Origin of the sequence: Terrimonas ginsenosidimutans (genome assembly GCF_022012415.1) — a bacterium.
GTDB lineage: Bacteria > Bacteroidota > Bacteroidia > Chitinophagales > Chitinophagaceae > Terrimonas_A > Terrimonas_A ginsenosidimutans.
This window is the reverse complement of sequence record NZ_JAKLTR010000002.1, coordinates 519043-576713: the sequence shown is the minus strand read 5'-3', so window position 1 is coordinate 576713 and position 57671 is coordinate 519043. Positions and strand designations below refer to the sequence as shown.

The window sequence follows — 57671 nt, the reverse complement described above, 5'->3', positions numbered from 1 at the left end:
CACTCGCCTTACTCCAATTTAAAAACTATTCCGATCGGGTTTTCAAGACTCCGGAACGGGTCATCGGTATCTGCGGACTCAACGGCATCGGTAAGACTAACCTCCTGGACGCCATCCACTATCTCTGTTTTACCAAAAGTTATTTCAGCCGCCAGGACGCTACCAGCGTCCAGCAGGGGAAAACCGGCTTCCGGATCGAAGGCCAGGTCGTTCTGCAGGACAAACCTGAAAAAGCGGTCTGCGTTCTTCGCGAGAACGGGAAGAAGGAGTTTTCCATCAACGGGCAGGCTTACGACAAATTCTCGCAGCATATAGGCCGCTACCCCTGCGTGGTCATCGCCCCGGATGACGCGTCCCTGATCACCGGAAGCAGCGAAGAACGAAGGAAATTCCTGGATTCTCTTCTCTCCCAGCTGGATGCAGGGTATCTCCAGCAACTGATCGTATACACCAAAGTGCTTCAGCAACGAAACTCCCTGTTGAAATCATTTGCCGAAACCGGACAAAAAGATCTATCCCTTCTTGAAGTGATCGATCAGCAATTGATCCCTGCAGGAGAATACGTCTTTAACAAGCGGAAAGAATTTCTCGTTTCTTTTCTGCCCGCCGTGAAACACGCCTATCTCGATATTGCCCGGCAACAGGAAGAACTGCATCTCTTTTATGAAAGTGAATTACTGCGTGCAGAATTCCCGGAATTATTACGGGCCACCCGTCAGAAAGACCTGCTGTCTCAACGTACCGCTACCGGTCCGCACAGAGACGATATCGAGATCAGCATGGGGAAAATGCTGTTCAGGAACATCGCTTCCCAGGGGCAACGCAAAAGCCTTCTCTTCGCATTAAAACTTGCCGAGATGGATGTACTGCAACAGGAAAAACATTTCCCTCCCCTCCTGCTGCTCGATGATGTATTTGAGAAACTTGATGAAGAACGGATCGCCAACCTGCTGGAAAAAGTCTGCATTAAAAACGAAGGACAGGTGTTCATCACCGACACAAATAAAGAGCGGCTTACCCTTCAGCTCGAAAAGCTTGGTGTCGCGTTTGGGATGATCGGGCTATAGTTCCATCCGGCAAGTTTGCGCATCAATCCTATTTTTCTCTTTTCCCTCTTTTCCCCTCTTAGCTTACCTTTGCCTCATGGGCGAATATTCTTTCAAGGCAGCCATGCAGCTATACCTCAACAAAAGCAGGATCAAAGGTGATATACAGGCTTTACAGATCGACGAGGTCTGGGAAAAGATCATGGGAAAAACAGTCGCCCGTTATACCGACAAACTTCAGATCTTTGGCGACAAGCTCATCATCACCACTAATGTCGCACCGCTTAAACAGGAACTAAAGTATCAGAAAGAAAAGATCATCCAGCGTGTTAATGAAGCCCTGGGACAAAAAGTGATCAACGAAGTCGTTATCCAGTAAGTGAAGCGTTGCAAGCGCTTAAAAGTCTGGAGGTTTAGGCGTTTAAAAGTTACCGGTTTAATGATTGAAGAATTAAACGATCAAACGCTTAAAGTTTTTATACTTTCCTCACCCTCGGATCCACCACTCCATACAGAACATCTGCCAGGATATTCACCAGTATAAAAAATCCGGCGGCGATAAGTACGGATCCCATTACCACGGGATAGTCGAGTTTCTCCAGTGCATCCACTGTCATCTTTCCGATGCCCTGCCATCCGAAAATGTATTCGACAAAGAAAGCACCTGCCAGTAATTCAGCGAACCACCCGGTGATGGCGGTAATGACCGGGTTCAGTGCATTTCGTAATGCATGTTTCCAAACAACTTTGCGGCGGCTTAATCCTTTTGCATAAGCAGTTCGTACAAAATCCTGGTCAAGCACATCCAGCATGGAGCTTCTCGTTAGCTGCGTGATGATCGCAAGCGGGCGGATACCCAAGGTGATCGCAGGAAGGATCAGGTTTGCCAGTGTCAGTTTTTTCGCGCCCGTGACCGGATCTATATCAAACCAGCTTCCCGAAATATGCAGTCCTGTCCAGTCGGTCAGTACAAAACCAAAAATATAGGCGAGTATTATGCCCATAAAAAAGGATGGTGCGGAAATCCCCACAATACTTGAGAAGATCGCTGTTGTATCAAGCCAGGTATTTTGTTTTACGGCGGCCAGCACGCCCAGGGGAATACCGATCGCTACAGCGATCAGCATTGCCGCCACAGCCAGTAAGAGCGTTCCGGGTAATGCCTGCAACAGCATATCTCCGACATTCCTCTTGGTCTGATAAGATTTACGCAGATAAGGAACTTTGAAGGCCAGCTTTGTTTCGCCCCCGATAAAAAATCCTTTCAGCTTCTTCTGCTTTATCTCTTCTTTACTATGGATCGCAACCGGTGATACATCGTTCAGGTAGAACATGAATTGTTTCCAGCGGGGCTGATCAAGATAAAGTTCTTTACGGATGTTCGCCTGGGTAGCTGCATCACCCGATTGTCCCATCACCAGCCGGCTTGGATCTCCAAAGCCCTGGAAAAGGAAGAACACCAATACCACCACGCCAATAAGCACGAGTATGCCGTACAATATTTTTTTGGTGATATAACGAAGCATAACCTGTGAACTTTTTTATTTGAAATGATCTATTGTATCAGCGAAGTGATCTTCTCCATGCGCTTGTAGCTCTGCTTCTCAACGATCGTTCCCTCCTTTAAAAGATAAACCGAAGGATTGGTGCGTGAAGCAGTACGTATCGCGGTATTATCGCAGGTAAAGATCTGGATATCGCCAAAGCTGGTTGCGGCGAACTGGCGTTTTGCTTCTTCCGAACGCCCCGTGATCGCATAGACCGGAATATTTTTCGCTTTTGCAGAGGCGTAAAGTTTTTCAAAATCCGCTTTCCAGGCGGATACCGGTGTAGAAAAATCTTCCGCAAAAAGAAGGATCGCCCGTGGCTGGGATAACACAACATCCGTAGAATCCGCATCCGTAATACCTGATAACGTAAAGCCTTTGATCGGTGGTTCAGCGTTTCCTTTTCTGATCAGTTTATCCTCGCGGCTTTTATAGGTGTAACTGCCAAGATCCGCAGGCAGGTTTTCTGGTGCAAATTCAACATCTTTTCCATCTTTCTGATAGATGAAACGGATCGCAAAACTATCAGTGATCGCGCCCTCCGGAACCTTCATCTTGTCTTTGATATTATAATTTTTCTTGTATGCCAGGCAATCGAATAAGGGAAGATAATTCAGCATATACCATTGCACACCGAAACTGAAAACAGTTCCCAGCACCATCAATGCCACATTCAGTTTGTTGCTGAATAAAGGGTTGATCTTATCACGATGCCTGAACAGGAAAAGGATCATCACCGTGAGAATGACGTCTTTCAGGAAAGATGTAAGCGGCGTGATCGGAATACAATCCCCGAAACAGCCACAGTTCTTGAATTTGCCGGAAAGAAAAGCATATCCCGTAAGAAAGGTAAAGAACACGATAAGCAGCAATAGCAGCCATATGAACAATTTCATTCGCCAGCCAAGAAGCAATGCCACACCGGCAATGATCTCAAAGGCGATCATGACTACAGAGAGCCAAAGCGTATGACCGTTAAATTGTTCCATTCCCCAGAGTTCAAAGAACTCCTGCATTTTATAACTCAATCCAAGCGGATCATTGGCCTTGATAAGGCCTGAAAATATAAACAACAATCCAACGAGAACGCGAACGATATTGATCAGTAATTTCATAGCTTGATTTTTATGGGATAGAATGCCCCGGGAACTTTTGCGGGTCATTCACTCACTTTTTGTCTTCCGAAGAAAGGATCAATGCGAACACTGAGTAATTGATGATATCATGATAGTTGGCATCCACTCCTTCACTGATCAGCGTCTTGCCATCATTCGCGAGGATCTGTTTGATTCGCAAAAGTTTCATCAGTATAAGATCAACAAAGCTTTCCTGGCTCATGCTGCGCCATGCTTCACCATAGTCGTGGTTCTTATCCTGCATCAGCCGTTTTGTTTCGGCAATATGCCTGCTGTATAAGTCCGATACAGTTTCCACTGCCAGTTCTTCCGGCGCATCAGGTTTGAGTTCCAGTTGGATAAGTCCGATCACGGCATAGTTGATAATGCCTTTGAATTCTCCACCGATGTCGTCGGCGATCTTTTGCTGCTTCTTTTCCTGTATGGTACGGATCCGCTGGGCTTTGATGAACAGCTGATCGACCACGGAGATCGTGCGCAAAACACGCCATGCGGTACCATAGTCAGCTGTTTTCTTGAGAAAAATGTCCCGGCAGCCAGTAATTACCTGGTCGTATTGGTCGTTTGTTGATGCCATAATGTAAGTAGATCTGGTACAAATGTCCGGTCGTTTTGTTTACTTCACGCCGATCGCCGTACTCTGTTTATCTTTAGCTTCAAAAATAACGAATCGTATTTTAATGTTTACGTTGAATTGTAAAGGAAGATTACTAAAGATCGAAGAGCCTGTGGTGATGGGGATCATCAATGCGACGCCGGACTCTTTTTTTTCGCCGAGCCGTCATGGCTCTGTTGACGCAATGCTGCGGCAGGCTGAAGATATGCTGAACGATGGTGCCGTAATGCTTGATATCGGTGGCCAGAGCACCCGGCCGGGCAGTGAGCCTGTGTCACAGGAAGAAGAACTCGGCCGCACGATAGAAGGGATCGCCGCCATTCACGAGCGTTTCCCCCAGGCCATACTGTCTATTGATACCTATTACGCTAAAGTTGCGCAGGAAGCTGTTGCCGCCGGAGCTTCGGTGGTAAATGATATCAGTGCCGGTTCACTGGATGAGGCGATGATCCCGGCCGTGGCTGGTCTGCAGGTGCCTTATGTGCTCATGCATATGAAAGGGACACCGCAGACCATGCAACAGGCGCCTGTCTACGAAAATATATCCCTTGAGGTACTGGATTTTTTTATAGAAAGGATCGCATTACTGAGAGCTGCTGGTATTAACGACATCATTCTTGATCCGGGTTTTGGCTTTGGAAAAACGATCCCGCACAATTTTGAACTGTTGCATCTCCTGAGAGCCTTGTCAATACCTGACATGCCGCTGCTGGTCGGGCTTTCAAGAAAGGGAACCGTTTACAAAACGCTTGGCATAACGGCGGAAGATGCACTCAATGGCACGACAGTACTGAACACAATAGCTCTTATGAATGGAGCGCATATACTTCGGGTACACGACGTGAAAGCTGCGAAGGAAGCCATCACCCTGGTCAGAGCAACGCATTACTAGTGAAGAAAAAACCTCCTGAACCGGCAATAACGGTATCCCGGATCGTGTTGGGATCAGGCGTAAAAGTTGTGGGATGGTTGTTTAAATGTTTAATGGTTTAAAAGTTTAAAGTTTTTGCTTTTGCTTCGGTCCCTCGCCTGATGTAATCAGGCTTGCCGGTATTCTGCAAACGGGTCATTATCACTTGTCCACTTACAAGTTTTTAAGAAGCGATATATTCTCCTTAGATACGACATTCTGGCACGCGAAGCCAGCTGATGTATTGCCTGATGATAGTCATTCAGGGTCAAACTTCGCGTGTTTTTGCAATGCTTGTTAGTCGTCGTTAGTCCGTCTCTTGGTCGTCCTTTGGCCGTCCAAAGTTTGACGGGATTTTAAGCAGTGAAAAATGGTGACAAGCTGACACGCTGAGGGCGATAAATCTTTTGAGCGACTGCCTGGGTTCCCTTCCCCCAACCTTTTTTCCTGATCCATCTTTTTGATCCCGGCGGCAACCTCATATGTCAAAACAAAAAAAGCACTCCCTTCGGCTTACGCTTACTACGAGTGCTTTCTGACTTGTTACATCAAGACGGTAGAACATCAGATGCCTTAATGTGTGTTCTTTAGGGGGTTCAAAGGAACTTGGACTACTATTTTAAGCAGAAAGAAGTACGGCGGACTTGGTTTGTAATTTTCGAAAGGGACGCCAATTGGAATCTTGGACTAAAAACGGGGCCATCACGTAAACCGTTAAATGAGAACCGTTCCGCCTGGTGAGCGGAACGGTACAAAGGTGCAACATTATTTTCATTTAACCCGCCATAACAGATTGATCTGGCTCAATTTCTTGTTATTGCTGAGGTTGGTCAGGTGCTGAGTCTGAGACTTTTGTGATTTCAACCTCGAACTTTAACGCTTCGTATGGTTTAAACGGAGAGCCTTGGGGAGGATTCTTGCCATATGCACGGAACCCCGCGATATAAATGGTTCCTTTATCGCCTTCTTTCATTCCTTTTAATCCATCCTGGAAGCCGGCGATCAGGGGTGTTACATACAGTTGTGGTGTAAATGAACTCGCCTGGAAAGAGCTGTCCGTATCGAAATGTTTACCATTATAGTTGATGGTAACAAATTTGCCGGAATCAGCCACCGGACCATTGCCCTGTCTGATCAGCTGAACGTAAGTACCGGGAGCAACCTGTTTAACTGTAATGTTTTTCGCTTTGAAATATGACTCGAGTGCACCAACCTGTTTTGCTTTCTCACCGGATTTCTCCAGTTCATCTTCTTCTTTACGGCGTGCTTCTTCCGCATCTTTCTGTTGTTTTGCCATTTGCTCAGCCTGCTCTTTTTGCTGACGCGGCATGTCTCTGTCCATTTCCGCCTTGAAATCAGCCTGGTAAGTGCTGTCATTACGGAAAACATCTACCACTCTGAAAGAGATAGTCAGACGGCTACCTTTCTTCATGTAAGGAGGAAGGGTTTCAGCAGTCGCCAGTCCTTTTTTGATGATAGAATCGATCAGGATCACCGTTACAGCGCTATCACCTTTTTTCAGCATGCCGAAGATCTCATTTGGTGTGTAGTCTGCATTTGACTCAGCCACTTTCTGGAAAGCGGGCATTTTGCCAAAGCTTGACATCAGAACGGAGTCATCGATCTTTTGTACATAATTTACTTTGATCCAATCGCCAACTTTGGCAACAGAATCTTTACCGCCCGAAGAAATGATCTTGTACAGCAAGCCGCTTTTCGTCTTCTTGTAATTCACATCGTTGCACGCCGAAAAAGCCAGGGCTGCAATCGCGATCCACAAATAATGGGTTCTTTTCATGTTTGAGTTATTGTAGTAGAGATTTGTTTTCTTTAATTGCCTGTTTGAATTTCTGAACGGTAACTTCGAGAGAGTCGCTGCTTCTGCCACCGGAAGCATTGTAATGTCCGCCGCCTTCGAAATAGGTGCGTGCAAAGGTATTGGTGTCGAAATCGCCTTTACTGCGGAAACTCCATTTGCGTTCCTCGTCCCTGTCGATGCACAACCCCACGAGCTTGATCCCCTGTATCGATTGGGGGAAGTTCACCAGTCCTTCCGTATCACCGGTTTTGATATAGTATTTCAACAGATCCGATTTCGGGATCGCGATCAGTGCTGTATTGTATTCATAGAAAACTTCCATACGGTTCAGCAATATATGTCCCGTAAAGCGCAATTTGTTTTCCAGAAAATTATCGAAGAGGTTCTCGTGTACTTTGGAATGCTCCAGGCCTTTGGATTTCAGGTCGGCAACCAGTTCATGAACCGATGCTTTCGCGGATGGAAAGCGAAAGGAGCCGGTATCTGATACTACCCCCGCATAGATGCACTCACCTATCCCTTCATCGATCATATCGCGGTAACCTGCGGCAACGATAAAGTCATAGATCATTTCGCAGGTAGAGCTTTTTTGTGTGTCGCTGATGCCAAAATTGAAGGAAAGGGAGTCTGGTTCCCGGTGGTGATCGATCAGGACTTTGGTGCACTGGATCGACTGAAGCTTAGGCGCCAGGTTCTTTGTCCGGTGAAAAATATTAAAATCCAGGCAGAACAACCAGTCCGCGGCATCAAGCGCGGCTTCTGCTTTTGGGCGGCCATTATAGTTCTCCCAGTCAAGCACTTCCCGGCATCCGGGCATCCAGTCGAGCCATTTCGCCCAGTTTGTAGGAGAAACGACTGTCACATGATGACCTAACTTCTTCAGAAACAATGCTAATGCCAAAGAAGATCCCATTGCATCCGCATCGGGCTTCTGGTGCATGGTGATAACAACTTTCCTCGGATTCACCAGCTCCGGGAATATTTCCTGTATTGGTTTCATAAAACGGTGGCGAAGATAGGAGTTTTGTTCGTTGTCCGTTGACCGTTCACCGCTGAGCGGTAGGACTACAGCCATTTGTTATGATTTTTTGAGGGGCAACCACTTATCGGACAACGGCGAACGGTCAACGGATAACGAATTACGAACATCCCTTTTCCCGAAACTTTCCCTACCTTCGCGGGCCAAAAGTTATACATCTTTATATGAGCAACAGAACATTTACCATGATCAAGCCGGATGCCTTTAAGAACGGTCATTCCGGTGCTATTATCGATCGTTTCATCAAAGAAGGATATCGTATAGTAGCGCTGAAACTCACAAAACTTTCTGCAGAGAAAGCTGGTGAATTTTATGCCGTGCACAAGGAAAGGCCTTTTTATGGTGAGCTGGTGGAATTTATGAGCAGCGGACCTATTTATGCAGCGATCCTGGAAAAGGATAATGCAGTTGCATCTTTCCGTGAGCTGATCGGCGCTACAAACCCGGCACAGGCTGCAGAAGGTACGATCCGCAAATTATATGCAACTTCACTCGGCGAGAACGCTGTACACGGAAGTGACAGTGATGAAAATGCGAAGATCGAAGGAAGTTTCTTCTTCAGCGGTCTGGAGCAGTTCTAAGTAAGCCAGTACACGCATTATAGAGAACGTTAATCGTTCAAAAGTTTAAAGGTTTAATTGTTTAAAAGTTTAAGGTTCGTCGGGAGCTAACTCCTTTGAACTATCAACTTTTAAACAATTAAACCTTTAAACTTTTATAACCGCTATCTCTATATGGTTTTGACAGTCTTGTTGGCCACCGGGCTGACCGTATATCCCGCTTTGCGCAGCAGATTGATCACCCCCTGCTCTCCCGGAAGATGCCCGGCTCCCACTGCAAATACGAATGAATGCCCGGGAAGAACCTGCTTCATTTTTTCGATCCAATTGCGGTTACGGTTGAACAACAAGATCTCAGAATACTCTGCAATTCCGGCTTCATCTTTCAGCATCAATGCCTCCAGTTTATGAAGATCCTGTTCCCGGTATGCATCCATCAGCCTGGTAAAATCCTGCGATGTGGAATCGCCATTTTTCGCCTGGTCAACATACGAAACCAATTGCTGCGCCTGCATTTTATAAGGGATGCCGTCCAGTACTTCTGCCTGGTAACTCATCGTTTCAAGGCCTTTAATTTTTTTGCTGTGTTTTTTTGCAACAGTCATGATCTCCTGCTCCATGGCCGTATGTTTATCACAAGGCAGATCCCCCTGCATCAGCAATGAAGACGCAAGGATCGGCTTGTATTTCTCCAATACGGAAAACGGCAACATCGTGCCTTCTTTTTCGAAATGAGCCCTCACTTTTGCATAGTCTTCCTTACTAAGCAAATCCTTTAAGGTTGTATCTCCTTTCATCTGCATTTTACTTAGTACGGAAAATGCCTCAAGCATATTGCTGAGATCAACCTCCAGGTAAACATTGTCAGCATTGGCGATCGCCGTAAGAAGGTTATCACTCAATACTGCATCATCTTTACACAATACGTGGATCGTACCAAACAGGTAAGATGGCTTTTCTAAACCATTGCCTGAAATTTTCCAGAGAAGGGTTTTTTCCTCCGCGGTACTATTCGCCTGCTTTGTTTTGCTTTTCTGCGCACAGCTGTTCAGCACCAGAAAAGTGAGCAATAAACCTGCACCAAGTCTTTTCATCAATTACTTTTTTTAAAGCTAAGAGTTTAAAGGAGGAAAAAGAGGAAAAGGTGCAAATATTTAGAAACCGATGTCGTTTAGTTAAGAGATCGTCCTACACTAGCTCGATGGCCGAGTGCCGCATTTGGAAGGAAGCTATTGCTGCCATCGAATGAACTTTCGGGAAAATCCCTGACTGAACGACATTGATTTAAAAAACCTGTTTTGACCCTATCCCTCTTTTGCTTCTTAGCTTACGATTGCTTCATCTCCATACATCTGATCCTTGAATTTCAGGGATGGAGATGCTAAAAATTTTCCTATGCCGAGAGCGTTCCATTTGGCGTCCACAGAGGCAATGGTCGCATCGTCCGCGACGATGATATTCGGCCAGTCGCGATGGAAGTCGTCAAGCTCTTTCGTTTTACGTGTGCCATCCAGTCCCATACAGGCGTTACCATCGTTCTGATACAGATGATAATCGCGCTTTGGATCAAGATTGTTACAGAAACGCCACAGGGCAACGGCGAGATCATTTGCATCTACTGTATGCTCTACATAGAGGATCATTTTGATCCCGCGCAGCGCTGTCAATGCCGCCACCTTCTCATGCAATTCACGGATATGTCCTTTCCGGTTCTTTTCGATGGATAATACCAGGCAGGGAATATCCCTGGCCAAGAGGCTGTCATTTACCTTTTTTATTTCGGGGAAATTGCTTTGTAGAGATGACGAAACAGATGCCACAGCAGGTTTCTCCCAGCGGAAACGTTCGTCCGTCTCTTCGTCAAATTTATGGGTACCATCTATACACATCTTTCCGCCGAATCCGAGTTTACTGCAACTATGGTCCAGCACATCCATCGGGCCCTGTGTAAAATAGATATCGGTAGCCGGGTTCAGGTTCCTGAACACGTATTTTGCCAGCTGCAGGTAATCGGTGATCGATGTTCCTTCGTCTGCGATCACCAGGATCTTGTTGAACATCATTTGCCCTGCACCCCACATCGCATTCATCACTTTTTGTCCCTGTCCTGCATATTCTTTTTGGATCTGCGTGATCACGAGGTTATGAAAAACGCCTTCTACGGGCATGTCCATGTTCATGATCTCCGGCACCATGGTCATTTTGATCGGCGCAAGGAAGATCCGTTCCGTAGCCTTACCCAGCCAGGCATCTTCCTGTGGAGGAATGCCGACGATCGTAGCCGGATAAACAGCTTTTTTCTTATGTGTAATGGCGGTGATATGAAATCTCGGGTACCAATCGGGTAATGAGTAATAACCGGTATGATCTCCAAATGGTCCTTCCCAGATCAGTTCATCCTGCGGATCCACATAGCCTTCTATTATAAAATCTGCATCTGCGGGTACTTCTATTTCCGGTTGGGTGATACATTTAACCAGCTCTACTTTTTTCTTGCGGAGAAATCCGGCGAGCATGTATTCATCCACATTTTCGGGAAGTGGTGCCGTGGCCGAATAGGCATAAGCAGGATCACCGCCAAGTGCGACGGCAACCGGCATACGCTTATTCAGTTTTTTATATTCCGAGAAATGTTTTGCGGAAACTTTGTGTTTGTGCCAGTGCATACCCGTGAGCTGCGGGCCGAATACCTGCATCCGGTACATACCTACGTTACGCGAATTTGTATTGGGATCTTTTGTATGAATGATGGGCAGGGTCACAAACGGACCGCCATCTTTAGGCCAGCAGGTGATCACCGGCAGTTTAGTGATATCGGGATTCACCAGTTCGACCACCTCCTGGCACTCTCCCCTTCCCTTTCTTACCTTCGGCATCCAGGATGCGAACTGTCCGAGTTTGGGAAGCAATTTAAGTTTATCAATAATACTTTCTTTGGGCGCTGCCAGCAGTTTAAAAAGGCCTTCAATTTCCTTCGCTACATCATCGAGATGGTCTACACCGAGGGCCATGCACATTCTTTTGTCACTGCCATATGCATTCATTAAAACGGGAAAATCATAGCCGGTATTTTCGAAGAGTATCGCTTTACCGCCGCCGGGTTCTTTGCTCATCCGGTCTGTGATCTCTGCTATCTCAAGTTTGGGGTCAACATAAGCTGAAATTCTAACCAATTCTCCAGCCTGCTCCAGTGCATCGATAAATGCCTGCTGATTCTTGTATGCCATAACTGCAAAGTTAGGAAAGGCTTTGTTATGGTTTTGGAAAGATTGAGGGTTTCGAATGCCGGACGAGATCGAAAATCCGGGAAGATCGAGCAGCCTTTATACTGATGTGCCGAAAAGGAACGCAATGATCGCAACGAAACATTTCGACGACTGTTTCCGCTGCGGCCGTTGCATGTCTATTTTCCGGAATACAAGAAATCCCTTATTGTTTAATAAACCTGCGGACAACGCACGCTCTTACTATTTCCCGAACCATTCCATGCATTGTTATTATTGATCCGCAAGGTCAGATGAAGTCCCGTGAAGTAATAAAAGTCTTTGTATTTGGAACCGCCGCGGGCTGCATTTTTACCCGGAGAAGTGGGTGCACCTCCCGGCAATTCATCACCACGGTAAGCAAGATCAACGGAGAGCTGGCTGCGATACGCAAGAAGATCTGCCGGGTCTGCATAGTTCCCGCTCACATCATCCAGGTGGTCTGTAAAAAGTACACGTAAACCTCCTTCGAGGCCAAGGTGCAGGTTATTGGTAATCGCGTATTTGACACCACCTCCAAACGGAATGGCCAGTTGTGTCAGTTTATATTCCCTGCCATATCCTGGGATCCCCTGCCCTTCCGTTCCAAGCGGCCTCAGATATACTTTCTGTGTGGAACCACTATAGGTATAAGGATTAAAGCGGTAAAGTGCAAGACCCGCGAATGCGTAGGGAGTGAACTTGTTATCGTAAAGATTAAGCAGGTAATACTGACCAACGAGGCTGAACTCAGTAATGGCTGTTTCAAAATTAAGATTACGTGCCTGCCTTACGGTATCATCGCTGAACCTGTCAGCACCGCCCACTCTCGCAAAAGTGAACCCGGCGCGCAACATGAAATTATCTGTGATCTCATAATTTCCGGTGATCCCGATGGCTCCATTGGTAACTTTCCTGGGAAAGATCTTATCGGTCAGGTCTCCGTTATAGGCCGCCAGTCCGCCGAACACGCCGAGATGGAACCGTTGCGCAAAGGTGAACTTACAGATCAGAACAAGGAAGATCAGCGAAAGGATTCTTTTCATGAAGCGTTTTTGAATGGGCAAAAGATAGCAAATTTAGGGCCGGTTACCGGTGATAACACAGGTCTTATCACAGGTAATATATGATGAACACTATTTCGCCATACCGGTGAAATTAATTCCGAGTCCGGGTTCGCCCGAATAGGATATTTTACCCGCGTCATAGCTGATACCGGTAGCAAGATCTTCGCTTAACAGCAAAGGTCCATCCATATCAACATAGTCGATGAACGGCAGCAGGTGCGCAATTGCCGCAGAGCCTATCGTGGATTCATTCATGCAGCCTACCATTACTTTCATGTCAAGTTGTTTCGCCTTATCGATCATCCGCAGCGCCGGTGTAATCCCGCTGCACTTTGTGAGTTTGATATTGATGCCATGGAAATGATCCCTGCATTTCTCTACGTCCTGCTCAAACACACAGGCTTCATCTGCAAAAAGAGGAAGTGGCGATTCTTTATAAAGCACCTTCATTCCTTCCCAGTTATCTTTTGCAAGCGGCTGTTCCACCAGCTCAACACCAAGATCTTTCAATGCGGGGATCAGGCGCAGAGCTGTTTCGAGATCCCATGCCGCATTCGCATCTACACGCAATACGGCAGATGTATTCTCTCTCAACGCCTTTACAATGGCAATATCATCTGCTGTACCGACCTTCACTTTATAAATAGGCCATGGCTTCTCTTTCATCTTTTCCACCATCTTATCTACGGTATCAATGCCAATAGTGTAATCTGTAATGGGATTACGACTGGTATCTCCTTTCCACAATTGATGAAGTGGTAATCCTTTTATCTTTCCAAACATATCCCATGCAGCGATGTCAAGTGCGCAGACAAGAAAAGGATTTTGCGGGAACAGATGATGCAGGTAGTGCCAGTATCTGTCTGGTTCTGTGAACGCAAACTTCTCTACAAAGATCTTCTTGCGCTGCAGATCCCCGATCATTTTTTCTACCGTGATATCGTAGTAAGTGATCGCCGGTGCTTCTCCATAACCCCTCACCCCAAAATGCTCCAGCTCCACGACAAGGGTGGGCTGGTGGGTTTTTGTGCCTTTTGAGATCGTAAACGGATGATGGAACGGAAGATCGTATGACCAGAAGTTACAACGCACGGGAAAGAGTTTAAGTGAGCGGCAAAGGTAAGGGAAGAGGCGGAAGGGGAAAAGGTTTGGGCGGTTCCAGAAGTTTCATAGGTTCCCAGGCATATTTTTAATCTCTTAAGTTGATCAGTTAAGATTAAAAGGGATAATAAACTCTACATGGTCATACGGAACAAATGTTTTCGCAGTCCATGCCGTTCATTAGCCTATGGAATCTATGAAACTTCTGGAACTCCCAGACCTCTCCTCCTACCCTCTCCCTGCATGCAACACATAATCCCTCAGTTCGGCATTGAACTCTTTTTCCTTCAGCAGATCTTCGAGAGACATATGCATCCGATAGCGCCAGTAATGTTTTGAGATCGCGGGATTGTTGATCCGTTCGTCCTGCGGATTTTCGCGGCGAAGCGTATCACTCATACCCAGGATGTCCTGCAGCTGAAAGATGCTCCACATCGCGGGAGAATAGAGATGCTGTAGTATGACAGCGCGGTTGATCCATGGCTCACAAAAGTATGGTGCCGCGCCCCATTGGCCCAATACCTGGTTATAAAAATGCTGTGTACGTTCATGATTTTCTTCCCACCATGCACGGATCGTGCTCATGTCGTGTGTTGAAGGGGTGATCACTGACAGGTATGGTGCATCTGCGGGAATAAAGAATTCCTTCATAGGATCTTTTGGCATCCGCTGGATCTCGAGGCTCAATATGCCCAGCTGATTCATTACCTCAGGTACTGAATGCGGCACCATGCCGAGATCTTCCCCGCAGATCAGCATATTCGTCGCTTCTTTCAGATGTGGAAGTTTCTGCATCGCTTCCTTCTTCCAGAAATCATCCTGCCTGCGATAGAAATAGTTGATATAAAGCTCGCGCAACTTATCCTGCACGTGTGGTATCAGGAACCGGAACGAAGATGTTTTTTCCATGGAAATACGGAAATGGAATTCCGTTCCCCTGGAACCCTCCTGTTTGAAGAGGATCACATTAGAGATCAGGTCGAACAGTCCTTTTTCCAGCGCGGCATTCTCTTCGGAAGTTTCCTTTGATGCAAAGTATGCCTGCACCTTACGTTGTGTGTCGAATTCCGGTTTCAGATCAAATCCGCCATGATCATTTGGCACAACGAATGACTCTTTAACCTTGTTATTCAGCTGCTGGAATGTTTCCCATAACACTTCTTCGTTGATGAATGGCTGGCAATAGCGCTGCTCATCAAGCCAGATCCCGTTCTCGCCAAACTCTACGTAATGAACGGGAAGACATGGGACGAAATGTCCCATTATTCCCTGCACTGCATTTGCCGGAATGGTCCAGATCCGGAAAAATCCAAGTATATGATCGATGCGGAATGCGTCGAAATAATTACTCATCTGCTCAAAGCGCTGCTTCCACCAGGCAAAGCCATCCTGCTGCATGCGTTTCCAGTTGTAGGTAGGAAACTCCCAGTTCTGCCCGATAGGTGTGAAATCATCCGGGGGAGCACCTGCCTGCGCCTCCATATTATACATTTCAGGAGCAACCCAGGCGTCACAACCATACCGGTAAATACCGATCGCAATATCTCCTTTCAGCACTACGCCTTTCTTATGTGCGTAGTCCGCCGCTTCTTTCAGTTGCAGGTGTAAATGATATTGCACGAAGCAATAGAAGAAGATATCTTTTTTTGCTGCGGATTTAGACGACAATAACTTGTCTATGTCTTTTGGATTGTAGACGCTGTGCGTTTTCCATTCTTCAAAATGCGATGTTTTGTATTTATCGCGGAAGTGGCAGAAGACCGCATAGGGTTTCAGCCAGTGCTGATTGGCATTGTAAAACTCCAGGTAGTCTTCGGAAGCGAGTACGTCCTTTCCAAGGTCTTCGTACAACTCACGCAGCGTAGCCAGTTTGAAACGCAACACTTCTTCATAATCAACTTCGGCTAATTCATTCAGCTGCTGCTGTTTTTTCTTCAGTGGAGTCAGCTTTGCCGCGCCTGCTTTTCCAGCTACTGCGGCAAGGTTGATATACAGGGGATGAAGGGCAAAAGCGGAGATCGCCGCATAAGGATAAGAATCCGTCCAGGTATTTGTAGCGATCGTATCGTTTACCGGCAACAACTGGATCAGCTTCAGTCTTGTTTCCTTAGCCCAGTCAACAAGCAGTTTGATATCGGCAAATTCCCCAACACCAAAGCTGTTCCTGCTTCTGAGGCTGAATACAGGAATGGCAACACCGGTTCCTTTCCATGTATTATTAACGGCATGAATGAATCCATCATGAATGACCGTCAATCTTTGCGGATCGAGGTTGTCGCCATGAAGGATCCTGTTATCACCGGATTCATATCCGCGGAAGGCTTTATCTTTTGTATGGTAGATCCCGTATTTGTAGGCCATCGGGAAATGATCACTGGAGAGATCAGCATACCCGATCCACCAATCGCCCTCTTTGCAAAGTTCAAAGGGCTTGTCTTCCGCCCAATTGCCCAGTGCTTCGCCGTTACCCATCACGCAGACCACTTCATTCTTTTGAAGAAGCGGTGCTTTTACCTTGAACAGGTGTGTATATTTCTTTGGAACTTTAGGCTTTGTTTTCGGATAATTATCCTTCAGAAGGACGTTCTGGAACGGAGCGGTGAAAAATGCATTCTCATATTCACCGGCATGATTCCAGATATCGATCAGGTGAACGGAATTCGTTTGCTTTGGTAGGCCGGAGATCATCCTGTCCTCCCCCCATTCTCCTATAAATTCCCCTTCTTTGCTCTTCAGATAATATTTGTAACGGATTCCGTCTTTTGCCCATTCTTTGCCGTCAATGCTGATATTGATCTGCCAGCTTTCGCTGTCAAGGTATTCCATCAACAATGCTTGCGCGGGATCATCATTGCCAAGAGCTGCGTGATTACCGCAGATAAACAGGCTTTCACCGAAGGTTGTATGAAATCGAAGTGTAAATTGAAGCTTCATTGCAATCGCTGGTTCTGTCTTTAATGCCATAGTCTTCGTGTCGTAAGAACACATTGTTTACGAAAGTATAATAAAACATGCAAGGTTCGCATATTTATTTGAAAGAATGCCCGGAAAAATACATGATCCGTGTTACTTTTCAGGCATTTACAGCCTTAAAGCGGTTCTTTTCTCAAAACCTGGGTTTTCCCGGGCTACCCTTCCGCAAGCGGGAAGACTGGTCCGATCCTTCCGCTGCTTAAGCGTGTCCGCAAAGTACGTAAACGAACCGCAAAAGAGTGCAGGGAAATGTGTACAGACTTCGGGATAGTCCTGAGCCGGTAAAATTGTAACGTTTGTTAATCAGGCCGCTAAGCGTGTCTAAGCTTTTTCAGGCTCGAAATTGCATTTGCTCTTTTAACGCCTGCGACTTATTTTTGCAGCGCCTTTGCCGTAAATGGCAGTAAACTAAACCCAAAAATTCATGGAACAGAAAAATAAGTATAAAGGAATCTGGTGGATGGTATTCTTTGCTTCAACAGCTGCTTTGATCGCTGCGATCATTGGCCATTGGGAATGGCTGACCCTGATCCTTCCTTTCCAGACTACTGCTTTTGTAAAGGCGATGGATATTATGTAGGACGCGAATTGGTGGCACGAATGTCCGCTGATTAAGGATCCAGCCCCTGACAGGTATTCAAGATATGTAAGAAGAAATTTCTGAAAATATAGAGTGACCCGTTTTGCCCTGAGCAGGACGGGTTTCTTTTTTACCGCGAATGGTAGCACGAATGGCCGCGGTTTTTCCTGGATGCAGCCTCCCTCTTTTGAAATAATGCATGGCGGATGCGCGTAATAAAAAAAAGGTAAGAAAGTGATTACCTTCTTACCCTTGCGCTGGCGCTTTTTGCCGTTCTGCGGATCTTCCACATATCGACTACTCCAAACTCTTTTTGCTTTTCTGCCGGAAGCTGGATGTAGTTCGCTACTGTTTCCTTTACTTCCTTTAATAAGGTTTTTAATACATCGGGATCCACCTGGACAATAGATGGCATTACATCATGTTGCATGTTGTTCATTTTTTTAAATGATTAATTGAAATCGCTGAGCTTACGGGAAAGAACACTAAGAATCGTTACAAAGAAAGTGTTAGATCAATCGCCTGATTGTAAGTACTGTACAATGCTCAGATTTTGACGCTGCAAAGGTAAGGCTGTTATAAATGACAAAGAATCCACTATTGAGTGAACTGTTCTTTTCACTGTGCGAATGGGGCATGAGCGGTCACGAACTATGACTATGTCCGTGTTGGCAGGGCGTTTGCAATTAAAAGGAAAACAACTCTGTCATGACTACTCCGGAAATTTCAGCAAGACTTGTGGAATTATGCGCCTCAGGCGATTTTGACACCGCGTTAAAAGAGCTTTATGCGGAAGATGCCATCAGCATCGAACCACAGGCTACGCCCGAATTTGCAAAAGAAACAAAGGGGCTTGATGCGCTCATCAAAAAAGGCGAAAAGTTCACTCACCTTACAGAAGAACTGCATAATGTAACGGTCTCCAACCCACTGGTGACCGGTAACATCATTGCCTTTGTGTTAACAATGGATATCACCATGAAAGGAAAGAAAAGGATGTCTATCGGTGAACTCTGTGTTTACCAGGTGAAAGATGGAAAGATAATTTCCGAGCAATTCTTTATGTAATGGTTGCTATCTGCTGTCATTGGTGAATGACATGGGGTAATCCGCTTTCACACGGCCTCTGCTGATCCGGTCCAGTTTGCCCGCAATGCGCTTTTGTTTTCGTTGCGGCAGATGATCGAGATACAGCACTCCATTTGTATGCTCGAATTCGTGCAGGATCATTCTTGCGGTAATGCCGCTGAATGTTCTCTTATGCGGTTGAAAATATTCATCGCGGTATTCGATGGTAATACTCCAGGGGCGCTCTATGCCGTATTGCAGACCTGGTATGCTCAGACAGGCTTCTTCACTGACCCACCTTCTCTCCGAATAAGCCGTGATCACTGCATTGATGAAAACAGCCTTTATGCCAATATTGTCTTCGAAATACACTGCCCTGCTCTCCGGGTTCATCTGGTTATATAGCAGTTTACTATCCACTAAAAAAAGCTGCACAGATTCCCCCACCTGCGGTGCCGCCAATCCGCAACCCGCCGCGCCATAAAGCGTGTCCCACATATCGGAGATAAGCGCTGCCGGAATGGTCTCCGGCGTCAATGGTTCACACACCGTACGCAAGATCTCATGACCATAAGAATAAATGGGTAATACCATTCTCTAATATAACGCGAAGAGGGCAAAGAGTAAAAAGTAAAAATCCAAAAGTAAGAAGTAAAAATAGCCGTTCAGAAGCCAACTGTTTATGTATTCAAAAACATCAGATCCGGAAAAGTAAAAAGCCTCCGGAAAGAGGCTTTTTACTTTTGAATTTTTACTTATTCCTTATTTCACTTCTTCGTAAGGAACATCCGTTACATCATCAGCTTTTCCTGCATTGTCGCCTGGCTGTCCCTGATCTGCGCCAGGTTGAGCGCCGCCACCTGCAGCATCCTGAGATTTGTAGATGTCTTCACTTGCAGCAGTCCATGCGGCATTCAATTCAGTCATTGATGAATCGATCGCTGCGATATCCTGTGCTTTGTGTGCTGTCTTCAGTTTTTCGAGAGCTGATTCGATCGCGCCTTTTTTATCAGCGGGGATCTTATCTCCAAACTCTTTCACTTGTTTTTCTGTTTGGAAAACAAGGCTGTCTGCCTGGTTCAGTTTCTCGATCTTTTCTTTTTCAGCTTTATCGCTTGCTTCGTTTGCTCTGGCTTCAGCTTTCATTTTTTCCACTTCGTCTTTGCTCAATCCGCTACCGGCTTCAATATGGATCTTCTGCTCTTTACCGGTTCCCTGGTCTTTTGCAGTAACGTGGAGGATCCCGTTCGCATCGATATCAAATGTTACTTCGATCTTCGGTACGCCTCTTGGTGCAGGCGGGATCTCATCGAGGTTGAACATGCCGAGGCTCTTGTTGTCTTTTGCCAGTGAGCGTTCGCCCTGGAGTACATGGATCTGTACGCCCGGCTGATTATCGCTCGCTGTAGAGAAAGTCTCCGATTTCTTGGTAGGAATGGTCGTATTGCTGTCGATCAAACGAGTCATTACACCACCCATTGTTTCGATACCAAGAGAAAGTGGTGTTACGTCAAGCAGTAACACGTCTTTTACTTCACCAGTCAGCACCGCACCCTGGATAGCGGCTCCGATCGCAACCACTTCATCCGGGTTTACGCCGCGGTTTGGTTTTTTACCAAAGAATTTCTCAACGATCTCCTGCACTTTAGGGATACGTGTTGAACCACCTACGAGGATCACTTCATCGATCTGTGAAGTAGATAAACCGGCATCTTTCAATGCAGCTTCGCAGGGTTTCAGGCAACGGGCAAACAGGGAGTCTGCGAGTTGCTCAAATTTAGCACGTGTCAGTTTTTTCACCAGGTGTTTAGGCACGCCATCCACAGCGGTGATATAAGGGAGGTTGATCTCTGTTTCGCTGGAAGAAGACAATTCCACTTTCGCTTTCTCAGAAGCTTCTTTCAAACGCTGCAACGCCATTGGGTCTTTGCGCAGATCGATCGCTTCTTCTTTTTTGAATTCATCAGCCAGCCAGTCCATGATCACTTTATCAAAGTCATCACCACCGAGGTGGGTATCACCATTGGTAGATTTTACTTCGAAAACGCCGTCACCCAGTTCGAGAACCGAGATATCGAATGTACCACCACCAAGGTCAAATACAGCGATCTTCTGATCGTGTTTGCCTTTGTCGAGGCCATATGCGAGAGCGGCTGCAGTTGGCTCGTTCACGATCCGGCGAACCGTCAGACCAGCGATCTCACCGGCTTCTTTGGTCGCCTGGCGCTGAGCATCGTTAAAGTATGCGGGAACGGTGATCACGGCTTCGGTAACATCCTGACCGAGGTAATCTTCCGCTGTTTTCTTCATTTTCTGAAGAACCATGGCAGAAATTTCCTGTGGAGTATACAGACGGCCGTCTATGTCAATCCGTACGGTATTATTGTCACCTTTTGCCACTTTATAGCTCCAGTGACTGATCTCTTCTGTCACCTCGCCAAACTGGCGGCCCATAAATCTCTTTACGGACGTGATGGTGTTTTGCGGGTTAGTGATCGCCTGGCGTTTTGCAGGGTCACCCACTTTTCTTTCTCCATTTTTCAGGAAAGCCACAACTGACGGGGTCGTACGGCGTCCCTCGTCGTTGGCGATTACTACCGGCTCATTGCCTTCCATTACTGCTACGCAGCTGTTGGTGGTACCTAAGTCGATTCCGATTATTTTTCCCATAATATAATTTTCTCCTTTTAATTGCCGGTCACTTTTGAGCTGACCAGACTGCATCTGTTTCTCAATCATTATGCCGCCGGCATGAAATGTGCAAAAATGTCAGGTGGAAATTGGGAAATAAGGGGCTGAGGGATAAGGGAGTACAGTTTAAGGCTGATTTTCAGGCTTTGGGCGGATGTGAGTATGGCTTTGATGCGCATAAAACTGTCAGAAAGGAGATTTTTACCCGGAAAGGATGGCAGAGGGATGGGCTGGCAGGTCAGTTTATAGTTTGCAATCGAGCACAGCCTTGGCGACCGGCAAATCAGCAACCTCACTCCCGGTCCCAATTGAATATGGTATCAGACAGTTCGATTATTGGTCAGCGTCGCAGTTGGCGCAATAGCCCACCGTTTTATCCGTGGGGAATGAATGGCCGGATATGGTCGATCGGGATGTTTGATCATGATGACCGCTCTGTTCCTATCCTTATTTGTCCGCCCACGGTTGAAACCGTGGGCTGTAGCCTGATTGGAGAAGGCCTGTCATATTGAATCAGGTAGTGGGACTATCGGTGAGCGTTGCAGTTGGCGCAATAGCCGACGGTTTTAACCGTGGGGAATGAATGGCCGGATATAGTGTCGAACGGGATGTTTGATCATAATGACCGCTCTGTTCCTATCCTTGTTTGTCCGCCCACGGTTGAAACCGTGGGCTGTAGCACGATTGGAGAAAGCTGTTCATATTGAAATCAGGTATTGGTACTATCGGTCATCGTTGCAGTTGGCGCAATAGCCCACGGTTTTAACCGTGGGGAATGAATGGCCGGATATAGTGTCGAACGGGATGTTTGATCATAATGACCGCTCTGTTCCTATCCTTGTTTGTCCGCCCACGGTTGAAACCGTGGGCTGTAGCACGATTGGAAGGCCTGTTCATATTGAACCAGGTTTGGGGCTATCGGTCATCGTTGCAGTTGGCGCAATAGCCCACGGTTTTAACCGTGGGGAATGAATGGCCGGATATGGTCGATCGGGATGTTTGATCATAATGACCACTCTGGTCCTATCCTTGTTTGTCCGCCCACGGTTGAAACCGTGGGCTGTAGCCTGATTGGAGAAGGCCTGTCAAATTGAAGCTCTGGTGAGTTTTTGATGAAGCCACCACAGTACCTGGAATACATGAGATTCTAAACACCGGCGATCAATCGCGAAACAGGTGAGATAACGATCGCTGTTCAACCATTCACGCCGATGCTGGGCATGAGCTATCCTTCAGCGGCTACTCATTTCAGATTTCTGATCGGGGCTATCGATGTTGACTTCGAAAACCCTCGAGCACAGCAAGTTCATCACCAGTAGCGCATCATTGCCTATCGACATGAACCTTGCCGCTGCCGTGAATCTCACAGCACAACTGCCTGCGGACAGTCCAAACTCGATCATCGTCGTCATGGGCATCCAGTTCGAGGACGTGGTGAATGGTGTGGCATATCCGCTTGCAGACAGTGAGCACAATACACTGGCAGTTATTGCAGTGTCGCAGGCCACAGAGTAAAAGTTATCGTTTTATCAGTATTCCGGGCCTTTCCCTTTCCAAAGGGATGATCGTTAAATGATCAATCAACACCCGCAGTAATACTGGCAGACATCTCAAATTGCACATCTCAAAGGCGTCGTTGAGTCGTAGGCATTAAACAGGGCAGCCACCTGATTGGCGATCGACAATCAGGCGGCTGCCCTCATTTTTCAACAGTAAATTTTGATTTAATGAAACCATTTTTTCAACGGTTACAACAGGACACGCCTCCTTTCTTCCGCACACTCCGAAATATTGGATTGTGTTTGGCAGCAGCAGGTACGACCATCGTTGCAGCTCCGATTGAATTGCCTTCTTTCATCGTCACAATTGCCAACTATCTTATCGTAGCTGGTAGCGTGGCAAGTGCGATAAGTCAGGCAACGGTGATGGAAGAAGATAAGTAGACTTATCCTAAAGCCATTGAGCATCATGATTCTACTGGATGCTCAATGGCTTCTTTTTATCAATTCATGAAGCACCTTCAAATTTGGCTGCTACTCTTTGATAAAACTTGGTCATTTCTCTCCAAATTCCGGATGCGACCATATCCCGATTGCAAGATCGAGTGATTACACTAAACGTACCTACAAACAACCTTTTCTCATTATGTTGCGGTCGCGTTGAATAACTGTACGTACCCGATAAACAAAATTTTGACCTTCATTGAATGTGATAACGTACGGGATCGCCATGTGCCAATCAAACATATTCCGGTACTCAAAATGCTATTTGAAGCCCAGTTCATAGTTTTATCGGTATTATTAACTTTCACATATTCTTTGTGAGCCGTCCTCGAAAAGGCCTTATTAAAAAATAACTTTTGAAGCCAATCAGCAAAACAATTATGCATGACTGATGGTAATTGAAAGATCTCTACCGATTACGAAAAACTGAGTCCATTCCTTCTATCATATTGATCGCAAAGTCAGGTGAAAATACTCCAACCTCCTTTATCCCATCTTCAAAATAAGTTGTTATTCCGAGATCGACACTGACAACCATTGTTTGCCCCTCAATATATACTTCTTTCCCAAATAGAGAAAAGTACTCAATAACCTGTTCGTAAGTTTTGCTTGAAAAAATGAAATCTTGGTGAATCGGGTTCAAGCTAATATGAGCACCTATGAACTTAGATAGGTGATTTAGAAACTCGACGGTTACAAAATCATCAAAGTATACCACCGAATGATCAGTCTTACCTTCGCCATTTACATTTTGAGCTAGTTCGCTTAAGTCCATCACAGATCGATTAAGCTTCCATTTTCCAATTTCTTGAAAGGGTAAAATTCTCAACATTATTTCATCAAAATTTTAAAGTACTGCCTCATTATTTCAACACCTTTATCTACGTCCTGAACGGTATAACCAGCAACTTCTAAAAGTTGTTTTCCTTGAGGAGAATTAACAACTGCTCTTATAAATCGCGCACTCCCATTTCGAAAGCCTCTTCTACTTTACCAGCCTTAATAAGTGCCAGTTCCGCTTTTCGATAGTTTCTAGCCGCTGTTACGCCACCAAATGACCCCGTTTTACTATGCACGGGAACTGGCAATTGAATGGCTGGCAATTCATCAGTTGCAATTCCAAGTCCCTCTCTCATTGAGGCTGCAGAAGGAATTTCATGTCTGTCCAATGTGGATGACAGTGGTATATCTCCTTTGCGGCCTGCCAATAAAGCACCCTCTTCCACTCCCTCTTCGAGCGTTGCAAGTCTGGATAGTGTTACTTCCGACATAGCTTGCGGGGATGGAGTTACCGGAATCCCTGTTATTTCAGCAACAATCAAAGGTATTCCTATTTGCGGCTGAAAAATAGCTATCCATGTTATTGCCGCAACCTTAATGGCGTTAATCCCTACCTTCCCCTCATATTGCTTCAGCTCATATAGATACTAATCAGTTCTTCCAAACTCTTTAGCTAATCGATACTCCATCGCATAGTTTGGCAGATAAGGCTCTAGTCCATCTTGATCAATTGCGTTGGGCACCTGATTTCCCGCAAACTGGTACGGAGCGTAATGATTATACTTATCAGCTAATCCGTCCTGTGAAATAAAACGCCCTATTTGATAATCGTAAAAACGATACTTATACTCATACATCTGAAGTCCAACCCCATCACTAAATTCTTCACTTTGCAGCTCCATGTTGTTGTACTTGATCTTATTCCCTGGCTCTCCGAAAGCTAAAGCCTTAGAATTGATCCCTGCCATGGTCAACCCGAACGGATAATAATGGCTCTCCTCCACCAACGCTCCCGGCGTATGCGTCACTACCAGATTATCAAAATAAACCGGCAGGTTACTCTCATTACTAACATAAATATACAAAAATCCATTTTTAGTGACCTGAACCGGTAAGTTAACAAACTTGGTATGAAGCTTATACCCGCCAAACTCCTTTACCGGTTCTGCATCCCCTGCGACGAATTTGAACTGGTCATCAAACAGGATCCAGTTTACAAATGCCCGTGCATTATTAGCCCCTTCGCTCAAACCTCCTAAATGAAGCGGGAGTAAGGAACTATTAGCTCCTGCTCCGCTAACGCCGGAAGTGGACACTCCGCTATGACCTGCTGCCGATATTATATTACTTTGTACAAATGACGTTAACAGCTCTGACAGCGTCATGGAAATCGAAGAGCCGGGGCTTCCGCCTCCGGGCATTGGGTAAAAGGATTCTGCTGATATCTTCACCTGGTCGCCACTCATTACCTTTAAAGTAACACCAAGGCCGGTCTTTTCTCCTGTCAGCCCTCCATGCACCCGGCAAACCTTGTTTTCGAAACTTGATTGTGATCCGGCACCAGCAGCCGTCTTATCGATACGCCTTGTATCAACAATGTCATAAACCTGGTTCTCGACCGCATATCGACCGCATATCGACCGTCTTCGACAGTCGCCGGAACGTAACAAATATTTTGTTGCTGATCGGTCAGCACCATCCTTACGTTACCCAGATGATCTTTGATGAAATAATCGAAAACAAACCGATCTGGCAAAACTGTGGGACAAGTGGATGGCGTTGATTTCACAAACCTGATCCGTCCATCGGATGTTCCTAAAAACTGCAGCTGATCATTTTCATATACGCTGCCGCCGATGTAAAGTGTTGTTGTTTTGCCGGGTTCGGTTACTGTTTTTCTGAGTTTTATACCGTTTGCGTCATAGGTATAACTGATACTGCCTTTGCCCGGCAGGGTAATTTGTGCCGGAAGATTCAGATGATTGTAGGTGATAGTGCTGATCCCTTTGTTATGATCAAGCGTAAGGTTTCCTCATGCGGACCCATCATTCCTTCATACATTTAACCATGGAATACATCTGGATCACCCTTGGCATCATCCTTTGTCTCGTCGCCGTGGCAGGCAGCATACTTCCCCTGCTCCCCGGCCCTCCCATTGCGTTCATCGGCCTGCTGATCCAGCAGTTGCGGGATCCTAATCCTTTTTCCACGCGCTTCCTTTGGATCTGGGCTGCCATAACTGTCGCCTCGCTCATACTGGATTATTTGATTCCGATCTGGGGAACCAAACGCTTTGGCGGTACCAAATACGGTGCCTGGGGATGCACGCTTGGCTTCGTGCTTGCCTTCTGGATGGGTCCGGTCGGTGTGATCGTTGGTCCTTTTCTCGGTGCTTTTGTTGGGGAGATGATCGGTGGGCAGAGTACGGACAGGTCTTTCAAGTCTGCGGTGGGCTCCTTTGTCGGGTTTCTGCTTGGCTCCTTTATGAAGATCGTGATATGCCTTTTTATGCTGTATTATGTTATTAAGAGTATTTGATAGTGCGTGGCGTAGGAGTATCGCAAAGTACGCTGAGAACCGCAATGGGCGCAAAGAGATCAGTCTTTGGCAAAGTATTCACTTGCGCCCTTTGCGGTTCCTTTGCGTTCTTTGCGATACTCCTACGCCACTCAACATCAAACTCTTTATCTTAACTTAGGCAAAGCTTAACAGACTTCACTATGGTAACTCCCCTTTTCAAGAAACTACGCATCCAGGAAAATGATACCCTGCTTACCATCAATGCTCCTTCCTATTTTAAAAAGTCATTCCCCGAACTTCCTTCCGGTGTATCTATCAGCACCACCGCTAAAAACTTCAACCAGGTACATTGGTTTGTAAAAGACCGTTCACAGATGGAAAAGGAACTCGGCAAAGTATTAAAGCTCATAAAAGACAACGTGACGATCTGGGCCTATTACCCGAAAGGCAGTTCAGGTATTCAAACCGATCTCACCCGTGACAAAGGTTGGGACAAGTTGCTGGCGGAAGATGAGAAACTCACCTGGGTCAGTCTTATCTCTTTTAATGACACATGGTCTGTATTTGGCTTCCGCCCGAAAACAACCAGCGATAAAAAGAAAAAAGCCGCCAAACCTGCGCAACGCGAGATCTTCAATTGGGTAAAAACTGAAACAAAAGAAGTAAAGCTGCCTGGTGAGCTCAGCGCTGCTTTCAAAAAGAACAGGGCACAGGCTGCGTTCTTTGAAACGCTTTCCTTCACCAACAAGAAAGAATACATCGAGTGGATCGTAACGGCAAAGCGTGAGGAGACTAAAGCAGAAAGAGTTGCCGGCACCATCGAACGGCTGGGGAAGAAATGGAAGAATCCCGCGAACCGGTAGATATCAGTATCGTTTAAATAATTTGTACTGGCGTAGGAGGATCGCAAAGGACGCAAAGAACCGCAAAGGCCGCCAAGGTATTCATTATTAAGAACGATATCTTAGCGAACTTTGCGGTTCTTTGCGATCCTCCTACGCCAGTACCCCATTCAAGCTACTAAACGGATCTTTCGGTACAAACGTAATGGTCATCGCTGTTCCCGATTTTGTATTCATTTCAAAACGACCTTCCAGATCTTCCGTCAACCCTTTGATCAGTTTTAACCCAAGACTCGTCGGCCGGCTCTTCTGCAAATCGGCAGAGATGCCGATCCCATTGTCACGTATCAGGAATACCAATTCACCTTCTTCCTTCCGATCCATCTCCACTTCGATGATCGCGCCATTTGTGCCATTGGGAAAAGCATGTTTGATCGAGTTGGTGATCGCTTCATTCAGGATCAGCCCAAGCGAGATCGCCTGTGACACATCCAGTTGGATCTGGATCAGCTTTAATACAAACTGAATTCCTTTTATATCCATACAATCCCGCAGATGATCCACCAGTTCCCGCAGGTAAACATCCATCTGCACTGAAGCAACATTTTCTGTCTGATACAATTTCTGATGCACGAGTGACATGGCATACACCCGGTTGCGGCTTACCTGGTTGGCCGATAATGCCTCACTGTCCAGGTAGTGCGACTGCGATTCAAGCAGGCTGATCACCGTTTGCAGATTATTCTTCACCCGGTGATGGATCTCTTTCAGCAACCAGTCCTTTTCCTCCACAAGTGACTGCTTTTGTTTGACCAGCTCTTCCAGCCGGGTATTTTTCTTGTCGATCAGTTTATTGGCAGCCTGTTTGGCCTTGAACTGGCGGTATAGCATCAGCAGCATGATCGCCAGTAATAATACAACCAGCAGGATAATATTACGCGTGAAAGTCGCATTTTCCAATCGCGATTGCCGGCTGGCATTATCACTTTGCAACTGATCGATATTACGCTGATTCACGGCAAGCTCTTTATCTCTTTCAGCAGCTGTTGCACTCATCGAGAGCAACCGGTTTTGTTTCTCCGTACTGTCTATCACAAACTTAAGCCTGGTCTCTCCGAATGCAGCGGCCTGTAAAGCTTGCTGTTTTTCCATCAGTTGGATCGTCTGTTCCTTGAATTGAATATCGCGTTTGATCTTTTCTGTTTGGTACTGGATGGTCAGCTCCTCAGCCTGCCGTGCTTTAGCACTGACGTTCAGTGAATCCGTCAGCTTTTTGGATACATGCAGGTGTGATAAGGCAGACGCCAGATCCCCCCGGGCGGAATCAACACGATAGGCAAACTGGTGAACTTCTGCTATATTATAGACAGACCATGCTTCAGGCTGTGAAAGGCTTTTTTCGATAGCTGTCTTTGCCTTATCAAATTGCTTCGTGGAAAAATAACGTTCCGCATAAGCACGGTCGATCGCCACACCATAGTCTGATCCGGCGTTGACCCGCAGGGCCTGTGCGAGACAGCTATCAACGATCGCGTATTGCCTGAATACGATGTTAAGCCGGGCAGATGCCAGCCTTTGCAGAATGTACGCCTCGTTTTCTTTGGGTGAAGGGATCAGTTGATATGCTTCGTCATACAACCGCCTGGCTTCTTCTGGTCGTTGGAGAGTGAGCAGATGATCGATCATCCCGCGTGTAGAGAACCAGAATCCGACCTCCTGTTTTTGCCTGAAGCATTCCTGCTGGGCGATCCGGAAGAATTCAATACTCTTTTCAAGGTCACTCAGCATCCAGTACATCCGGGCAATATGCAGGTAGATAGACGTTTTGTAAAGCGTGTAGCCGGTGAAATCCAGGTGCCTGATCCCGTCCAGACCGATCTGGACTGCTTTGTTCAGGTATCCCCTCCATTCATTGATCAGCATCAGGTGCAGGTATGGAAACGATGCATGCTCTGACCGTAGACGACTGGCGATCCTTACCACTTCTGTGAACTTCTCTTCCGCCTTGTCAGCATCCCCTGACCTGAGATAAACATATGCCAGTTGATTCAACCCATTCACACGTCGGGTCAGATCCTTTGCTCCCTGGCTGAGCTCTATGGACAGCCTGGCATATTCAACGGATTTTGAAGCATCCCGCGGACAGAAGTATCCATCGTTGTAATGCCGGCTGATGTTGCGGGCCACTTCTGCTTTGAGAGAGTCTTTGGTGGAAAGAAGCATCTGCTCCATCGCCTGCACTTTTCCGGTGGCATAGAGAGCTTCGATCTTCAACATGCCTGCTTCATGGAATTCCCTGGCCATCTTGTTTTTACCAGCTATCGCCATCGCCTGTTCGGCGTGGCGTATAGCAAGCCCTGCCTGCGGAGATGTGTCGCCAAATTCCGGGCGCTGGGCGGTTGCCTTTGCAAGTAGTGACCGTACCCTGGCAGCCGCGGTTTCCTGGCAGAAAAGATCAGCGGTGATGGTCAGAAAGAATAAGAGGAGGATGCATCTCATAAGCAGAGCACAAAATACGAATTCAGGCAGTTATTCTGCAAAGAGCGCCGGTGACCGTAATTGTACAAATTAAGCTGATTGTTGTCGCGTCTGGCGTAGGAGTACCGCAAAGTGGGCAAAGCAACCGCGAAGTACGCTAAGTTATCTTAGTGCCCTTCGCGGTTCCTTTGTGCCCTTTGCGATGCATCCACAGCTTCCGCAGTTTGGAAACACCTTACCCCGTTTTGGAAACATTCCATTCCCGTCCCTGCGCCAATTTTACATCACAATCATTAAACAAAACAAAATGAAAAAGACAATCTTTATCACCGGTGCGTCAGCAGGATTAGGAAAAGCAACAGCAAAATTATTCCAGTCAAATGGCTGGAATGTGATCGCCACCATGCGGAACACCGCTCAGGAAACAGAATTAAGTCAACTGGATAACGTAACGCTCCTCCCCCTGGATGTCACTGATCTCACACAGATCCAGTCTACGGTTGAAAAAGCAATCGCTCTTCATGATATCGATGTGGTATTCAATAACGCAGGTTACGGACTAATGGGTGCACTGGAAGCGATCAGCGATGAAAAGATCGTTCGCCAGCTTGATACAAACCTGCTTGGCGTGATCCGTGTGACGCAGGCTTTTATTCCCTATTTCAGAAAAAGAGGCAATGGTTTATTCATCACCACAACTTCAATCGGTGGTATTTTCGGATTCCCCATCAGTTCCATTTACCATGCAACAAAATGGGCACTGGAAGGATGGAGCGAAAGCATGTCATTTGAATTAGGGAAATTCAATATCGGGATCAAAACTGTTGCACCCGGAGGTATTGTAACTGATTTCGCAGGAAGATCACTTGATATGAACAGTCATCCTGATTACCTGTCCATCGAAACAAAGATGTTCGAAAGCTTTGAACAGATGATGCACAACGCATCTACAGCTGAACAGATCGCCGATGTAGTGTACGAAGCTGCGACTGATGGTAAGGACCAGGTGCGTTATGTTGCAGGTAATGATGCCAATGCGATGTATGCGAGACGCCTGGAGATCGGAACCGAAGCATCCCGCCAGGAAATGCGTACACTGTTCCTGGGTTAGAACAGCATACAGCTTAACCAGGCGGCACCGGTTGATGATTCACCATAATCATCGACTTAGAGGTTGTCGATGGCGTAAGGTTCCTGCCGATCAACACAGATGAATGTTCGCAGATGTGCAGATGATAGCTGCTGATTGCAGCCGTCATCATGCGCTGCGTAAGCAGCTGCATTGATCTGCGGGAAGCTACGCCAGGTGTCCGAAAAGATCTCCTTTCGTTTCAGGGCTATTGTGTCTCAACGACCAGGGTCTGCTGAACCGATCGCTTATCGTACATTCGTAAAGAATTATTACCATGCATGTCATCAGTACCATAGCAGAATTTCATAAGATCCTCTCTTTACCCGCTCCCCTGCATCCGCTGGTCAGCGTGATCCATGTAGAAGATATGAGGCCCGTTCACAGTGATATCTGGGCGCAGTTTGTATCAAACTTCTATCATGTATCGCTGAAGAAAGATGTGCAGGCGAGGATCAAGTATGGTCAGCAATACTATGATTTTGACAAAGGAACCATGACCTTTATTGCGCCCAAACAGGTGCAATCGATCACGGCAGACGAAGCCCGCGAGTTTGAAGAAAAATGCGGTAAGGGATACGTGCTGATGTTTCATCCCGACTTTCTCGGCAATCACAACCTGGCAACCGATATCAAAAACTACGGGTTCTTTTCCTACGCTGTGCATGAAGCACTTCACCTTTCCGAGCGTGAAGAGAAGAACATGGTAGATATATTTGAAAAGATCGAATCAGAGTACCAGCACATCGATCGTCATACACAGGATATCATTTTATCGCAGATCGATCTGCTGATGAGTTACAGTATTCGCTTTTATGAAAGGCAGTTCATCACCCGCAAAGTCGTGAACAATGATCTCGTTACGCGGATGGAACAGTTACTCAGTGATTATTTTGACAAAGAAGAGCCCCTTACAAAAGGACTTCCGAATGTTGAGCATTTCGCCAAGAAGTTAAATCTCTCGGGGCATTACCTGAGTGATATGCTCAGAACGCTTACCGGCCAGAGCGCGCAACATCATATTCACGAGAAAGTGATCAATAAGGCAAAAGAGTATCTAAGCTCCAGCAAACTGACCGTTGCAGAGATCGCGTACCAGTTGGGGTTCGAATACCCGCAGTCATTCAACAAGCTGTTCAGGAAGAAAATGGATATGTCACCGTTGGAATTCAGGCAGTCTTTCAATTGAAAGATTGCGGACAAAGGGGCTGAAGATAAAGTGTGAAGGTTTCATGATTTACTAGTCGGAAAGCAAACAGGGATGAGAAACCTCCAAAACTTTTAAATCATTGTACGTTCAATCAAACCTTAGCAATAATTTCACTATCCTCCCCTCCTGTTTTCTTATTTTTATGCCAGGTAAAGCCAGTTAAAAAAGATCCGCATGAAAGAAAAATGTTTGGCTCTGTTTGTTTTTTTCGCAGCATTTCTTGTTTCCTGTTCACATAAGATCCGCCCGGAGAGGCCTTCCCTTACGGCAACTGATTTTAAGCTTGATTCACTTCCTTACTCGGAGATCAATATTCCTGTTCAGATCAACCTGCAGCCCCTTTATGCCCTGGCGGAAAAGCAGGTTGACACATTATTTACGTCACCCAACTATCCCAATGGCTGGGTGCAGCCATCCTGCGATACCCGCTATAAATATTCATTCAGACGCGGGCCTTTCAAAATGAAGGCAGCTGGCACTGCATTGAGCCTGTCATTCACTGGTTTCTATAAGATCATTGGTTCCAGCCGGGGCTGCGTTGCCGGTGCCGCGGTTACGCCGTGGACAGCACCCTGCCGCTGCGGCTTTGATGAACCAGAGCGTCGTGTGAACGTGTCATTTAATAATTCCATGGTCCTGCAGCCGGATTACCGCCTGAAACTATCCATCAGGCGAAATGAACCGCAGGCACTGGACAAATGTGAAGTTTGCTTCTGGGGACAGGATGTGACCAAACAGGTCATGAAAGGCCTGAAAGATGAGCTTGATACGACCAAAGCGGTAATGGAGCGGACGTATGGAAATGTCGATCTCCGCCCGCAATTCCAGCTGCTCTGGGATCAGCTTTCCAAAGCGTATAACATTTATGAAATGGGCTGGCTGCAGATGAATCCGCAGAAGATCCGGGTGAACAATCTGTATGCAAAAGATGATTCCCTGTATGTGAATCTCGGGCTGGCAGCAAGGCCGGTGGTCAGCTTCGAAAAACCTTCCACAGAATCTTCCAGGGTTCCTAATATGGGAGAGCTCGGGCGACAGCGTGGCTTCGCGATCTTTTTGGATGCGACACTTAACTACGACTCTTTAAGCTCCATCATTAATGAACAATTAGTAAATAAAGAATTTGATTTCAATAAAGGTCCCGTTAAAAAGAAGTTTGTTATCAAAGATGTAAAGCTCTCCGGTGCAGGGAATGAGAAGATCATCATCAAAATCGATTTCGGGGGAACAGACAATGGTACGCTGTATCTTACCGGAAAACCGGTCTATACTAAAGAAACCCATATCCTCGAAGTAAAGAATATCGACTTTGATATCTACTCAAAAGATGCGCTGCTGAAAACTGCTGAGTGGTTATTTAACCGAAGGATCATCAACGAAGTTGCCAAACAAACACGTTTCGATCTTAATACATACATCGACTCCGCAAAGGTTCAGATCAACCAGCAATTGAACCGTGAACTGATCAAAGGTGTGAGCAGCAAGGGAAAGATTGACGATATTCAACTGATCGGTATTTACCCGCTTGGCAAAGCACTTGTGATCCGCAGCAATTGCAGCGGTGAATTAGCGATAAAAGTGGATTCGATCGATTTTAGTCTTTGATCTCCTCGGGCGGAGTACTGATCTTGAAGGAGAAATTCCGCTGCGCGATATAACTTGTTACCACCACCACAAATACAGTGAATACCTGTGCGATCACCGGGTAGATATGGAAGTATTCCACCAGGATCTTCAACATGATGTAGTTCAGCGCGAGGTTGAACAGGCAAACCATGAAATACCGGAAAAACTGCTTTGAAGCAGGAATATCAGAATCGCTGAATACGATAAATTTCATCAGCAAAAAGCCAAACAGCACGTTGAAGATAAAAGAGAAGATCAGGGCAGCTACGTGCGCTTTCATGGCATAGAAGCCAAAGTCGAAGGTTTGCTCCCGAAGGATATATTTAAAAGAAACAAAATAGATCAGAAAGCCGCAAAGCATGTTCAATCCACCGCAGACGGCATATCGGAACGTTTGCAGGTTCATGATCTTCTTGAACGGCGGGTGAAAAAAGTCAATCAGGGGTAGTAAAAGGCCCGTGGCGCTGTTAATTTGTTTCTTCATCGGCGTAAAAATATTACAAGTTCTGGATTTGCAGACTATAAAGGACACAAACTTAATATCAGATCTTACCTTCGGACGGATATCTTAGCGCCCTTCGCGGCTACTTTGCGTTCTTTGCGATACTCCTACGCCAGCATCCATGACTATCGCAAAGAGCGCCAGGAGCCGCAATGGACGCAAAGAGGGTCTTTCTTTCGGACGGATATCTTAGCGCCCTTCGCGGCTACTTTGCGTTCTTTGCGATACTCCTACGCCAGCATCCATGAGTATCGCAAAGAGCGCCAGGAGCCGCAATGGGCGCCAAGAGGGGCTTTCTTCAGGGCGAATGTCTTAGCGCCCTTCGCGGTTACTTTGCTTTCTCTGCGATACTCTCCACCTGAATCCTTGCATCTCTTTGTAAGATAACCCCTTACTTTTCATATTTTTGCAGCCAAAACAACCACGGATGGGCATTGTAAAGCAGGTAAAACCATTGATTGTAAAGGCTCTGAGCGATTTATACAGCTATGAGACCACCGAAAATGAACTTACCATTAATATCACAAAACCAGAATTCGAAGGCGATTATACCCTGGTCCTTTTTTCTTTTGTAAAACAGCTAAAGAAATCTCCGGAAGCACTCGGTAAGGAGATCGGTGAATACCTGATAGCCAATAATGCAGAACTTTTCACGGCGTTCAATGTGATCAAGGGATTTTTAAACCTGACCATTGCAGATGCATACTGGCAGAACTTCCTATTGTCGGCACATGCCGACCCGAATCACGGCCGCAAACAGGCCTCTGGCAAGAGTGTTGTCGTTGAATATTCTTCCCCTAACACGAATAAGCCGCTTCACCTCGGACACCTGAGGAACAATTTTCTTGGCTGGAGTGTGGCGCAATTGCTGAAAGAAACAGGTTTTGACGTGGTTAAAACAGCGATACTGAACGACCGCGGCATCCATATCTGCAAATCCATGGTGGCCTGGCAAAAATTCGCCAACGGTGCCACACCGGATTCAACGGGTATAAAGGGTGATCATTTCGTGGGCGATTACTACGTTCTTTTCGGTGTTGAACAGAAAAAGGAAATGGAGCCGCTGATGGCTGGTGGAATGTCAAAAGAGGATGCCGAGAAGAACGCACCGCTCATGCAGGCAGCACAGAAAATGCTTCTTGACTGGGAAAACGGTGACCCGGAAGTACGCAATCTCTGGGAAAAGATGAACGGCTGGGTATATGAAGGATTTAATGAAACATATGCCAAGATCGGTAGTGATTTTGACAAGAATTACTTTGAAAGCGAAACATACCTGCTCGGAAAAGAGTTCGTGGAAGAAGGATTACAAAAAGGCGTGTTCTATAAAAAAGAAGATGGCAGTGTCTGGATCGATCTTACGGCAGATGGTCTTGATGAAAAACTGGTATTGAGAAAAGACGGCACTTCTGTATATATCACACAGGACCTCGGCCTGGCTGATGAAAAGTTCAAAGAGTTCCATTATGATCAAAGCATCTATGTGATCGCAGACGAACAGAACTATCATATGAAAGTGCTTAAGCTGATCCTGCAGAAACTGAACAAGCCTTATGCAGATGGGATCTATCACCTCAGCTATGGTCTTGTAGAGCTTCCTACCGGAAGAATGAAAACCCGTGAAGGCACTGTAGTGGATGCGGATGATATCATTGAAGAACTCAAAAAGGTGGCCCGCGAAAAAACGGAGGAACTGGGAAAAGTGAAAGACTTCAACCCGGGTGAGTTAAATGAATTGTATGATACGATTGCACTCGGTGCGTTGAAGTTCTTCTTACTTCGCGTTGATCCTAAAAAGAAGATGGTGTTCAATCCGGAAGACAGTATCGACTTCCACGGATTTACGGGACCGTTCATTCAATACACGCACGCGCGGATCAAATCTATTTTACGGAAGGAAATTCCCGGACCCGCAGCCGCAAAAGCATCTGTGGATCTATTGCCAAAAGAAAAAGAATTGGTTGTATTGCTGGAACAATACCCATCAGTGGTTGAGCAGGCCGCTAATGAACACAACCCATCTGCTATAGGATTGTATGTCTACGATGTTGCAAAAACATTCAGTTCTTTCCTCAATGATCATTCTGTATTGCACGCAGATTCAGAAGAAAAAAAGCAAGTACGTCTTCAGATCAGCATGCTTGCAGGAAATGTGATCTCGGCAGGAATGGCATTGCTGGGAATAAGGGTGCCGGAAAGAATGTAACAAATTTCCTGCACTCTCTTTCGACCCTAAGCCCGAAAGAGAGTGCAGGAAATGACCTTGACACAGTTTAGATTACACTCCGTGCTATGAGATACTTTGCGCACTCTGCGGTTTCTTGGGTGCTTTGCGATACTCCTTCGCCATTCCATTTAAGCGACCTGCAGCTGTAACACTACCCTAAGCACGATGAATTCCGCAGGCCTGACGGTTGCCAGACCCATTTCAATGATCAGCTTTCCCTGAAGGATATCATTTGCCGTCATCGTTGAGTTCAATCCCACACGTACATAGAAAGCATGCTCCGGTTTGCTTCCCTGCAAAGCACCCTGCCGCCATAGACTTATCAGGTAGTTCTCGATCTGCGCTTTCAGTTTCACCCAGGTATTTGCATCATTGGGTTCAAATACTGCCCATTGAACAGAACGTTCAACCGATTGCTCTATCATGATGAACAGACGTCGAACCGGTACGTACCTCCATTCATTGTCATTCCCCGCGAGTGTACGCGCGCCCCAGACAATAGCATTACCACGACCAGTGAAAAAACGGATAGTATTGATCGATTTTCCGGATACGGGATCTATATTCAATCCATCCTGCTCGCCGGTGGGTATAGTTAGTTCAACTCCCATCACTTCATTAATATCAATATTTGCGGGAGCTTTCCATACTCCTCTAGCATTATCTGTCTGTGCGTAGATGCCGCATATTGCAGGAGAGGCAGGAAATAAGACCGGGTAACTGGCTATTGCCGCGATCAATGCATTATTATCCGGGTGGTAGTGCTGTTTCAATGACGCAAGCGTTTTTTGCTCACCGGAGGCGAGGCTGATCCTGATCTGATCATCATTATACAAAGCTGTCAGGTTTATTTTCAGTCGCGGGAAATAAACCGCCCCGAATTGCAGTGCCTTCAAATCGCTGGTGACCGAACTTCTGAACAGATCAACATCGTCTTTCCACTTCTTACTCTGGCGGAATATATCCGCCACCAGTATTCGAGATCGTAGTGAAGCGCATTGAGCTAATGCCTGATCACATAAAGAATAATAGTCTCCGGCATCCGCTAAAGCAAGGGCATCAGGGAAATTCAATAAAGAGATCCTGTCAGATTTCCCCGCCTCTTCCAGTCCCTTTAACAATGCGGCAAGTTCGGGGGCCGATCCGGTGAGATCTCCTACGGAAATAACGCAACATCTCGCTCCCCCATTGGCGAAATACAAACGCACGGCATGATACAAACAAAAGCCGGCGGTATTGGTAGTCTCCACACTCCCATCCGCTTTGACCGCAACCTGCCTGATCTGATCAGGCTTTCCAAAATGCAGTTGCAATTCTGCCAGGGAACTCAGTTCAACTGATGTGACGACCACTTCGCCCGCATCATTTCTTTGTGCAACTGGTGTATAACCGATAAAGGCCGTGAATGCAGTTTCTACAGATTCAACAGAAGGCGGAAGCCTGGACACTTCTTCGATATAGACGCCGGGAGTTTTATAAACAGCCATTTCTTTTTTATTACGGGGGTGAACAAGTTCCCTTAAGGTACAATGTTTTCAGCTGATGTGGTTTTGATGAGAGGAGGCAGGTGGGGAGGTTTGAAAGTTTAGTAGTTTAAAAGTTTAAGAGTTTAAGAGTTTAAAAGTTTGAAGGGTTTCATAGATTCTAAGGTTCCATAGGTTTCACAAGTTCTAAGGGTTTATAGGTTTCACTAGTTCTAAGGTTTCTGGGTTGGTATCTCGCAAAAGGTTTGGTAGTGGACGGGGGGCTATGGGTTATTGGGGGTTTAGCTCATGATCCAATCACCCGCCGCGCGCGCCGGCCAGAAATGGGCATACGACAGCAACCGCATTGCTGCGTTTGACCGTCGTCGCCCACTTTTCAATTGTATCATTTCACAATTCCTATCTCATTCTTCCTTTTTTGATCATAGATGCAATAAAAAAACGCACCGCCCTTTTCAGGACTGCCCTCCTCCACCAGTCCTGAAAATGACGGTGACTAAGAAATTTCTCTGTTGTAAATATCGCATTAGGCAAAAGGGAATCCATGGGAAAAACACAGGATCTCCCGGGAAAATAACGGAAGTATGGCGATGAATAGACGATGGTAATAGAAGCGGAATAACTTCGCCGACTTTTCAATCTGATCCTTATTTTCCGGGGAAAGCCTGCCTTGAAAAAAAATCTACACTGATCAGTGTACTCCTCTGAGAATATATCTGCGACCAAAAGATTATTGCTGTTGCGCAGCAATGATGCAACTGCCAATAGGCAGCAAAGAAAAAGCGTCTGAGAAGATCCCAGACGCCTGATAGTGTAAAATATTGTTTGGTCCAGACTTACAGTCCGCCTGGCATTTGTTTCTTCTGTTTTAAAGAAGCAAGGCTTGGGTCCATTTCAATTGCCTTATCACACAATTGCTGTCCTTTATCCTTTTCTCCTTTTTTCTGATAGCACATACCGATCATGTACAAGGCAGATGCATTTTGTTTGTCATATGCAAGCATCTGATCCCAGTAATCCATTGCTTCTACGTATTTGCCCTTGAAGTAGTAAGCTTCAGCCAGCATATTCAGAATGTTCATATCGCTTGGTCTTTTACGCAGGATCTCTTTGATGATCGCAACACCCTGTTCGAGATCGCCGGCATTCAGATAGGCAATACCAAGGTTCTCCAGGTAATCATTGTCGCGTTTGTAACCTTTCTCTCCGGCGAGCAGGATGTATTTCAGTGCATTCTTATCTTCATGCATAGCGTAGTAGATCAAACCAAGCTCATACATCCAGTTGTTCTTGGAAGGATCAAGCTCAACGGCTTTGACAAAGAATGGAATACTTTGCTTATAGTTCTGCATATCTGCATAGCTGCGCGCGATCATATAAGGCACTTCGGCATTGGTTGGATCTTCTTTGGCAGCGATAGTGAGATGTTTCAGCGCTTCACCATAGTTCTCCTGGTCATAGCTTACTTTTCCGATAAAGAAGGCCACCTTCTCAGATGGATCAGCCTGTTTCAGTTTACCTGCATACATGATCACATCATCCTGCTGACGCAGGTTATAGGAAAGATTCATTAACTGTTTATAGGTAGCGGGTGAATTATCACCAAGCTCATTCAGCTTCTTATAGTGTTCGCGTGATTGTGGATATTTACGGAGATCAAACGTAGCGAGCGCAAGTTCAGCAATGATCTCCTTATTGTTGCGATCATAGGCGACAGCCTTTTCAAAATTTTTGAGGGATTCCAGCTTGCGGCCATTCGTCTTTTCTTCTATGCCTTTCTGGAAAAAATAATTAGCACTATCAGACGGAGCGTCTGAAGGTTGGGCTGCAGCTGTCAAACTGCAAAACAGACCCAATACGGGTAGGGTTTTTAGGATCATTGGGAGTATGGATTTTAATAGTAAGTCGTCGGATTTCGAACAATTCAACTGCCTCTCGGCACCTGAGCTAACGCTAAAATAGATCATTTATTTGATAATTAAAGCCCCTAATGGGGGCAAATTTATCAGGATCCGATATCTTAACGAGTCTTTATCAACCAATTCTGACCGGATCTGCGGGTTGAAAACATCACCTGTTCCCCAGAACTGTTGATTATCACTATTAAAGAGCTCTTGCGAGTAGGACTTCCCCTCAACGTATATCTCCCAGTCGCGTCTTACAACCGGCGTCATATTAAGAATAATCAGCAGATCATCTTCTTTATTTTTTCCACGGCGGCGAAAACTCAGTACAGATTCCTGCCGGTGGTTCAGATCCACCCAGTCGAACCCTTGCGGATCGAACTGTAGTTCGTGCAGAGCTGGTTCTGCTTTCAGCAGTTCATTCAGCGCCTGCACACAATCCTTCAATTTACGGTGTGGATCATGCTGGAGCAGCGGCCAGTTCAATTCAGATTTGTAGTTCCATTCAGTGGTCTGGCCAAATTCATTACCCATAAAGAGCAGTTTGGCTCCCGGGTGGGTCCACATATAGGCGTATAATAGCCGGAGATTAGCAAACTTCTGCCATTCATCTCCCGGCATCTTATAGACCATTGGGCTTTTCCCGTGTACCACTTCGTCATGGCTCAGGGGCAGCATGAAATTCTCATCATAATAGTACATGAGGCTGAAGCCGAATTTATCCTGTGCGCCTGCGCGCTGCAGGGGGTCGAGTTTGAAATAGTCGAGCGTATCATGCATCCAGCCCATCATCCATTTCATTCCAAATCCGAGTCCGCCATTCCAGGTTGGGCGTGTGATCCCTGGCCAGTCTGTTGCTTCTTCTGCGATGGTCTGTACATCCGGAAAATCGCGATAGATCGTTTCATTAAGATCTTTTAGAAAAGCAATGGCTTCAAGATTACCGTCACCACCATATTCATTAGGCTCCCACTCTCCTTCTTCCCTTGAATAATTCAGCTTTAGCATGGAGCTGACCGCATCCACACGGATCCCATCGATATGAAACAGTTCCAGCCAGAAACGTGCGCTGCTGATCAGGAATGATTTTACTTCACCGCGTTTGTAGTTGAAAATATAACTATTCCAGTCGGGATGAAATCCTTTACGCATATCTGCGTATTCATACGTATGCGTTCCGTCGAACATAAAGAGTCCATGCGCATCATATGGGAAATGTGAAGGTACCCAGTCAAAGATCACACCGATCCCTTCCCGGTGGAAGGCATCGATCAGGCGCATCAATCCCTGCGGATCTCCAAACCGTGATGTGGCCGCGAAAAAGCCGATGCACTGATATCCCCAGCTTCCATCGAAAGGATGCTCCATCACCGGCATGAACTCGACATGTGTAAACCCCATTTCCTTTACATACGGAACAAGCAGTTCACACATCTGGTCATAAGTGTTATATCGTTCTTCGTCACCGGCATCGGGGCGCTGCCAGCTGGCAAGATGCACTTCATAAACACTCCAGGGGGCATTCAGCGCATTATGCTTTTGGCGTTGCTGCATCCATTCCTGATCATTCCAGTCGAAATGCAGATCCCAGGTGATAGAAGCTGTATATGGCCGCCGCTCCCAAAAATTGGCGAGCGGATCTCCTTTTTCAATTTCCCGACCTTCGAATCCAGTGATATGATATTTATAAGCTTCTCCGAGTTTGAAGCCAGGGATAAAACCTTCCCAGATCCCGCTGTTATCCCACCGTGGTCTTAACGGAAACTGGTGCGGTTTCCAGTCATTAAAATGACCGATCACGGATACTTTAGTGGCATTCGGTGCCCAAACCGCAAAATACATTCCCCAGACATTGTTTACTTCCACGGAATGAGACCCGAACTTTTTGTAGATCGAATAATTGGTTCCGTTCTGAAAGTTATTGACATCCTCATCTGTCAGCATGGAATAATTCCATACAGGGTTACCCGTATCCACAAAATGTGTTTCCTCGTATTTATCTTTCTGATTCGACAATGGAAATATTTTTTCGTTAAATTCTTTTGTTTTTCTGTTACTGATCCTTCTCTTAAATCCATTTACAGGATGGTCCTGAAACAATTTATATGGATTATCCTGGTTTATGCGTCTGAGAACAACTTACGTCTTTTTATTGAAATATTAACAGCGCCGAAAGGATTCCATCCGCGATTAACAACCGGAAATCAGCATTTTTGCGTCGTTCATATAAATATTGCATATAGTACCCTGACGTATCAATATTTTGCACCCAACCAAAAACCGCCATGAGAGCCTTACTACTCGTAACACTTGTTTGCTTTACGCAATTCGCTTTTTCACAGACTTCATCTATCAAAGGGAGTGCCCGTGACACATTAGAGAAGAAAAATCTTTCTAATGCGGTCATTAGTTTATTACGACCTGCTGATTCCACACTCGTGAAATTTTCCCGGACCAACGCAAATGGAGTATTTAACATCGGTAACCTTGAAGGTGGTGAGTATATTATGCTTGTCACTTTCCCCAAGTTTGCTGATTATTCTGACAGGATCAAACTCCCTGCCGGAGAGGAGCTGAATCTTGGCGCTATACCGCTTACACCCAAAAGTCAGCTTTTATCTGAGGTGATCGTTCGTGCGAACAATACCATCCGGGTAAAGGGTGATACCACAGAATTTACAGCAGACAGCTTCAAGGTGCGCGAAGGTGCAACGGTGGAAGAGCTGCTGAAAGTTATTCCGGGCATGTCTGTGAACAGCAAAGGTGAAGTGACGGCGCAGGGAAAACGCGTTGACAAAGTGCTGGTGGATGGTGAAGAATTCTTTGGTGCAGACCCTACCATTGCCACGCAAAACATCGGGGCAAAAGCCGTTGACAAAGTGCAGGTCTATGAAACCAAATCTGAAGCAGATCAGTTAAAAGGCATCGGAGCTTCGGGAGATGGAAATAAGACCATTAATATTAAGCTGAAAGAAAGCGCGCGAAAGGGATACTTTGGACGGATTGAAGGCAGTACAAACTTTGATAACCTGAACAATGGAAAAGTTATGTTCAACAGGTTCAAAGGAAGCAAGAAGTTCTCTGTGTACGGAACGAAAAGCAATATCAGTACAGGGAGTCTTGGCTGGGAAGACCGCAACAAGATGGGTATTGAAGACGACTATGAATATGACGAACTGATGGGCTATTATTATAGTTATGGCGATGGTGACAGTGAGTTTAACGATTGGTCACTCCGTGGTTTGCCCAATGCATATACTGCGGGAGCTTTATTTGGCGACAAATGGAGAGAAGATAAGAACAAGTTGAATCTGTCTTATCTCTACAACAGGCTTGGTACGACCAATACCACGATCACGAATTCTCAAACCCTGCTGGAAGACACGACTTTCTTTAACAACTCAACGTCTTCAAGTAAAGGGCTTTCCCAGCAACATTCGGTGAATGGCAAATACGAATGGAAGCTCGATTCACTTACTTCATTTAAATACACGGCTGCTGGTTCTTATCGCCTCAAAGACAATCAGACTGTCAGCTATAGTGAAGCACTTGATGAGAACAATCAGTTTGTAAACACCAACGACCGTACAAACACCGGCAGCTCCAGCAAAAAGCAGCTGGACAACGTGTTTACCTACAAACAGCTTTTCAAGAAAAAGAACCGCCAGTTACTCACTACCCTGCGACTTGGTTTGATCGAAGATGAGTCTGATAACCTGTTGCAATCTACTACCCGTTTTTATAAAAACGGCCTGGTTGATTCTACAGATTTGATCGATCAGCAAAAGATCAATACCGGTAATTCTACCACTTACGGAGCAAAAGTTACCTTCAATGAGCCTTTAAACAACGAATGGAACCTTGTAACAGAATACAGCTTTAACAAGAATGTTTCTGAATCACGCCGGAACAGTTATGACAGAGGTTTTGATGGAAAGTATACAGAATACAACCAGACATTCAGTAACAATTTCGATCTTGATGCAACATCTAACAGCGGAAGCCTTCTCGCCCGTTACCAGGGGAAAAAGCTGAGAATGGCATTTGGTTCCGGACTGTCGGCCATACAGCTGAACATGAAGAATCTCGATAACCAGACAAAGAACAAATATAATTTTACCGGTTTCACTCCTACTGTGCAGTTCGGTTATAACCTGAAAACGCAAACGCGCATTGGCGTCACGTACCGTGGAAATACAGTGCAGCCTTCCCTGAGCCAGCTGCAGCCATTGCCGAACAACAGTGACCCGCTGAACATTTATATTGGTAATCCCGACCTTAAAGTTGGTTTCAACCACAATATCAATATCAACTATAATGACTATAAAGTATTGAGCGGAAAGTATACTTACATGGGTTTAGGCGCTACGTTCAATGATAATGCTATTACGCAATTCAGTACAGTCGATTCCTTTGGCAAGAGAACTTACAATCCGATCAACGTTGACGGTGGTTACAACTATTACCTGTATGGCGGTTGGAACTCTGGTCAAAGTCCTAAAAAACTAAATCATGAGATCAGACCTGAGATCAACGGAGGCCGCAATGTAAACTTCATCAATGGTCAGCGTAATATGAACACGTATGGTACTTACGGACTGACTTATACAGTGAACTACAACTTCCCGGAAAAATTCAATTTCAACATTGGACCATCCATTACCAGGAATATCTCCAAATCATCACTCAGGCCGACTGCCAATAATAACTACTGGAGCTATGGCGGCCGTGCATACGCTTATGTGAAGCTTCCATGGAACCTGGAGCTTGACTCTGATGCGGATTTCAACCTTCGCCAGAAAACTCCAGCTTTCTCCAATAATGTAAACATCATTGTATGGAATGCCAACCTGTACAAGAAGTTCCTGAAAGATAAGTCGCTTCGTATCGGCGTGGTTGCGCATGATCTTCTTAACAAAAACATTGGTTTTGACAGAACGATCAACAGTAACTTTATCAATGAGCAGCGTTATGACCGTCTTGCACGCTACTTCCTGCTTTCTGTAAACTGGACGTTCAACAAAATGCCCGGCAGCAATTAATTACAACCAATCCTAATCGTTTAAAAATGACTAAGCGTATTTATATAACCGTTCTTGCTGCAACATTCGGCTTTGGCGTAAAAGCCCAGCAGATCTTCCTGGATAAAGTAAGCATAGATTTTGCAAAAACTGTTTCAGTGTGGCCACTGATCAAAGAGATCGAGCCTCAATGGTATGAACAGGCAAAGGACAATATGCCGAAGGAAACGGTCAGCTATTTCAACTTTACAAGCGACGGAAATAAGTCGGTGTACAAGCGCGTCAAAGAAGCGGAGATCCCCAAAGGCATGTGGTGGGAGCCGTTTGCTGATCAGAATGTGATCTTCAATGATTATGATGCGGGTACAACCATTTCCCAGAAACCTGTATTTGAGGAAACCTTCCTGGTGACGGATAGCCTGGCGAAGATCAAATGGAAGATCACTCCCGATACACGTGTGATCGCCGGGTTTGAATGCCGCAAAGCAATCGGGATCCTGTTTGATACAGTTGCAGTATTTGCCTTCTATACAGACGAGATCAAGGTAACCGGTGGTCCTGAAAGTACAAATGGTTTGCCCGGGATGATCCTTGGCGTTGGTATTCCAAGACTGCATACAACCTGGTTTGCCACAAAAGTACAGGCACTGGGTGCTGTTGAACCTAAAGCCCTCGCTCCTGCAACAAAGGGAAAGAAAGCCAATAAGAAAGAGTTGCTGACATTATTGGATAAAGCGCTCAGCCAGGGTCAGGAATGGGGAAAGAAGATGGTGCTAGCATTTGTGATATAACGATATGAAGTTGAAAATACCGACGGCCCCGGACTCGCTTCGGGGCTGTTTCGTTTTCCGACGCAAGGCCTGACCCGCGTCAGATCGTCTCCCTGTTTGGAGAGGGCCTCCTCTCAATAATATACACCCACTACCCTTCAATATCCTTTATCTTTCTCGCCGGGTTACCTCCCACAATTACATTCGCGGGAACATCTTTAGTAACCACCGCCCCTGCAGCTACTATTGATTATCTCCCAGCGTTACTCCGCCCAGGATCACCACATGCCCGCCTATCCAGACATTGTTGCCGATGGTTATCGGATAGGCATGGCCTGTCTTATGACGATCAACGGGACTGATATTATGTCCTGCCGTATAGATGCCGACATTGGGGGCGATAATACAATTATCACCAATCCGGACTTCAGCCATATCGAGTATGGTGCAGTTATAGCCCGCGTGAAAGTTTTTACCAACATGAATGTTATAACCCAGGTCACAATGAAAGTTATGCTGAATAGATATACCTTCTCCCGCGGAACCGAACAATTCCAAAAGGATACTTTTTTTTCGTTCGTTATCATCGTAGTCTGCGGTGTTGAATTTCTGAACAAGTTTCCATGATCTTCGGAAGTCCTGTTCAAGCTTTTCATCTCCCCGCATTATAAAAGACGTCGCTTTGTCCATATCAGGTTATGTGATACGAAATTAACCTTTTGACGACTATAATTGATCTCTATCATGAACTGCCATATGCTTTCTTTACGGGCATCAAACAGAACAAAGAAAAATTGACCCCATTATATTGAAAGGAATACCCACAGCATACATGCAGGTAAAAACATCCCCATCCGGGATCAGTGCATTTTTTGCCTGGCGCAATAACGCAAATAAGTTTAGCCTTGCGTTTCAATCCTGCCATAATTGACAGGGATCAAGCTTTAGCTAATATTTACAACCGCTGTGGGATGGCTTTCAACATTGGACACAAACTTGCCTTAATTCAGAAAAAAAATTATGTATCAGCGAATCAAGAATGAGAATGATCTGTTGCATCTGAATGTGGGTACTCTATTGATTCAATATCCCTTGTCAGGTAATGCCACCGACGAATTAAATCTTTCTTCGCCTGATGAATTTGAACTTTATGAAGTGGAATCTGTGGAGAAGGATAGTGTGCGATTATTACAACTTCCATCTTTCGAACCCGGCGTGCAGGGTAAAAACACCGGTGCTACTGACGCACCCGCTCTTGTGTTAGACAGCCTTGTTGTTAAACACACAGACACATTAGTGTTGGAAAAAAACTGGTGGCAGGAAGACTATTAATATTCATTTGAACAATTTACTTGCTATAGGAACCTGTGGCCGGATATACTTCCTTATTCGCACCGATGCGATCGTCAGGTTATGGTGCTGCACTGGTTAGCGGGTAATTTATTAAAGAATATCAAACTGCTGATAGCGGTTAGCCTCTATCAGCAGTTTGATGTCTTTATAAAAACTACCAACCAATCAGATCGTCGGCTTCCCTCCTGTCACTGCAATGGTTGCTCCGGACATGTAGCTTGCTTCCGGTGAGGCGAGCAATACAAAGGCGGGAGCCACTTCTACGGGCTGCCCGGCACGTTTGATCGGAGAGCTGTTGCCGAATTCTGCTGTCTGTTCTTCGTCAAAACTTCCGGGAATGAGCGGAGTCCAGATCGGGCCCGGCGCTACACAATTTACCCTTACGCCTCTTTCGGCCCAGAGCTGTGCCAGCGCGGATGTAAAGTTCTGGATGGCCGCTTTAGTTGCAGTGTAAGGAGCCAGTATGGGTTTAGGTGTATAGGCGTTGACCGATGTAGTATTGATCACCGAGCTTCCAGGTTTCAGATGCGGCTCAGCGGCTTTACAGAGATAGAACATTGCGTAAACATTTGTTTTGAACGTGAAGTCCCATTCTTCGGCCGTCACATCCTGCAGGGATTCATGTACAGCCTGAAATGCCGCATTGTTGACAAGTATGTCAATTCCGCCAAACTCATCCAGTGCTGTCTGAATGATCTTTTCGCAATGTTTTTCGGTACCGATGTCCCCCGGAACCAGTATTGCCTTCCGGCCTGCTTCTTTTACCCAGTACTCTGTATCTTTCGCATCTTCTTCTTCATTCAGATAAGAGATCAGGATGTCTGCACCTTCGCGCGCAAAGGCGATCGCGACAGCTTTCCCGATGCCGGAATCACCTCCGGTGATCACTGCACGCATTCCTGTCAGCTTGCCGGAACCTTTATAGGATTGTTCACCATGATCTGCTGCGGGGTTCATTTTAGCTTCTACTCCGGGCATGTCCTGCGTCTGTTTCGGATAAGGGGGTTGGGGATATTGATCAACAGGATCCTGCTTTTTATTGTTAATAGTTGACATGGTAACGTATTTTAAAAGTTATAAGATCTGTAATGTTTCCTGCTCCAGTTCATTACTATATACCAATAGCCTGCCATTCACGCGTTTCTTTTATGTAATTAATGGCACTGATATCTAAGGACGTGGGAACATTCTGAGCTGAGCTGATCTTGTATAATTCTGTTATTGGCTAATTTGACCAGATCGCCCTTATATAGTTTCAAACTGCCGCGACAATTCATCATGCCTGTATAACATACGGCTTTAATGTAACATGGATCGAAAGGATCTTATCGAACGATGTTTAATAAGTAAATTTTTTGTTGCTGTTAGATACGCCCTGTTTCCAGCTTTTGAATTTGCTGATAAAACGTTCCTGATTAGTATTGACGTTGTGCAAAATAAGACGGTCAACGCCAAGCTTTTCATAAGCGTTGAATAATGAGGCAAGGCTTTCCAGTCCGGTAACGATCTCTATGTTTTTTTTGACATCTTCCACTGAAATATCTGTTGCTGCTTTGTCGAATTGCTGTGGCGTACGAAGCCCCGCCAGTATTTCTACGGGAACGAGATTTGAGCGCCACTGATCATAAGCGCCATCAATAGCTTCTTCTGTTGTTTCACCATAGCTGAAGCAAAACTGGAGGTAAATTGGTTTTCCTTTTCCTCCACCGTTATAGAACGCATTTATTTTATTTGCCACCTCATCTGGTTCTCCGGCTGTCGTGATCAATCCGTCAGCCCATGAACCCGCCCAGCCGGATGTTTCTTCAGAGATCGCTGCGCAAAACAGTGGAGGGATCACAGAAGGTCTTGTATACAGTGTTGCATCTTTAACATTGATCATTCCGCTGGCATTCACGGTACGTCCGTCCAGCAGCTCTCTTATAATTGATACCGATTCAAGAAGACGCTGGTTGCGCTGATCTTTTTCCGGCCACGGTTCACCGGTAATACACTCATTTACCGCTTCACCACTTCCCAACTCGATACTGTACCGGGAAGGAAACATTTCCCCGATCGTTGCGATCGCCTGCGCTACTATCGCCGGATGATAACGTTGTCCCGGTGCGCAAACCATGCTGAATGGCAAACCTGTGCTCTGCATCGCGGCAGCGATCCATGCAAAGGCGAAACCGCTTTGCCCCTGCCGTTCACTCCAGGGATGAAAATGGTCGGAACTATGTATTGCATCAAATCCAGCCTGCTCGGAAAGTTGGGCATACCGAAGCAGTTGTGAGGGGCTGAATTGTTCATGGGAGGCATGGTAGGCAAATTCCATTGTACTTCTCGATATTTCCCAAAGCTTCACACAAACAATGCCATTCAAATTAAATAGATACAGATCATGGAAAACCCGGATTAATAGGAAGCCGATCTGTGAGGCATGAATTTAGATGCTGCCATTACATGCAACCAACACAAATAATCGGGATCGCGGCAGGCATCTGCACCGGACTGTCTTTACTGCCGCAATTGATCAAGATCAGGAAGGAAAAGAAAGCGAACAGCATGTCTCCAGCAACGCTCATCTTCCTGCTGGTTGGATTGGCAGGGTGGATCATATACGGTACCCTTCGGGATGATTATCCGGTTATCATCACCAATTTACTTTCTTTTGTGACCAATCTTTGGATCATTTGCCTGTCAATAAAATATAAACGCCGGGCAGTAACTCACTAGCCGACCCCGTCCCACCATCAGGCATGCGCTTTGTACCTTCTACTATAGAATAAAATATTAATTATGATCAAAAGAGATGGATACCAGGTTAGCCTGTGGCAGGACTCAGTCCCGCCCTATCAAAGCGCCACTCCGGCACACACAAACTCAAAATACGATGTCATCATTGTCGGCGGAGGGATCACCGGGATATCAACCGCTCACCAATTGCAAAAAGCAGGCAAACACTGTCTCGTACTCGAAGCCAACACGCTTTGCTTCGGGACTACCGGGGGGACAACTGCCCATCTGAACACATTGCTCGATACTCCTTATACGACCATCCGCAAAAACTTCAATGCGGAAAGTGCCGCGATAATTGCAGAAGCGACTGCATCCGCTATACAATTGATAAAACAAAACATCCGTGATTATCAGATAGACTGCCACTTCGAGGAAACAAGTGCTTACCTGTTTTCCCAAAATGAAAGCGAGGATAAAGAGCTGGAAGACATCGCCGATGCTTCTATTGAAGCCGGGCTGGAGCTTCGTTTTTCCAAAACAATCCCAGTACCGATTCCTTTTACACGTGTATTCGAAGTATTGGGTCAGGCAAAGTTCCACCCGGTACAGTATGTATATGGTATCGCCAAAGCGTTTGAGCGCATAGGCGGGCATATAAAACAGGATTGCCGCGTAACAGGCGTCGAAGAGAACGAAACCCTGACGGTACAAACATCAAACGGAAGTTTCCAGTGTACAGACCTGGTATATGCCACCCATATTCCTCCCGGTGTAAACCTGCTTCATCTTCGCTGCGCACCCTGGCGTAGTTATGCCATGGCTTTCAAACTAACGGATGACAACTATCCTGAGGGACTCGCATATGACATGAAAGATCCATACTTCTATTATCGCACACAGATCGTCAATGGCGAACAATACCTGATCGCCGGTGGCCGGGATCATAAAACCGGTGAGGATATCAATACAGAGGTACGTTTTACGGAACTGGAAGCCGAGGTGCGGAAACATTTTAATATCGCAGCTGGTTCTTACCGATGGTCGTCCCAATATTATGAATCTGCTGATGGCCTCCCTTATATAGGTCATCTTCCCGGACATCCCGATCACGTCTATGTCGCAAGTGGATTTGGTGGGAACGGAATGGTGTACAGCACGGTGGCGGCTATTGCATTGCGTTCGCTGCTTACGAATGAGGAAACTCCGGTCTCAAAATTATTAAACCCTAATCGTCTCAAACCTGTTGCCGGATTCAAAAGCTTCATCAGCCACAATGCGCATGTAGCCGGCGAGTTGATCAGCCGCCTTTTCCCGGGAGAAAAGCTGGAAGAGCTTTCAGCACTGGCGCGCGGAGAAGGTAAGGTGATCACGTATGAAGGCGAAAAGATTGCCATGTTCAAAGACGATCACGGGGAATTGCATGCCATTAATCCCGTTTGTACCCATCTTAAGTGTGAAGTAAAATGGAATGGCGCGGAAAGATCCTGGGATTGCCCCTGCCATGGAGCACGTTACAACACGGAAGGAAAGGTTCTCACTGCTCCTGCGGACATGGATATGCAGAAAATGCAGGTGGAGAATTTGGCAACAGCCAAATAACAGCTACTTCAATTAGCAAAAGGCTTTATACCCCACCGTGAATAAAATTGTGGAGGAATTGACACAGCATGCACTTGCTTGCAGTGCAATTAGTAAGCAGATTTTGTCCTTGATACAAGCGTGCGTTGGTTTTCTTTCCGGGAAATCCCGGATGCATAGATTACAGATCTGATCTCACAGACCCAAAATGGTCAGTTTGCAGCTTTATTGATCCGAAAAAATTATAAGAATTTTCTGCTTCCGTTCTACCGGCATAGCGTTTGATTTTTTAATTCAAATTCAACTCACTTAAATCAAATAAGCTATGGCATCAACAAAAACAGCCCCTGCTAAAAAAACAAAAAAGAAAGTAAGCGGCTCTCAGGGCGCGGCCGAAGGACATACACAACTGGAAAAGCTGTTCCATGATAGCCTGAAGGATATCTATTGGGCAGAAAAAGCTTTGACAAAAGCCCTTCCGAAAATGAAAAAGAACGCAACAACCGAGCTGCTTCAAACAGCTATTGAAGAGCATCTGGAACAGACGAAGGGTCAGATCGAACGACTGGAGCAAGTATTTGATCTGCTTGGTAAAAAGGCACAAGCAAAAAAATGCGAGGCGATGGAAGGCCTCATTAAAGAAGGAGAAAGCATTATAGAAGAAACCGAGGACGGAAGCATGACGCGTGACGTTGGGATCATCATGGCTGCTCAGAAAGTGGAGCACTATGAGATCGCAACGTATGGCTCCCTTGTACAGGTCGCTCATACACTTGGGCTGGACGAGGTAGCAGGTATTCTGGAGGAAACCCTCGAGGAAGAAAAAGAAACGGATCAGAATCTGTCAGCAATAGCTGAGAATGATATTAACTGGGAAGCCGAGATGGAAGGTGAAACAGAGGAATAATTTTTCTTCATGATCCGATGTTTTGAGTAGCCGGGATAGTTTTATTATCCCGGCTTTCTTTTACACGTGATATAAAGTGGATCATGCGAATTTTCTGCTATTCAGCTTAACTAAGCCATCTTTTGAACTGCAATAAGCCCGGGTGTATACGGATGCACATGCGGGAGAAGATCTGTGATCAGAGCAGTTTTTGCAGTGTAGACAACAGGGCGAGAACATACTCTTCCTGTATCTTTGTCGGTTCTGTGTTTTGGGGCTCCAGACATCCCGACACCATTATTTTACCTTCGAATGCTATGGCGAAGTAAGCAAAACATTTATTGTTGGATTCCGGTACAGGTGATGCATAACCTGTAATTCCAATTCCCCAGTCACTGATGAACATTTTACAACAGTGAATGGCCATCTCTTTCGCCACTTTCTCCGACACGCAGTTCACCGCTTGTGCGTGAATGGACTCCACCTGCAGGTGCCGGGTTTTTTGTGCAAGATTAAAAGCCGTCACGCCACCCTGAAAAAATTGCGACGCATCTGGAATAGTGGAAAACGCATATTGCAGCAGCCCTGAAGTCACACTTTCCGCAGTCGCAATCGTCTTGTTTTTTCCCAGTAAACCTTTCCTGATCACCTGTGCCTGGACCTGTGGGATTATATTCATTGATCCTGATTTTAAATTGTTGCATTAATCGCTATTCGCCCGTTGCACTATTGGACGCATCTACGGGTTTTGACTGGGATGACCCTTTTTGTCTTAAAAATATTGACAGCACGATGATAGCAAAGACAGAAAGAAATTCACTTTGCCAGTTCTGAAATGATTCAAACCAAAATCTTGACTCACCCAGTAACTGGCCAAGAGTTTCCGCTGGAAGACCTTTCTGCTGCAAATGCTCATTCTCATCTTTTAAACTGCCATAAAGATGCAGCAGAAATGAGAGGAGAAACAATGCAAACAACGCAATAGTGAGCGAGTTCTTATAAACAGCAAGGATCCAGCCTCCTTTTTTCACTGGCCACGGCGCATCCTTTTTATTGCGATCCGGCTCTTTATCAACCTCCTCTTCCCCTTCCAGCTTCTTTGACTCAGACGAGCCTTTCTGCCGTAGAGAGATCGTCAGGAGTACAAACAAGGCCATCTGCAGAAATTCACTTTCCCAGTTTTCAAACGTTGATTCGATGAAATGCCCGGAGGCAGAATAAGTGCGAAGAGATACACGTTGCCGACCCTCTTCTTGCCGCTCTTTGTTATATTCATTGAAGCCTGTCAGCCATTGTACCAGCATTGCTATCAGGAAGAACAATCCGAATGTGACGGATAACCCATTGTTTTTAAAGAAGGTTCGCATACTGAGTTGATTACTGGTGTATCATCCAACAGTATACCAAAACTTCATGTGGCAGATATGAGCAGCCACATGAAGTCCTTTTTCTCAAAAATGTTCATGTGAAAGGATGATCCGCTGAAATGGGACATCCACGAGCAGGCGACTCTTCGTCAAAACCGGCACGGCAAAAAGGATATCTTCCTGCCTAAAACATGCTTTTCGAAAACCGAAAACCAATATTCAAATAGTTATTCAGATCCTTTGCCTGATCACAATAGTTAAAACTGAATTCAAACGGTCCAAGAGGCGTATCAAGCCCCAACGTCAATCCATAACCAGACAAAAACTTTTGTGAATCTCTGGGTAACTGTTGCAATAGAAAAGAATGATACATGATATTGGCATTAACGGCTGCAAATATTGCCCCGGCAATCTGGTAACGCCAGTTTACATTCAGCTTTACAAGACTGTTGGTACGTAGGGACGCGTCCTGTATCCCGGCAAAGGTGACCTGGTTGCGGAAAACGGGTTGCATTCCACCCACAACAAAATCATGGAAAAGTAACTGGGTGCTGTTGAAATTCGCATTGGCCTCTCCCTGTAACGTAATAGTATTCCTCTGCCTGAACGGAATAACATGCTGCACCTGGGCTTTTGCCCGGAGAAAGTTTCCCGTGCTGCCTCCTACTGAATCAAGGTAGTCGACAGGTATTCCCATCGATTTAAATGTCAGCTTTTGAGATTGGCTGACAATAGCGGATGGTTCAAGTAAAATATAGGTGCCTTTGCGGGGTAAGAATAATTTATCAAGTGTATTGTATTCGTACCGGAGGTAAGGTTGTACATAATTATTTCTTCCGTAAAGATCAAATAAAGATCTGGAAACCGGTTTAAGTGAAACATGTTCCAGTCGAATACCCAGTCCGTATACCTCCCTTCTTTTGTATGCAACCTGAAGCCTTGTATCGAAATAAATATCGGATTGTTTGTAGTTGTTTCCGGTTTCATCAAAATCGGTGTATTGCGAAAATTTCTGCTGTTCGCCATAGATCTCCGTAACGGAAGACAGCGGAAATTTACTTGAGCCCATGATCATGGAATGCCCGGCTCTTATTCTTGGATTTTCGGAGATGCCTGCTGTAACATAACTCACACTTGGTTTACCTATAAGATCCTCTTTGGTGAAATTTGCGATGAGCATTATCTTGGTCATGGTGCTGTAGTGCAGGCCAAGCTTCATTTTAAAAGAAGGAAATTCTTCCGTGATGATATGCAGATCAGCAACTCCGGGTTCGATAGGCAGTAGCTCATAATATAGCTTGCTGAAATATCTTGTTCCGTAAGCACGCCGCATAGCCGCTTCCAGTTCAGCAGTGTTGTAGATCCCTCCTTCATCCAGATTTAACATCCGTGAAAAATATGGCCGGCTGATCTGTCTTAAACTATCTGTAATGATATGCCTGATCTTTATACCCGCCGGTGTAGACGGTAATGTTTTCGGTGTGGGTGTTCCATAAATAGCATTTAAAGAGTCTGCCATTTTTTTGAATACAGGATAGTAAGCCTGGCCTGTTCTGACACCAATTTGCATAATTGAATCAAAAGAACTGAATGCTCCGGCAGAATAGGCGGACAATGGATGGTTGATCACATAGTCGCAAAGTTCAACATCCTTCTTACTTAATTCCTGCTCTCTGAAGAAAACAACGTTCATTAGAACCTGCATCATTGAGGTGATCGCTCCTGTTTCAGGCTGCGTAAAAGGATTTACCGTACTGCCAATCACAATATCGGCACCCATACCCTTCACATCGCTCGCCGGAAAGTTTCTGACAATGCCACCATCGACAAGCTTTACACCGTTGTAGTCCACTGCCGTGAACACACTTGGAATAGCCATGCTAGCTCTTACAGCTGTAAGCAGGCTTCCTTTATCCAGTACAACGGCCTGCCCGGTAACAATATCAGTAGCGATACATTTGAATGGTCTGGGTAGATTATTAAAGTCCCTGATATCATACACAGGATGATATAACTGATCAAATTTCAACCATAGTTCTTCTGCTTCGAACAAACCGCTTGGTGATTTGAGTTTGCCATTCTTGAAAGGCATTTCAAGAGCATACCGTCCATACTCGTCTTTCTGTTCCATAATGAACGAGTTCAGTGGCGGCCGGTTCAGCAACAGGTCGTTCCATTGTATTTTACTTGCCAGCTGGTAAATGGAATCGCCCGTATAACCTGCCGCATACAGGCTTCCGATCACGGCTCCCATGGATGTTCCGGTCACATAATCGATTTGCAAACCCGCGGAATCCAGCGCTTTCAGCAAGCCGATGTGGGCAAGACCTTTCGCTCCGCCACCACTAAGCGTTAGCCCGATCTTAGGCCGTCCCGGCTGCTGTGCCGTTGCAATTAAACCAGAAAAAATAATAAAGCTGAATAAAAATCTGACAACTGATTTTCGTGACCTCATGAAGCGGTTATGCATTATTGTGTTAAGGTTGGCTGGAACTACGCCAATGTACAAATTTTTGTATCTCCTTTTTAAGATAAGGCGGCATTAACTGCAAAAATTTGTATAGACCGGATAGCCTCGATCCTGCTGAAGTTTAATCGCTGTGGGATTATAGCTGAAAAAGTATTGAGTCAAGTTCAAGAGTGAATGCCGAAAAGCACGCTCATATGTACCCTGTTTTTAGCACTTCCGGGTTTCCGGGCCTGTGCATCCAAACCGTCATAAAAGGATAGCACGAACAAGCCGGTGACCTTGCGCGTGATGCACATGGTCACCGGCTTGTTATTATAGGCAATCTCAGAATTACCACTATTAGGTTTTGCGGCAGCGTCTTAATGCCGCTCCTGAGAATAAAGAACGTTGATCACTTACGGTACAATGGGCATCGTTTTAATAGATATTCCAGTGGACTGCTGTAAGATCCGTCGGTAGTATTGATCAGCCCGCGGCGGTTCTCACTGTAAATATTATCATTTTTATCAGTGTAAACATCTATGGCAACTCTGTTACTATAATACTGGTAACTGGCCGAATTTCCGTAAGCATATACTTTCGTCTTATCCTTGTTTCCCCCGTAGGTCGTAGACGCATTGGCTCCTCCTGAGGAGCTGGTTGTTTCAGCAGCTTTATTCTGCGTGATGCCGCCGGTGACCACATATTCCACTTCAAGCAGATTACAAATCTCATCCATTGTAGTGCCGCGAAGGGTTTCGCGGGTAATGCCTTTTTTTACCAGGATAGCATTGGTTGTCCGGGGATCAATTATGGTCAATCCGGAAGAATGCTTATTGAGATATGCATACACGTCCTCCTGTACTTTGTAACCCATCTCCTCTCCTGCATCCTGGTTGTCGCGGATAAACTGAAAAGGAAGAACGGCTACTTTATTATGATGACTTTCGAGGTTGCCTGTACCGGAAGGTGACTGGGTTGCCGGGGCCTGGTTTCCGCCACCATCTTTTTTCTCTGAGGGCAAAGATGGCTTGTTGAAGAATTCGATCCGGCCACTGGCAAAGGTGATCTTAATGATATCAACTTTCTTGAGCGTGTACGCCAGCTCTTCTCCCTGGTAAGTAAACTTGATATCAGAGTCGCCAATTTCCGAAACCTTTCCTGTAAGTTCGTCACCGTTTACTTTAAGTATAACGTCATACTTCTCCTCTTTGGCAGGAGTCTTGACTGTAGCAGGCTTTTGCGCAACTGCGGAAAAAAACAGCACACATAGAGATAGTATCAGTGATAAGCGTCGCATAACTTTGTTATTAGGATAAAGAAAATTGAAATAATAAATTAGGTATAAGTTTCATTGCTGATTTTATCTGGAGCTTCCGAGCTGGAAGTTATAGCCAATATGGAGCCCGACGAATGAAATGTCTTC

The 57671-nt window shown here is 45.8% G+C and carries 49 protein-coding genes (2 of these 49 only partly in view); 20 read left to right on the top strand and 29 right to left on the bottom strand.

Annotation, left to right across the window (positions count from 1 at the left end; translation table 11 throughout):
• Both recF and LZZ85_RS04865 read left to right on the top strand, forming a co-directional pair.
• On the top strand, nt 1–1067 hold the 3' portion of the coding sequence (gene recF, locus LZZ85_RS04870; protein ID WP_237869044.1) for a DNA replication/repair protein RecF. It extends 16 nt beyond the left edge of the window; the window shows 1067 of its 1083 coding nt (coding positions 17–1083); its start codon lies off the left edge, out of view; its stop codon occupies nt 1065–1067.
• 76 nt (nt 1068–1143) lie between these two features.
• Nucleotides 1144–1425 (top strand): DciA family protein, encoded by a 282-nt coding sequence (locus tag LZZ85_RS04865; protein WP_237869034.1) that lies wholly within the window; start codon nt 1144–1146, stop codon nt 1423–1425.
• 97 nt (nt 1426–1522) lie between these two features.
• Here the strand turns inward: LZZ85_RS04865 and LZZ85_RS04860 are convergent, their stop codons facing one another.
• From LZZ85_RS04860 to LZZ85_RS04850, 3 genes are read right to left on the bottom strand one after another with little or no spacing between them, the layout of a single operon-like run.
• On the bottom strand, nt 1523–2572 hold the full coding sequence (locus LZZ85_RS04860; protein ID WP_237869032.1) for an ABC transporter permease: 1050 nt from the start codon (nt 2570–2572) through the stop codon (nt 1523–1525).
• 29 nt (nt 2573–2601) lie between these two features.
• Nucleotides 2602–3708: a BT_3928 family protein gene (locus LZZ85_RS04855; protein WP_237869030.1), complete on the bottom strand. Its 1107-nt coding sequence runs from the start codon at nt 3706–3708 to the stop codon at nt 2602–2604.
• A gap of 52 nt (nt 3709–3760) precedes the next feature.
• Nucleotides 3761–4306 (bottom strand): DUF1599 domain-containing protein, encoded by a 546-nt coding sequence (locus LZZ85_RS04850; RefSeq protein WP_237869028.1) that lies wholly within the window; start codon nt 4304–4306, stop codon nt 3761–3763.
• A gap of 103 nt (nt 4307–4409) precedes the next feature.
• Here LZZ85_RS04850 and folP point away from each other — a divergent pair, with 103 nt between their 5' ends.
• Nucleotides 4410–5237 carry a dihydropteroate synthase gene (gene folP, locus LZZ85_RS04845; protein WP_237869026.1) on the top strand — a complete coding sequence of 276 codons (828 nt, stop codon included), beginning with the start codon at nt 4410–4412 and terminating at the stop codon, nt 5235–5237.
• 832 nt (nt 5238–6069) lie between these two features.
• Here the strand turns inward: folP and LZZ85_RS04840 are convergent.
• Nucleotides 6070–7053: an FKBP-type peptidyl-prolyl cis-trans isomerase gene (locus tag LZZ85_RS04840; RefSeq protein WP_237869024.1), complete on the bottom strand. Its 984-nt coding sequence runs from the start codon at nt 7051–7053 to the stop codon at nt 6070–6072.
• Nucleotides 7054–7060: 7 nt separating this feature from the next.
• The gene (locus LZZ85_RS04835; RefSeq protein ID WP_237869022.1) at nt 7061–8149 is read right to left on the bottom strand and encodes a DHH family phosphoesterase; all 1089 of its coding nucleotides are present in this window, start codon (nt 8147–8149) and stop codon (nt 7061–7063) included.
• Nucleotides 8150–8277: 128 nt separating this feature from the next.
• Between LZZ85_RS04835 and LZZ85_RS04830 the strand changes: the two genes are divergently transcribed.
• Complete coding sequence (locus LZZ85_RS04830) at nt 8278–8694, top strand: nucleoside-diphosphate kinase (protein ID WP_237869014.1); 417 nt, start codon at nt 8278–8280, stop codon at nt 8692–8694.
• A 149-nt stretch (nt 8695–8843) separates the two neighbouring features.
• On the opposite strand, the gene LZZ85_RS04825 is transcribed toward LZZ85_RS04830, so the two are convergent.
• The 5 genes from LZZ85_RS04825 to LZZ85_RS04805 form a co-directional block, all read right to left on the bottom strand.
• Nucleotides 8844–9767 (bottom strand): TraB/GumN family protein, encoded by a 924-nt coding sequence (locus LZZ85_RS04825; RefSeq protein ID WP_237869012.1) that lies wholly within the window; start codon nt 9765–9767, stop codon nt 8844–8846.
• A gap of 228 nt (nt 9768–9995) precedes the next feature.
• A complete protein-coding gene (locus LZZ85_RS04820) occupies nt 9996–11900 on the bottom strand; it encodes a menaquinone biosynthesis decarboxylase (protein ID WP_237869010.1) in 1905 nt (634 codons plus the stop codon).
• Nucleotides 11901–12109: 209 nt separating this feature from the next.
• The gene (locus tag LZZ85_RS04815; RefSeq protein ID WP_237869003.1) at nt 12110–12961 is read right to left on the bottom strand and encodes a DUF6089 family protein; all 852 of its coding nucleotides are present in this window, start codon (nt 12959–12961) and stop codon (nt 12110–12112) included.
• Between the two features lie 90 nt (nt 12962–13051).
• Complete coding sequence (locus LZZ85_RS28625) at nt 13052–14074, bottom strand: dipeptide epimerase (protein WP_237869001.1); 1023 nt, start codon at nt 14072–14074, stop codon at nt 13052–13054.
• A 237-nt stretch (nt 14075–14311) separates the two neighbouring features.
• Complete coding sequence (locus LZZ85_RS04805) at nt 14312–17047, bottom strand: 4-alpha-glucanotransferase (protein ID WP_237868999.1); 2736 nt, start codon at nt 17045–17047, stop codon at nt 14312–14314.
• A 433-nt stretch (nt 17048–17480) separates the two neighbouring features.
• Between LZZ85_RS04805 and LZZ85_RS04800 the strand changes: the two genes are divergently transcribed.
• Nucleotides 17481–17636, top strand: a complete 156-nt coding sequence (locus tag LZZ85_RS04800; RefSeq protein ID WP_237868997.1) for a hypothetical protein — start codon at nt 17481–17483, stop codon at nt 17634–17636.
• 238 nt (nt 17637–17874) lie between these two features.
• Here the strand turns inward: LZZ85_RS04800 and LZZ85_RS04795 are convergent, their stop codons facing one another.
• Entirely contained in the window at nt 17875–18066 is a 192-nt protein-coding gene (locus LZZ85_RS04795) for a hypothetical protein (RefSeq protein ID WP_237868995.1), read from the bottom strand.
• A gap of 278 nt (nt 18067–18344) precedes the next feature.
• Between LZZ85_RS04795 and LZZ85_RS04790 the strand changes: the two genes are divergently transcribed.
• A complete protein-coding gene (locus LZZ85_RS04790) occupies nt 18345–18704 on the top strand; it encodes a nuclear transport factor 2 family protein (RefSeq protein WP_237868993.1) in 360 nt (119 codons plus the stop codon).
• A 6-nt stretch (nt 18705–18710) separates the two neighbouring features.
• On the opposite strand, the gene LZZ85_RS04785 is transcribed toward LZZ85_RS04790, so the two are convergent.
• Together LZZ85_RS04785 and dnaK are read right to left on the bottom strand one after the other, a co-directional pair.
• Nucleotides 18711–19298 (bottom strand): peptide deformylase, encoded by a 588-nt coding sequence (locus LZZ85_RS04785; protein WP_237868991.1) that lies wholly within the window; start codon nt 19296–19298, stop codon nt 18711–18713.
• A gap of 168 nt (nt 19299–19466) precedes the next feature.
• Nucleotides 19467–21374 carry a molecular chaperone DnaK gene (dnaK, locus tag LZZ85_RS04780; protein WP_237868989.1) on the bottom strand — a complete coding sequence of 636 codons (1908 nt, stop codon included), beginning with the start codon at nt 21372–21374 and terminating at the stop codon, nt 19467–19469.
• Nucleotides 21375–22667: 1293 nt separating this feature from the next.
• On the opposite strand from dnaK, the gene LZZ85_RS04775 reads away from it, so the two are divergent.
• Both LZZ85_RS04775 and LZZ85_RS04770 read left to right on the top strand, forming a co-directional pair.
• Nucleotides 22668–22910 carry a hypothetical protein gene (locus LZZ85_RS04775; RefSeq protein WP_237868981.1) on the top strand — a complete coding sequence of 81 codons (243 nt, stop codon included), beginning with the start codon at nt 22668–22670 and terminating at the stop codon, nt 22908–22910.
• Between the two features lie 212 nt (nt 22911–23122).
• Nucleotides 23123–23338 carry a hypothetical protein gene (locus tag LZZ85_RS04770; protein WP_237868979.1) on the top strand — a complete coding sequence of 72 codons (216 nt, stop codon included), beginning with the start codon at nt 23123–23125 and terminating at the stop codon, nt 23336–23338.
• Between the two features lie 469 nt (nt 23339–23807).
• On the opposite strand, the gene LZZ85_RS04765 is transcribed toward LZZ85_RS04770, so the two are convergent.
• From LZZ85_RS04765 to LZZ85_RS04755, 3 genes are all read right to left on the bottom strand, one after another.
• Entirely contained in the window at nt 23808–24230 is a 423-nt protein-coding gene (locus LZZ85_RS04765) for a hypothetical protein (protein ID WP_237868977.1), read from the bottom strand.
• Between the two features lie 118 nt (nt 24231–24348).
• Nucleotides 24349–24720: a hypothetical protein gene (locus LZZ85_RS04760; protein WP_237868975.1), complete on the bottom strand. Its 372-nt coding sequence runs from the start codon at nt 24718–24720 to the stop codon at nt 24349–24351.
• A gap of 105 nt (nt 24721–24825) precedes the next feature.
• The gene (locus LZZ85_RS04755) at nt 24826–25848 is read right to left on the bottom strand and encodes an RHS repeat domain-containing protein (RefSeq protein ID WP_237868973.1); all 1023 of its coding nucleotides are present in this window, start codon (nt 25846–25848) and stop codon (nt 24826–24828) included.
• 397 nt (nt 25849–26245) lie between these two features.
• On the opposite strand from LZZ85_RS04755, the gene LZZ85_RS04750 reads away from it, so the two are divergent.
• Both LZZ85_RS04750 and LZZ85_RS04745 read left to right on the top strand, forming a co-directional pair.
• Nucleotides 26246–26716, top strand: a complete 471-nt coding sequence (locus LZZ85_RS04750; RefSeq protein WP_237868971.1) for a DUF456 domain-containing protein — start codon at nt 26246–26248, stop codon at nt 26714–26716.
• A 182-nt stretch (nt 26717–26898) separates the two neighbouring features.
• On the top strand, nt 26899–27561 hold the full coding sequence (locus LZZ85_RS04745) for a YdeI/OmpD-associated family protein (protein ID WP_237868969.1): 663 nt from the start codon (nt 26899–26901) through the stop codon (nt 27559–27561).
• A 132-nt stretch (nt 27562–27693) separates the two neighbouring features.
• On the opposite strand, the gene LZZ85_RS04740 is transcribed toward LZZ85_RS04745, so the two are convergent.
• Entirely contained in the window at nt 27694–30039 is a 2346-nt protein-coding gene (locus LZZ85_RS04740) for a tetratricopeptide repeat-containing sensor histidine kinase (RefSeq protein ID WP_237868967.1), read from the bottom strand.
• Nucleotides 30040–30325: 286 nt separating this feature from the next.
• On the opposite strand from LZZ85_RS04740, the gene LZZ85_RS04735 reads away from it, so the two are divergent.
• The 3 genes from LZZ85_RS04735 (at nt 30326) to LZZ85_RS04725 (ending at nt 33962) form a co-directional block, all read left to right on the top strand.
• Nucleotides 30326–31129 (top strand): SDR family oxidoreductase, encoded by an 804-nt coding sequence (locus LZZ85_RS04735; RefSeq protein ID WP_237868965.1) that lies wholly within the window; start codon nt 30326–30328, stop codon nt 31127–31129.
• A gap of 295 nt (nt 31130–31424) precedes the next feature.
• The gene (locus tag LZZ85_RS04730) at nt 31425–32336 is read left to right on the top strand and encodes a helix-turn-helix domain-containing protein (RefSeq protein ID WP_237868963.1); all 912 of its coding nucleotides are present in this window, start codon (nt 31425–31427) and stop codon (nt 32334–32336) included.
• Between the two features lie 195 nt (nt 32337–32531).
• Nucleotides 32532–33962, top strand: coding sequence for a DUF4403 family protein (locus LZZ85_RS04725; RefSeq protein ID WP_237868961.1), 1431 nt, complete (start codon nt 32532–32534; stop codon nt 33960–33962).
• Here LZZ85_RS04725 and LZZ85_RS04720 read toward each other — a convergent pair.
• A complete protein-coding gene (locus tag LZZ85_RS04720) occupies nt 33952–34467 on the bottom strand; it encodes a GtrA family protein (protein ID WP_237868959.1) in 516 nt (171 codons plus the stop codon). The two genes, LZZ85_RS04725 and LZZ85_RS04720, sit on opposite strands and share 11 nt — an antisense overlap.
• A gap of 445 nt (nt 34468–34912) precedes the next feature.
• On the opposite strand from LZZ85_RS04720, the gene argS reads away from it, so the two are divergent.
• Nucleotides 34913–36691 (top strand): arginine--tRNA ligase, encoded by a 1779-nt coding sequence (gene argS / locus LZZ85_RS04715; protein ID WP_237868957.1) that lies wholly within the window; start codon nt 34913–34915, stop codon nt 36689–36691.
• 149 nt (nt 36692–36840) lie between these two features.
• Here argS and LZZ85_RS04710 read toward each other — a convergent pair whose 3' ends face one another.
• The 3 genes from LZZ85_RS04710 to glgB form a co-directional block, all read right to left on the bottom strand.
• Entirely contained in the window at nt 36841–38199 is a 1359-nt protein-coding gene (locus LZZ85_RS04710; RefSeq protein ID WP_237868956.1) for a phage tail sheath family protein, read from the bottom strand.
• An 833-nt stretch (nt 38200–39032) separates the two neighbouring features.
• Complete coding sequence (locus tag LZZ85_RS04705) at nt 39033–40076, bottom strand: tetratricopeptide repeat protein (protein ID WP_237868954.1); 1044 nt, start codon at nt 40074–40076, stop codon at nt 39033–39035.
• An 87-nt stretch (nt 40077–40163) separates the two neighbouring features.
• Nucleotides 40164–42116 (bottom strand): 1,4-alpha-glucan branching protein GlgB, encoded by a 1953-nt coding sequence (gene glgB / locus LZZ85_RS04700; protein ID WP_237868952.1) that lies wholly within the window; start codon nt 42114–42116, stop codon nt 40164–40166.
• A 269-nt stretch (nt 42117–42385) separates the two neighbouring features.
• Here glgB and LZZ85_RS04695 point away from each other — a divergent pair, with 269 nt between their 5' ends.
• The gene (locus LZZ85_RS04695; RefSeq protein WP_237868950.1) at nt 42386–45142 is read left to right on the top strand and encodes an outer membrane beta-barrel protein; all 2757 of its coding nucleotides are present in this window, start codon (nt 42386–42388) and stop codon (nt 45140–45142) included.
• 26 nt (nt 45143–45168) lie between these two features.
• The gene (locus LZZ85_RS04690) at nt 45169–45912 is read left to right on the top strand and encodes a GLPGLI family protein (RefSeq protein WP_237868948.1); all 744 of its coding nucleotides are present in this window, start codon (nt 45169–45171) and stop codon (nt 45910–45912) included.
• A gap of 222 nt (nt 45913–46134) precedes the next feature.
• On the opposite strand, the gene LZZ85_RS04685 is transcribed toward LZZ85_RS04690, so the two are convergent.
• Nucleotides 46135–46581, bottom strand: a complete 447-nt coding sequence (locus LZZ85_RS04685; RefSeq protein WP_237868946.1) for a sugar O-acetyltransferase — start codon at nt 46579–46581, stop codon at nt 46135–46137.
• A gap of 330 nt (nt 46582–46911) precedes the next feature.
• Between LZZ85_RS04685 and LZZ85_RS04680 the strand changes: the two genes are divergently transcribed.
• Nucleotides 46912–47223 carry a hypothetical protein gene (locus tag LZZ85_RS04680; protein ID WP_237868944.1) on the top strand — a complete coding sequence of 104 codons (312 nt, stop codon included), beginning with the start codon at nt 46912–46914 and terminating at the stop codon, nt 47221–47223.
• A 186-nt stretch (nt 47224–47409) separates the two neighbouring features.
• On the opposite strand, the gene LZZ85_RS04675 is transcribed toward LZZ85_RS04680, so the two are convergent.
• Nucleotides 47410–48300, bottom strand: coding sequence for an SDR family oxidoreductase (locus tag LZZ85_RS04675; RefSeq protein WP_237868942.1), 891 nt, complete (start codon nt 48298–48300; stop codon nt 47410–47412).
• Nucleotides 48301–48583: 283 nt separating this feature from the next.
• Nucleotides 48584–49561 (bottom strand): TIGR03885 family FMN-dependent LLM class oxidoreductase, encoded by a 978-nt coding sequence (locus tag LZZ85_RS04670; RefSeq protein ID WP_237868940.1) that lies wholly within the window; start codon nt 49559–49561, stop codon nt 48584–48586.
• Nucleotides 49562–49689: 128 nt separating this feature from the next.
• Between LZZ85_RS04670 and LZZ85_RS04665 the strand changes: the two genes are divergently transcribed.
• From LZZ85_RS04665 to LZZ85_RS04655, 3 genes are all read left to right on the top strand, one after another.
• Nucleotides 49690–49962: a SemiSWEET family sugar transporter gene (locus tag LZZ85_RS04665; RefSeq protein ID WP_237868932.1), complete on the top strand. Its 273-nt coding sequence runs from the start codon at nt 49690–49692 to the stop codon at nt 49960–49962.
• Between the two features lie 63 nt (nt 49963–50025).
• Nucleotides 50026–51564, top strand: a complete 1539-nt coding sequence (locus LZZ85_RS04660; RefSeq protein WP_237868921.1) for an FAD-dependent oxidoreductase — start codon at nt 50026–50028, stop codon at nt 51562–51564.
• Nucleotides 51565–51868: 304 nt separating this feature from the next.
• Nucleotides 51869–52450, top strand: coding sequence for a YciE/YciF ferroxidase family protein (locus LZZ85_RS04655; protein WP_237868919.1), 582 nt, complete (start codon nt 51869–51871; stop codon nt 52448–52450).
• 178 nt (nt 52451–52628) lie between these two features.
• On the opposite strand, the gene LZZ85_RS04650 is transcribed toward LZZ85_RS04655, so the two are convergent.
• The 5 genes from LZZ85_RS04650 to LZZ85_RS04630 form a co-directional block, all read right to left on the bottom strand.
• On the bottom strand, nt 52629–53108 hold the full coding sequence (locus LZZ85_RS04650) for a CinA family protein (protein ID WP_237868917.1): 480 nt from the start codon (nt 53106–53108) through the stop codon (nt 52629–52631).
• A gap of 31 nt (nt 53109–53139) precedes the next feature.
• Nucleotides 53140–53796, bottom strand: a complete 657-nt coding sequence (locus tag LZZ85_RS04645; protein ID WP_237868915.1) for a DUF6766 family protein — start codon at nt 53794–53796, stop codon at nt 53140–53142.
• A gap of 184 nt (nt 53797–53980) precedes the next feature.
• Nucleotides 53981–56251, bottom strand: coding sequence for a patatin-like phospholipase family protein (locus tag LZZ85_RS04640; RefSeq protein WP_237868913.1), 2271 nt, complete (start codon nt 56249–56251; stop codon nt 53981–53983).
• 406 nt (nt 56252–56657) lie between these two features.
• A complete protein-coding gene (locus tag LZZ85_RS04635; protein WP_237868904.1) occupies nt 56658–57545 on the bottom strand; it encodes a FlgO family outer membrane protein in 888 nt (295 codons plus the stop codon).
• A gap of 63 nt (nt 57546–57608) precedes the next feature.
• Nucleotides 57609–57671, bottom strand: partial view of a porin gene (locus LZZ85_RS04630; protein WP_237868902.1) — the 3' end only. 477 nt of this gene lie beyond the right edge of the window; only the last 63 of its 540 coding nucleotides appear in the window; its start codon lies off the right edge, out of view — the gene reads right to left on this strand; the stop codon is at nt 57609–57611.

Coding starts and splice junctions, on each gene's coding strand:
- LZZ85_RS04865 (WP_237869034.1), top strand. CDS start 1,144: ATGGGCGAATATTCTTTCAAGGCAGCCATGCAGCTATACCTCAACAAA.
- LZZ85_RS04860 (WP_237869032.1), bottom strand. CDS start 2,572: ATGCTTCGTTATATCACCAAAAAAATATTGTACGGCATACTCGTGCTT.
- LZZ85_RS04855 (WP_237869030.1), bottom strand. CDS start 3,708: ATGAAATTACTGATCAATATCGTTCGCGTTCTCGTTGGATTGTTGTTT.
- LZZ85_RS04850 (WP_237869028.1), bottom strand. CDS start 4,306: ATGGCATCAACAAACGACCAATACGACCAGGTAATTACTGGCTGCCGG.
- folP (WP_237869026.1), top strand. CDS start 4,410: ATGTTTACGTTGAATTGTAAAGGAAGATTACTAAAGATCGAAGAGCCT.
- LZZ85_RS04840 (WP_237869024.1), bottom strand. CDS start 7,053: ATGAAAAGAACCCATTATTTGTGGATCGCGATTGCAGCCCTGGCTTTT.
- LZZ85_RS04835 (WP_237869022.1), bottom strand. CDS start 8,149: ATGGCTGTAGTCCTACCGCTCAGCGGTGAACGGTCAACGGACAACGAA.
- LZZ85_RS04830 (WP_237869014.1), top strand. CDS start 8,278: ATGAGCAACAGAACATTTACCATGATCAAGCCGGATGCCTTTAAGAAC.
- LZZ85_RS04825 (WP_237869012.1), bottom strand. CDS start 9,767: ATGAAAAGACTTGGTGCAGGTTTATTGCTCACTTTTCTGGTGCTGAAC.
- LZZ85_RS04820 (WP_237869010.1), bottom strand. CDS start 11,900: ATGGCATACAAGAATCAGCAGGCATTTATCGATGCACTGGAGCAGGCT.
- LZZ85_RS04815 (WP_237869003.1), bottom strand. CDS start 12,961: ATGAAAAGAATCCTTTCGCTGATCTTCCTTGTTCTGATCTGTAAGTTC.
- LZZ85_RS04805 (WP_237868999.1), bottom strand. CDS start 17,047: ATGGCATTAAAGACAGAACCAGCGATTGCAATGAAGCTTCAATTTACA.
- LZZ85_RS04800 (WP_237868997.1), top strand. CDS start 17,481: ATGGAACAGAAAAATAAGTATAAAGGAATCTGGTGGATGGTATTCTTT.
- LZZ85_RS04795 (WP_237868995.1), bottom strand. CDS start 18,066: ATGCAACATGATGTAATGCCATCTATTGTCCAGGTGGATCCCGATGTA.
- LZZ85_RS04790 (WP_237868993.1), top strand. CDS start 18,345: ATGACTACTCCGGAAATTTCAGCAAGACTTGTGGAATTATGCGCCTCA.
- LZZ85_RS04785 (WP_237868991.1), bottom strand. CDS start 19,298: ATGGTATTACCCATTTATTCTTATGGTCATGAGATCTTGCGTACGGTG.
- dnaK (WP_237868989.1), bottom strand. CDS start 21,374: ATGGGAAAAATAATCGGAATCGACTTAGGTACCACCAACAGCTGCGTA.
- LZZ85_RS04775 (WP_237868981.1), top strand. CDS start 22,668: ATGTTGACTTCGAAAACCCTCGAGCACAGCAAGTTCATCACCAGTAGC.
- LZZ85_RS04770 (WP_237868979.1), top strand. CDS start 23,123: ATGAAACCATTTTTTCAACGGTTACAACAGGACACGCCTCCTTTCTTC.
- LZZ85_RS04765 (WP_237868977.1), bottom strand. CDS start 24,230: ATGTTGAGAATTTTACCCTTTCAAGAAATTGGAAAATGGAAGCTTAAT.
- LZZ85_RS04750 (WP_237868971.1), top strand. CDS start 26,246: ATGGAATACATCTGGATCACCCTTGGCATCATCCTTTGTCTCGTCGCC.
- LZZ85_RS04745 (WP_237868969.1), top strand. CDS start 26,899: ATGGTAACTCCCCTTTTCAAGAAACTACGCATCCAGGAAAATGATACC.
- LZZ85_RS04740 (WP_237868967.1), bottom strand. CDS start 30,039: ATGAGATGCATCCTCCTCTTATTCTTTCTGACCATCACCGCTGATCTT.
- LZZ85_RS04735 (WP_237868965.1), top strand. CDS start 30,326: ATGAAAAAGACAATCTTTATCACCGGTGCGTCAGCAGGATTAGGAAAA.
- LZZ85_RS04730 (WP_237868963.1), top strand. CDS start 31,425: ATGCATGTCATCAGTACCATAGCAGAATTTCATAAGATCCTCTCTTTA.
- LZZ85_RS04725 (WP_237868961.1), top strand. CDS start 32,532: ATGAAAGAAAAATGTTTGGCTCTGTTTGTTTTTTTCGCAGCATTTCTT.
- LZZ85_RS04720 (WP_237868959.1), bottom strand. CDS start 34,467: ATGAAGAAACAAATTAACAGCGCCACGGGCCTTTTACTACCCCTGATT.
- argS (WP_237868957.1), top strand. CDS start 34,913: ATGGGCATTGTAAAGCAGGTAAAACCATTGATTGTAAAGGCTCTGAGC.
- LZZ85_RS04710 (WP_237868956.1), bottom strand. CDS start 38,199: ATGGCTGTTTATAAAACTCCCGGCGTCTATATCGAAGAAGTGTCCAGG.
- LZZ85_RS04705 (WP_237868954.1), bottom strand. CDS start 40,076: ATGATCCTAAAAACCCTACCCGTATTGGGTCTGTTTTGCAGTTTGACA.
- LZZ85_RS04695 (WP_237868950.1), top strand. CDS start 42,386: ATGAGAGCCTTACTACTCGTAACACTTGTTTGCTTTACGCAATTCGCT.
- LZZ85_RS04690 (WP_237868948.1), top strand. CDS start 45,169: ATGACTAAGCGTATTTATATAACCGTTCTTGCTGCAACATTCGGCTTT.
- LZZ85_RS04685 (WP_237868946.1), bottom strand. CDS start 46,581: ATGGACAAAGCGACGTCTTTTATAATGCGGGGAGATGAAAAGCTTGAA.
- LZZ85_RS04680 (WP_237868944.1), top strand. CDS start 46,912: ATGTATCAGCGAATCAAGAATGAGAATGATCTGTTGCATCTGAATGTG.
- LZZ85_RS04675 (WP_237868942.1), bottom strand. CDS start 48,300: ATGTCAACTATTAACAATAAAAAGCAGGATCCTGTTGATCAATATCCC.
- LZZ85_RS04670 (WP_237868940.1), bottom strand. CDS start 49,561: ATGGAATTTGCCTACCATGCCTCCCATGAACAATTCAGCCCCTCACAA.
- LZZ85_RS04665 (WP_237868932.1), top strand. CDS start 49,690: ATGCAACCAACACAAATAATCGGGATCGCGGCAGGCATCTGCACCGGA.
- LZZ85_RS04660 (WP_237868921.1), top strand. CDS start 50,026: ATGATCAAAAGAGATGGATACCAGGTTAGCCTGTGGCAGGACTCAGTC.
- LZZ85_RS04655 (WP_237868919.1), top strand. CDS start 51,869: ATGGCATCAACAAAAACAGCCCCTGCTAAAAAAACAAAAAAGAAAGTA.
- LZZ85_RS04650 (WP_237868917.1), bottom strand. CDS start 53,108: ATGAATATAATCCCACAGGTCCAGGCACAGGTGATCAGGAAAGGTTTA.
- LZZ85_RS04645 (WP_237868915.1), bottom strand. CDS start 53,796: ATGCGAACCTTCTTTAAAAACAATGGGTTATCCGTCACATTCGGATTG.
- LZZ85_RS04640 (WP_237868913.1), bottom strand. CDS start 56,251: ATGAGGTCACGAAAATCAGTTGTCAGATTTTTATTCAGCTTTATTATT.
- LZZ85_RS04635 (WP_237868904.1), bottom strand. CDS start 57,545: ATGCGACGCTTATCACTGATACTATCTCTATGTGTGCTGTTTTTTTCC.